Genomic DNA, 46,406 nt, shown 5'->3' with positions numbered 1-46,406 from the left:
CTCCGACGAGCGAGTTAGGCCCATTCTCGGGAGCGGCGCAAACAAACGCCTTCCCATCCGCAGAAAAACACTTTAACCATCAACCACACTAACAATCGAAAATACGATAGTCCCCTGACAACCAGAACGGGGGAGGCTCACCTACTCGTAATCGATCTTCCGAGATTAAGATTACGAGTAAGATTAGGATTACGATGGGGGAATGTGGTTTGAGGGCTTGAAAGCCAAGTAAAGTCGTTCTACCGGCTGTTTTGCCGGATAACTTTCCCGCACATGAGGAAGAGAGAATGAGAGAGTGAGGTCAAAATTGACCGGTAACGAAAACGGAACCCTTTTTGCCAGCCGTTACACCAGATTCCCACCCTCCGGGCTTGGGGAGGAGACGGCTGTCGTTCGCCAAGGGCTTTTCTCATCATCGCGGTCGATTCGTTCGACGAGCCAGAAGTATTTTAGACGGACCCCTTCTCCGGTGACCACGATCACCTCAAACGTAGCTTCCCCTCTCCTACTATTTTCCAACTCGGTTACGGTGTGGCTTCTGTGATTGAGCAAGGGTTTGTAGGCGGGACTGTAAAGCATCTGGGTGAACCGCGGGAGCGGACCAGTGCTCTCTTTGTTTTTTGGATGGGCGTATTTCCAGGCGATACCAATTCCGTGGTCCGCCTCTGGCGTGTCGTTGGTTTGCAACGCCTCAAGCTGTGTCAAAACCACGTCTTTCGCAGTCATTTGCAGCTCGTTGGGCGGAAGGCCCTCTCCGTAGGCGAAAATCATGATGAAGGTGGAAAGAATTGGAAAGAATGACCCCCGCATATCGGATCTTCCGTGAATAAGGGAGGAAAGTCGAACGCTGGTGCGGATTCGTAGGTTTGAGGCTGTAGTGCGCTCGAAGTGCCCTTTAGGGATGTCTCAGCCTTTCATTCTCCGCAGCGCGTCAATCCAAAGCCAGCTCTCTACCAATCGAAATCGAAATCCAAATCGCTATCGGGCTTGGGGCGTATAGGGCCATTGCCTTCATACTATTCTCTTTCTGACCATGGAGAACACGGAAAACAGGGGCCAAATAGTTCATTTTTTCTCTTCCTTCTCCTATCCGCGCTCAACTTCTGAGCCTACGCCTTGGCGAAGGAGTATCTGAGTCATCCGTGGTTCAAATTCTTCTCTTTCCTCTATCAGCGTCTTTTTGCACAGCAGTTCCGAAAAGGTCTTCGATGCTCCACTTGAATGATAGCCGGAATCCAGTACGGTCTCTCGGTGGATCGGGTTTACATCTGTAAAGAATGCGACGCGCCGAAGGCGAAGCAGGTTCAAGGCAAGCCGCTGAAGGGAAAAAAACTCCTTAAGGCGGCGAAGACCGAGAATTTCCCTTTCAAGGTAATCGCCTGTGAGTGCTTGGGAAAGTGCAAACGGGGCCCTAATGGCCTGATCAAACCGGGGAACAAAAAAATCCATCGCCTGAGCATCAAGGCTCTTAGGGATCTTGGAGCCAAGTAAGGTCAGATCTCCTGAGTTCATTCGGTTTATTACTCTAGCTTTTTGGGTAGACACATAGATTTAGACTAGACGAGGGTTTCGTTTCAGACATGCCCGGTTTCCAGAGCCTGCGCCCTACCTGGGACTATGAACCAATGATCTGAAGGAATTGGGATCATCTCGCGGCTCAATGAACTTAGGTCTCGGTTCTGGCCAAGGTTGAGCACGTCGAAAGTCAACCGGAGTAGAGGCTTTTGTTCGAGCATCCAGACTCTCCCCGGAACAGAGTTCCGAGGCTACGGACAAGCCGGCCACTGGTAAACTAGATGAGGGTCTTGTTTTGGCCATGCCCGGCTTTTCCCGATGAATTTGGGCTGGGCGCTACTACGTCGAAAGATAGCAAACGCAAAATTTTGAACATCGAACGCTCAACTTCGAAAGAAAGCATCTCAAATTTGGACGTTTAGAGTTCAACGTTGAACGTTCGCTATCCCCCCTACTCTTTCACATACGCCTTGATGATCTTCTGATCCTCGATCGGTTTGTCGCCCCAGCCTGTCTTTACGTTTCCAATGGCCTCGACGTTCTCATAGCCGGTTGTAACTTTACCGAAGATCGTATGACGGTCGTTGAGATGACGCGGGGTGGCCGTGGTGATGAAAAACTGGCTCCCGTTCGTTTGTGGACCTGCGTTGGCCATGGCCAAGAGACCCGTTTCGTCAAATCGAACCTCGGGGGAGAATTCATCCGGGAAGGTTTTGCCCCAAATGGACTCCCCACCCCGGCCGGAAGCGGTCGGATCGCCTCCTTGAATCATGAACCCCGGGATCACCCTGTGAAAGGTCAGGCCGTCGTAGTAGCCGTCTTTCACGTGGGTTACAAAGTTCGCCACGGCGAGAGGAGCGACCGAGGGCATGAGTTCGATTTCGACATTCCCCTGGGTCGTTTCGAGGACCACCGTCATCGGCGCCTTTTCCTTCCATTCGGATGCGACGGCGGAAAGGTCTTGGTCAGCCGGAGACGCGATGAGCAATAAGCCGGGAGCAAATGTGAGGAGAGCAAGGAGGAGTTTTCGGTTTTTCATTGGAAAGTGCAGATGCGTGAGAATGTTCGAGTGAATAAGCTACTGTGGCGCGGTATTTAAGTCGTTGTCGTTAGGTTGTCTCGCGTCGCCGGAAAATCCAGATTTTTCCGAGCGAAGTAACCTCAGCAAATTCGCTCTTTTTCGATTGTGATAACGAGCAGGATTAGGAATAAGAAAACTGGGGTCGGAAGAAAATGTTCCGAGAAATGAGTTGTCCCAATCGAAAGTAAGAAACCCGCTTGAAATACACGGATTTCGTGCACACTACCTTAGTGCAATGAAAAACGTAACCTTCAGTGCTGACGAAGAGCTAATTGAGCTTGCTCGAGCGGAAGCTCGGACCCGGAAAACTACGCTGAATACCCTTTTCCGGGAATGGCTGGAAGATCTGGCGAAGCGGGATGAACGGCGAGAGCGGGTAGATGCGGTTTTCGAGGAGATGGAACGCTACAACGCAGGCCGCAAGTTTTCTCGAGTGGAAATGAATGAGCGTTAAGATCTTTCTCGACACGAACGTCATCGTCTATGCGTTCGATAAGACTTCGCGAAAGAAACAAACCCAAGCGCGTGAACTTTTGCAGATCGACCGCAAATGGGCGGTTAGCTGGCAGGTCGTGCAGGAGTTCAGCTCGGTTGCCTTACACCGATTCAAGAAACCTCTAAGCTCTGAGTTCCTGGCCAACTTTATTGATCTCGTGCTTTGGCCAAAGTGTAGTGTCATGCCCTCCCAAGCGATTTTCGAGAAAGCAATTATAATTCGGGAGCAGACTCAGTACCGCTTCTACGATGCATTGATAATCGCTGCGGCAATCGAATCGGGAGCAACAAAGCTGCTGAGCGAGGATCTTCAGGATGGACGGGCCTTCGGAGAATTAAAGATCGTGAATCCGTTTGGGTGAGCGGAGTCCGACAGTTTCCAGTTACTTGTTAACGGGAGGGAGAGAATGCGTAGAGTTTTTGCGGTGGGTTTTGGACAGGGGTCAAAGAAGGAAATCGAAATCCAGATCGCTATCGGGATCGGGTCTCGTAGCGGAGCAAATTCCCAACCCATCCATTCAAGGGCGGTTCGATTGACCTCCTTTGGACGTGACGAGAGCAGTTTTGGTTCTGAGCAAGCCGCAACGCGGCTCAAATCCAAAAGTACCTCGCCACTAAGGGGTTGCGGCAACACCGGTTCCGCAATCACGAGCCAGAGGAGGTCAATCGAACTGCCCTCAAAAGAAAGAGTTGTTTCCCCTGCGTCTGCTATTTTCTTTTGATAGCTAAGTTCACCCAAATTCTATGCTCACAACTGAACAAACGATTACGAAAATTCGGGAACAGTCACCACTCGTGCACAACATCACCAATTACGTGGTGATGAACAATACCGCGAACGCCCTATTGGCCATCGGAGCCTCGCCTGTCATGGCGCATGCCATTGAAGAGGTAGAAGATATCGTCTCCATATCATCCTCTTTGGTCATCAACATGGGGACACTGAGTCCTGAATGGGTGGACGCGATGTTGTCGGCGGCGAATAAGGCGAACGAGCTCGGCAAGCCGTCTGTATTCGATCCAGTTGGGATGGGAGCGTCTCCGTATCGCAATCAGAGTGCCAAGAGTATTATGGAGGCGGCCACTCCCACAGTCATCCGGGGGAATGCGTCCGAAATCATGGCACTGGCGAAAGTATCCAGTAGCACGAAGGGAGTGGATAGCACCGCAGCCTCCACCGAGGCGATCGACGCGGCTCAGAGTCTTTCTCAATCCCTCTCGAACACGATTGTGATCAGTGGTGCCACTGACTATGTCGTCACAGGAACTCAAGTGGATGAGGTGAACGAGGGCAGCCCAATGATGGCCGCAGTAACAGGTATGGGATGCACCGCCACTGCGGTGATTGGAGCCTGCTTGGGGGTAAACTCCGATGGGCACTCAGCCGCATTGAGCGCGATGGAGATCATGGGAGAAGCGGGCAGTCAAGCGGCAGCCCTATCAAAGGGCCCGGGCAGCTTCCAAATGAATTTTCTCGATTGCCTCTACGGGATCACAACATCGTGAGACCGCCTCCCCCAGACTACTCATTAATGTTCGTTACCGATGACCGTGTTTCCGACGACGATGAGTTCATCCAAATTCTGGAAGCGACCCTGAGAGGCGGAGCGACCATCGTCCAGCTCCGGGAAAAGAAACTGAACACCAAGAGGTTTTATCGGAGGGCGGTGGAAACGAAAGCCGTTTGCGACCGCTATGAAGTTCCGCTCCTCGTGAACGATCGGATCGACATCGCTTTGTCGGTCAACGCAGACGGCGTTCACCTTGGACAGAGCGACATGCCCCCTTCGGTTGCCCGGAAACTGATCGGCGACGATAAGATCATCGGATGGTCGGTGGGCAGTTTCGAGCAAGCAGAAGAGGCAAACGGTCTGGAGGTGGATTATCTCGGACTCTCCCCTGTTTTTGCCACCAACACCAAAACGCTGGATCTGGAACCTCCTCTCGGTTTGGAAGGCATTGAAGAAATCCGGAAGATCAGTGGAAAACCACTGGTATCTATCGGTGGAATTGATGAAGGGAATGCCGCCGCAGTGATTGAAAGTGGGTCGGATGGAATTGCGGTCATATCCGCAATCTCCAGATCCTGTGACCCAGAGCGAACTACTACCAACCTAAAGGAAATACTATGCCGAACTGGTTCGAAACGATAAACGCCAAGACCGATCCGATCAGACGTGAGATCAAGTCACATCCGTTCATTGAAAAGCTGATGGACGGCACTTTGTCGAAAGAGGTTTTCCGATTCTATATCGAGCAGGATGCGCTCTATTTATCAGAATACAAACGGGTCTTGGGCGCACTCGGAATCAAGTGTAACGACGATCCGGATATTCAATTTTTTTTGAGCGCCGCCACCGGAATTATCGAAGTGGAACAAGCCGTCCATGAGCTTTACCTCGAAAATGGCCCCGACCTGGGAAAAATCTCGCCGACCTGTGAGCTCTATAACAGCTACCTCAGCCGCATGGTTCATACCCGTCCACTGGAGGAGGGATTGGCCGCCGTTTTACCTTGTTTTACGATCTATAAAGAGGTGGGTGACTTCATTCTAGCGAATCAAACGAACCAGGAGGAAAACCCTTATCAAAAATGGATTGCAACGTATGGAGGAGAGGAGTTTGCCGATTCGGTAAACGAGGCAATAGCCATCACCGATAAGCACGCTGAAACCGCTTCGGAAGAAACGCTGAGACGAATGGATGCCGCTTTTGAAAAAGCCTCGAGGCTGGAGTGGATGTTCTGGGACAGTGCTTATCGGAAAGAGACGTGGCCAGTATGACGACCCGTTACCCATCCGTATTGACCATCGCAGGAAGCGACTCCGGTGGCTGTGCTGGCATTCAAGCAGACATCAAGAGCATCTCCGCCTGCGGTGGGTATGCGGCGAGCGTGATCACTGCTACCACCGCCCAAAACACCCTTGGCGTTACCGATATCCACCCAATCCCACTCTCCCATCTCGAAAAGCAGCTCGACGCGGTTCTCAGTGACATCGAATTTGGAGCGGTCAAGATCGGGATGCTCCATTCCTGCGACGTCATCGAATTGGTTGCGGCTAAATTGTCGGAATACAGGGCTCGGAATATTGTTCTAGATCCAGTGATGGTCGCGACCTCAGGGGATCGGCTGATCGCGGAAAGCGCGGTCAACTGTTTGAAAAAGTTCTTGCCCGCCTCGCTTTTAATTACTCCCAATCTCAAGGAAGCGGAAATCCTGATGGGGCGATCGATTCATTCTGAATCTCTTCAGGAGTCTACGAAGGAGATTGGCAAACACTACCAGACTTCAGTTCTTCTCAAAGGAGGACATCTCGAAGGTTTGGATGACCAAATGGTGGACACGCTCTACGAAGCCGAAACCGGTCAAATCACCACCATTACAAATCCTCGGGTAGAGACTAAGAACACCCACGGAACCGGCTGTAGTTTGTCCTCCAGTATCGCAACTTATCTTAGTTTGGGGTTTGGTTTGAAGGACTCTGTGCGGAAGGGTTGTCAGTATACCAATCAGGCCATTCTCAACGGAAAAGACCGGGTTCTTGGTAAGGGTAATGGACCCATCAATCACTTTGGTCTGTAGCTGCTTTTTCGAACTCTCTGACGGATCGCTTGCGTCCAAAACCTTAGCTAATGAGGTTCAAAAGGAACACTAATTAGAGAAGCAAACTCTCTGATCAGTTTGAAAACGGGATGGATTCGAACCCCTTTTCTTTGGCCTCCCTACCACCAACCTCAGACTATAGCTATGCCCGATACAGAAAACGCTCTCGGTAACGCTACCTTCGAAAACTATGTCGGTCTCGACATCGGTTTCACGGAAATGGGTTACCAGCTCTCCGCTCATACTCTCACACTCGGTTACGCAACCATGCTTGCCGCGTTGTTGTATTTTGTCATGACCATTAAACAGGTCGCTCCTCGATTCCGAATGTCCTCCATCCTCTCAGGGGTGGTGATGGTGTCTGCCGCTCTGCTTCTCTACGTGCAGGCCACGAACTGGACCGACGCCTTTGCGTTCGATCCCGCGACGGGTCTTTACATGCTGCAGGAAGGAAAGGATCTGTTTAACAACGGCTACCGTTACCTGAACTGGTTGATCGATGTTCCCATGTTGCTCTTCCAGATCCTCTTTGTGGTGACCCTGACGAAGAGTAAGTTCTCTTCGGTCCGGAACCGGTTCTGGATCTCGGGGACTCTGATGATTGCAACCGGATACGCCGGCCAGTTTTATGAAGTAACCAACCCAACCGTTTGGCTGATCTGGGGTGCGATATCGACTGTGTTCTTCATCGATATCCTCTATGTGATGAAGAAAAAGGTCATTAACGAGGGTAAAGAAGGCATTCCGGCCGATGCTGCGAAAACACTGGAATCGATCTGGTGGCTCTTCCTGATCTCGTGGATGCTCTATCCGGGTGCCTACCTAATGCCGCTCATGCTCGACGGTGAAGCGGGTGTGGTCGGCCGCCACATTACCTACACAGTAGCAGACATCACTTCGAAGATCATTTACGGAGTGCTCCTCTCGCTCGTAGCGATGAAACTGAGCAAGGCCGAGGGTTACGTTTCGGAAGAAGCGGTTCTCAAGTAGGATAAGCTGCCGTTTTTTCCCCGTTTTTTCCGGGTTTGCCGTAGCGCCGAAAGGCGCTGCGGCAGACTTGGGTTCTCTTCTTTATTTGAGTCTCTCCGAGAAGGCTAGAAACATGGAACCGCCAAAGAGAGGGGTCCGCTTAGTCTCCAATCTGTTCTCCCGCAACTTGGGCCAGCTTGCTCCACCAACTCCTGCATCTCGGCAAAATTCATGAATTAACACGAAGCGATGGTATCAGAGGAAATACAAAAGTCTCACTGGGAGGGTCCGGCTCCGTTCGGACCGCGCATTGTGTAAAACCGCAACGCTAGCCCTAGTTAAAAACAGACCAGCGTTCATTTGAAGCTGATCGAGGACGGCGGGGCCGCCGTCCCTCCAATCAAGCTGACAACTGCGGCGCCATACTGGAGTGATGTTCGACGATCCGTTCGTCGCGAATGACGAAGGTGAAGCGGGCGCGGGTGAACTGCATTAGCCCCATTTCCTCATTATCCCATTCAAACTGATAAATCCCCGAGTCGATCTTAATCTCAGAATACTCTTGAACGTAGCAACTTTCGAGAGTGGCAAGCAACTTCGGTTGGGTGAGAAAGGACTCGAAATACTTCCTGATACGTTCGGGTGAGTCACAAATCACATCGGAGAGAGTCGGCAACAAAATTGCGTCGGGAGCGTAAAGCGCACAAACATCAACCACCGAGTGGGCATTCACTGCCTTCAACCACGCGTCAATGACTGGATGAGAGGCGTCCAGACGGCGATCAGTATTCCATTGAACCGTAATGTTTCTCTCCTCGCTTTTTGGGATGCTTGAAATCTTTACTTCGGTTCAGCTACGTCTTCTTTCCGACCCCTACCTCCTCCACAAAACAATCCCTTAGTGCCTTTTCGATTTTCTCCCGGTCCATATCAATTCCGATGAAAACGATTTCCTGGCGCCGATCGCCTTGGCCGGGAGTCCATGCATTGCGGACGACTTCCGGTAGGTTTTCCAATTTCTCATCTCCTCGCTGAACTGCGGTGTGGAACCACTCGGATTGATAGTCGGCGCGCATCATCTTACCTGCGATGGAAAGGAACCCTACGTGAGTCGGACGGCGATCTGACCAGTAGAGGCCCTTTGCCCGTATCACTCCCGGCAACCCCTTGCGCATGACTTTAAGGAAGCGGGATTCGACGAAAGGAGTCCGTGCGTTGAAGACAAATGTATCCAAGCCGTAGTCCCTGTGATCGTGATGGTCATGGCCTTCGTGATCATGGTGATGATCGTGCTCGTCTTCGTGGTGATGATCGTGTTGGTGGTCGTGGAGGTGTTCCTGATGATGGTGCTCCTGTGAGTCTTCGGCCAACACGCTCTCGTGCCCCTCTACCCTGCCGGATTTTTCGTTTGCCAACATGGCTTGATGCCAACCGGCGCCTGCAAGAGTGCTCTGCTCACTGAATCGATTCGTTCCCAGCAGGACCTCCACATCAATGTTGCCAAAACTGCACTCCCATATCTCTGCCGTTCGATTGAGACCCTTGAGATAACCTTCAAACCGACGACGATCATCACCGTCTAAACCATCAACTTTATTAAGGATCAAAACATCTGCGCATTCGATCTGTTCGATCAGCAGCTCCTGAACCGGGCGGCGAGGATCACTGGGGAGAAGATGCGTCCGCCGAGACCCTCCAGTATTTTCGCTTGAGGCAAAATACTGACCTAAATTTCCGCCATCGATCACGGTCACCATATTCGCCACTTGGAGAAAGTCCGTACCCCTACGGCCAAAAGTGTTCCCTGAATAAAGCGTCTCGAGAATCGCCTCCGGCTCTGCCACTCCGGTAGCCTCGACGAGGATATACTCCGGCTCGAATCGTTGGACGAGCTCGAGCAGTGAGTCGAGCAACTCCGTTTGGATGCTACAGCAAATGCAGCCACCCTGAAGCTCCAACATTCCGGAAAACGCACCGTTTTCTTCTTTGACTGCATTGCGAATCAGGGACGCATCTACATTAATCTCCCCGAGGTCATTGACCAACACCGCAAATTTTGGCGAGCCCCTGTGAGAAAGGATATGATTCAGAACGGTAGTCTTTCCAGCACCGAGAAAACCGCACAAAACAGTGACCGGAACTTTTGATATTTCCTCCTCAGAAAGGTCAGGATTCCATCGGGCGAAAGACACACCGTAACGAAAGGCGCTTGCAATAGGAGAGTCGACGGAAAATTGAGGAATCAATTATCCCGATTCGAAGGAAGGTTTCCGGGAGGTACTTAGGAAGTTAGTCTAGGATTCGCCCTCCCAAATTCACCTCACTTTCGGCTCCGGACCTTTCATCCAAAACCCAAGAACAAAGAGAATCAGCAACTCGACCACTTCCTTGTTGAGTGCTCCAAAAACAAGTCGCCCAATCCCCAGTCCCAACTCAAGAGTGATTCCCGGTGCCTGAAACTTGAGCGGTGCCTCTAAAAAAGAAATGCCGATTACTAGCCCAAGCCACACTCCAGGAACGAATAGCATGAAAAACTGCGAAATACGGAAGAGTTTCATCTGCGGGGAAGAGTGGAAGATATGAGGCTGGTTGAGAAGATTGAACTAAAGCAGCGCACTTCCTTTTAGCTCCAATGATCTGGACCGATATTGAAGTCAGAAAATGTGCCAAAGCAGCCCTTCTGATCTGATCTTGGCAAAGGCATTCCGCTTCCAGCGAGGACGTCGTCCCTCCCTGGAATTAGCTGTCGCAGACGGTCTGCCCACGCGTTCATGCGCAGCGGAACGGGCACCGGCTTTCCCGGGAGGGTCCGGCTCCGTCCGGACCGGGCAGATCGGTCGAAGACCTTAACCGTAATTTGACCAGAAGACCATTCGTGGTTGGTCGCGCCCGGAGAGGTTTGAAATCATCTCTTCCGCTAGCTTATTGCGAAACTACCCAAGCCATTCCTATGGTTGTGAACACAAAAAAAGGCCCGCAGATCGTTTCCGATCTACGGACCTATTAAAGGTGAGGGTTGGGAGTTCGCCACACTCTCTTTCCTCGCTTCACTATCATTTGGCGCCCTAACCACCCGTCGAGCGGTTACTGGCTGATAGTTCCCCGACGCTGCGTCGTATCGCAAGGACGATTGCGATTTCGTTTCGGCCCCGCAGCGGAACCTGATTCTGGTGTCACCACCAGCATTTTGTTGGGTGAGACTTCTCTGCCTGGTTTTGCACCTGTCTGCCGACAGCCGCAGTCCGGACACGGATTGGAAACGTCTGAGATCTCCACTTCCATTCCTATACCTCATGGTCAGCATCCGCGTATTTCGGCGGACCGTTTGCCATGAGCAACGGGTCTTGTCTCTTAACCCTCAAATTGCGTTCATTTCTCAGGCGGACGACCTCTTTGGGGCCTCCCGCTATTCGAATCTTATTGGGCTTCCATGGTCCCCGTCCGGCCTGGACGACTTCCACGTGGGGCACTCAATTCGCGAAGGTAAAGTCCTTTTTCCCGCGCCGGTTGCGACACCGATTCGATCTGACAGCGTTTTGTTCGTCCACACTGTCGGACATTCACTCTCCACTCTGGCTCACAGTAGCAATTATCGGTCTGAGACCGACTGTGTTCGCCTCTACTTTCCGAACCGAAAGGTAAAAGCGTCACTCGGCTTCGCGGTTGGTTCTCGCCTAGGCACCGCGTATTTGACGCTGCCCCTTGGCCACCGCTCGCCGCCAAACTCCGCTATCGTGGTGATACGAAAAGGCACGACCCTTTTCGCCGGAGTTGGTGACATCTGCCTGCTTCTCTCGTTTACCCGAAGGCTTACAGTGCAACCCGAGGGCTACTCGTAGCAGGGGCCAGGAACGCCAGTTCATCCCGACCATTTATCGGACCGAAGTCCGAGGATTATCCTGAAGCTTTCAGTGAACCACCGGAGTGGCTCTCCTACTCGCCTCGCTTCTGTCAAAGATCACGCCCCCGAAGGAACACTTCAAAGTAAGGATGAAAGCTCCCAACGTGTCAAATAATATCGTTCGTAAAGTGTTGATGTGTAGTAACTTGTGAATATCTTTGTGAATAAGTCCCGAAGTATCTGCCGCTTAGGAATTTACAGATGTTGATGACCAAAATCGGCATTGTGAATAACTCCGGCGGTGAAGATTTTTGGAAAATTTTTTGAAAAAACCCCCCTTTTTTAGGCCAAATGATTTAGATGCATGAGCTGTTCCGCTCACTACCCTAACACTCTCCTAAAACTCAAACCGCCACCCGTCAAGACGCAGCAATTGTAGGGCCAATTCAAATAAAGTTCTGTATCTAATTTTTGGATACTTCCATATCCAATAATCGGCAAGTCGATCCTAGTCACCCTTGGTCGATCTTCACCGAAAAGACAACGTAGCCCTTTACGGATTAACAACAGAGTCCATTCTCCCAGTACTAATGCTGCTTCAAGCGGGAGGGAAGGTGCCTGAAGTTAAAATCAGGTTCCTTCTTAGGCGAGACGTCTCTATATAAAATCTCTGACGAATGAATGGACTTTTGAATGAGCTGGCTCAAAGCGAAACAAGTTAGTAGTGCTATGCCTGGTTCTTCGTCAGATCATCAAAATGAGATCTATGAGGACCTCGACCTTCCCTATCGAGAAGTCAAAGAACAAAGAAGAAAGATTCAGAAACGGGAAAGTGCACATGCGTTGGTATTTGTTGGCGTTCTGGTCCTTCTTTGGTCGTTTCCAACCGTGGGTTCTGCTCCAACCAATAAGCATCAAACCATTCTGGATCTTTTACATAGCTACAGTTGGGGCGCACTAGCGCTTATTTTTGGATACGCCTCCTTGAGGCTGAGAGTGACTCTTGCTGGGATCCTATTTTCCGCGGTTTCTCTCTACACTTTCTATCCTAGACTAACTGACATGTTAAACCTATGGGCGAAATGAATGTAACTGCTGCGATAATAGCGATTGGACTAGTCTCTACCCTGCGCTACGCAACTCAGCGAAAAGACCACTTAAGGTGAAATTGAAATTCGAGAAGTAGTGAGGAACTTCCGAATCATTGAGTGACAGAACAGATTTCAGGCATGAAAACGCGCCCTCAACAATTGTCTTCCGACGAGGGCCAGAGGCGTTTGCGGGCGAAGGCTTTGCCGGAACCAGTTTTCAGGTAGTCTTCAAAGTTGCGTCCTGTTCTCTTGTCGGGAAAAGCAGCGTAGAAGACCAGGCCAAACGGCGCGAATCGGGACGTTGAAGCGACTTCTCCACTGTTATGCTGCGCGAGACGTTGCTTGAGGTTCGTCGTGTATCCAGTGTAGCCGAAGGAGGGAGATTTGCGGCTTTGAATTCGGTAGACATAGACCATGAACTAATCGTATCACGGACTTGGCGAAGAGAAAGCCCTACTTCGCGGTCCTACGCCAAGGCTTCCCTCGGGTGGTGCGTGACCATCCGAAGCCTTGGGCTTGCCAACGCAAAAGGCGGTCGTTGACTCATAAGAAGGTTCGAAGCGGGAAAGCCCTACTTCGCCCCGACGTAGCGGGGCTACGAAGGGCCACCATCCTACGCCAAGGCTTCCCTCGGGTGGTGCGTGACCATCCGAAGCCTTGGCGTAGGATGGTGGAGGTGGCGGGAGTCGAACCCGCGTCCTACGGACGTTCAGGCAAGGCATCTACATGCTTAGCCGATTCTTTGGTTTCGCACTGGATCCGCTAAGCGGCACGCTGACCCGACACTAGCATCGATAAGATACGGCGCGGCGGACGATGCCGACGACGCGCTATGCCTGCTAGATGACGCCCCAACCAGTTAGCAGGTGTCCCCGGCGGGACGAGGCAAGCCTTAGGCTGCCATAGCTTCCGGAGCTGCGCCCGGGAAGCTGATTACGTTATCCTTGGCATTTAATAGCAAGGTGATCGCCTTGGTAACGGAGTGGAGCCATCATCTCCGGCATGCAACCAGACCCTACGGCCCGCAGTCGAATCCGGAACACCCCCAATTCAAACTGTGACCTTTGGTTTGCTGGACTGAGCAAAACCTTTCACAGAACTGAGTGAACTAGACTACCAATGGTCATCGATGGCAAACCGGAAAGTCGGGTTTCTTGATATTCGTTGAAGGACACTCTGTTTAGTCGGCTGACCTCTGACAACCCTCAATATGTACTCGGAAGGGAGCTGGAGGTTGGTTGATCAAAACGTTCCGCAATCGGACTCGGCTAAAATAAGACTCAGCTTCCATGACTTCTACCCAACTTGGCGGCCCTGTGGTGAGTTTGTTGAAATAAGCCTGCATCCTCCCGTTCGATGGATATGGTGGCCTCGGTTCTTCGAACCGGGGTTTTCGTTCGTAGAACTGGCCCCCGGAACTGAGTTCCGAGGCCACACTTACCAATTGTAAGAATGGGAGGAATTCTTGATATTCGCACCTGGATTTTTTCTTACCATCGTCGGCTTGTCAAAGATCTGCTGGGCTCCTATTTGTTTTCCATGCCTAACCGACGAGAATTCTTGGGTTCCCTCGCTGCGGGTGCTGGGTTGATTGGTTTTGGGTTTCGTTCGACCGCTCAGTCCGCTGTTTCACTTCCTCCGCTTCGCCTCGGTTTCTTTACTGACGTGCATGCCAGAACAGATTTGCGGGTCCCGGAAGCACTCAACCTTGCCGTAAAAGCAATGAACGAAGAAGAGGTCGATCTTTGGATTTGCGGCGGAGATGTAATCAACCGCGGATACTTGAAGGCAGCTTCCGAGTGTGTCGATTCCTTCAAGGTCTTTACCGATTTTCTTGGACAGATTGACCAGCCGGTCTACCCGGTAATTGGGAACCATGACCTTGCGGGGGCGTTTCCAGCCGATGGTTCCCCACCTGCAATCGATCCAACCGCACTTTGGCGGGATGCGTTCCAATTAGACGGGACCTATCAATCTTTCGACCACGGAGGGATTCACTATTTCCTCATAGATTCGGTCGAGCTCACTAGTCCTCCCCTATTCTACAGAGGATATGTAAATCAGGAGCAGATTGCCTGGTTGACCAAAGAACTCTCCAAAATCCCTGCCGAAAAACCGATTGTTCTGGTGAGTCATATCCCGTTTCGAACCGTCTTTATCCAGGTAGTCGAGAATCCAAGTGCTCCTCTGCCCGAAAATCTGGTGGTCGAAAACGCCAATGAAATCCTCGAGCTTTTCAAGGGACGCAACCTTCCCCTCGTTCTCCAAGGGCATCTCCATTCCAATGAACTCATTGATTGGGCGGGACGAACCTTCCTCATGGGTGGAGCCATATGCGGTGGCTGGTGGGAAGGTCCGAACCGGGATACCGGTTTCGGGTATGGGGTTGTTGACGTTTCAGATGGCCAGATCCAATGGACTTACAAAGGATATGGGTGGGCCTAGAGCAGATGGATTGCGAAAGAGGAAGAGTCTAAATCCCACCAAATATGCCAGAATTTAAGCGAATTGGTAAAGGTTACTAAACCGCGGCTCCTACGAAGCATGATGGCAAAAATCGAAATCGGCATCGCTATCGAATGCTCTCGAGACACGATTTCGATCCCGATAGCGAATCCCGAGTCCGTTTTATCTAAGTAGCGAATTGATATCGGAGTTCTGAAGGTTCTCCCTGACGGCTTGGTAGCAATTGAAAACAGGCGGGATCAAACGCTGCCTTCCCCTTGTGTCACAACCACGACAACTCGATGTATTCGTATCGTTAACCATTCCTTGCATCTGCCAGAGTATGGAGTCCATCTGGTGACGCCAGAAACCATCTTTCGGCCAACTTTGAAGTTTCCTGTTTTTTCTCACGGTTGCAAGGGGACTGTTCTCGAGGTCGGCATTCTAGAAGCAGCCGCCACGTAATGTGGCCTCAGATGAGCACTGTTCAACTTAGTCGCAAAGGGCTCGTTTAAGAGGATAACCTTTTGACCCTCAAAGGTGCGCGGCCCTGCTTCCACCCTTCCTATTTCCAGGATTCTAGCCTCATTTTCCCCAAATCTGGCCTTGATTTTCCCTCTCTGCACATCATTCTCATCCGTTTTCTCCCATCCAAACAAACGACTAGAACACTCCTACAATGGAAGACATTTCTCTCTCAGTTTCCAACCGTGAACGGGCAGGCAGCGGCGCTGCAGGTCGGATTCGTCGTGAAGGCAAAATCCCAGCTGTTCTCTATGGGGTCAGTGGGACCAAAAACCTTACCATCGATCGCGGTTCTTTTGTCAAAGTCTGGCGCAAGGCCGGGCAGTCTTCAATCGTGACCATTGAGGATGGAGACGGTTTCTCAGCTATGACCTTGATTCAGGATGTTCAGCGCAATGCCCTTACAGACGACTTTATGCATGTTGACTTCCTCGAACTGACGAAAGGACATGCAATTACTGCGAGCATTCCGGTCCACGTGCATGGCACTCCGGTTGGCGTTTCAACAGAAGGAGGCATCCTTGATATTCACCTGCACGAAGTGGAAGTGAAATGCCTGCCGAAGGACCTGCCACACCAGATCGACGTTGACGTCACCTCGCTGAATGTTGGCGATTCCCTCCACGTGAAAGATCTGCCCGTCCTCGAAGGTGTTGAGTACACCGGTGAAGACGAGTTGACCATCGCTGGAGTCGCTTCCCCTCGTGTGGAGGCTGAAGCTGCCGCTGAAGAGGAGATTGCTGAGCCGGAAATCATCAAGGAGAGGGCTGGTGATTCCGCCGAGGCGAGCTCCGAAGAGGAAAAGTAAGAGAGCTCCCTCTTTTTCCCAAACTACATAAATATGAATCGGGTGCGTATCATTGCCGGTCTCGGAAATCCGGGAGAGGAATATGAGAACACCCGGCATAATGCAGGTTTTCTTGCGCTCGATTCTTTTGCCGCGTCTTTCGACGGTCGTTGGGTGTGGGAGAAGAGGTTTCAGGCCGATACCTGCCTTGCCGAACTCTCTGGATACCCAGTCCTTCTGGTGAAGCCCCGCACTTTTGTAAACCGGTCGGGAGACTCTCTCGGTGCACTCGCACGGTATTATAAATTTGGGTCCGATCAGTTCTGCGTTTTATACGACGATATCACACTCGATCCTGGCCGGATTAAAGTGAGCCCATCTGGTAGCGCTGGTGGTCACAATGGAGTCGCCGATCTGCTCCAGAAGTTGGGGCCGGACTTTGTCCGCTTCAAAATCGGCGTTGGCGGTAAATCACACCCTGAGATGGATCTAAAAGACTGGGTTCTCGGGAGAATTTCCAAGGATGAGACTCCCTTTTTGGAGGAGTCCTACCAAAAAGTGCGTGCTGGACTTGAGCTGCTGGTTGCAGGAGGTGTTGAGCGTGCGATGAACGAATGTAACACTAGAAGCAAAGCATCATGATTAAGAAAACGAGTCGTAATTACAGAGCCACCTTCGTTCTAGATACCCGCGGCGTCGAGGCATCAGTGGACGAGCTTACTGAAGCCTACTCCAAGGTGATCGAAGAAGTGGAGGGGAAGGTTGATGCGGTGAAGAACCTCGGCAACCACGACTTCGCCCGTAAATCCGCAACCGGACTCTCAAACGGCATCTTTTTGCAGTATGATTTTGAAGGCCCGGCGACAGCGCCTGAAGGCCTACAGGAAAAGGTGCGTCTTGATCGAAAAGTGAACCGCGTTATGGTGGAGTCCGCTTAGGACTAGTAACCCTAAAGACTCATGGCTTCCTTCAATCGCGTCATCCTTATCGGGAACCTTACCCGGGATCCCGAGGTCCGATTTGCTAGTGGAAACAATGCTATTTGCAAATTTGGCTTAGCCGTATCGCGCAACTACACTACCCGTGATGGCGAGAAGCGTGAGGAGACGACTTTTGTCGACATCGATGCATTTGGAAAGGTCGGCGAAATTTTAGGGAAGTATCTTTCCAAAGGTCGTCCCGTCATGATCGAAGGACGCCTGCAGCTAGATACCTGGGAGTCGAAGGAAGGCGAAAAACGTTCCAAGCTCAAGGTGGTCTGTGAAAACTTCCAGTTCCTAGGAAGCGGCCGAGGCGACGAGGAAAGTGGTGGCTCGGGCTCTTACGAGCGTTCTTCTCCACCACCGAGAGAGAGTTCCTCCCGTTCTGGCAGCGGTCCTGCCGAAAATTTTGATGACGAAGACATCCCATTTTAACAGCAAAAGTATCACAATCTCATGGCACATTCAGAAGTTCTTCTCCTAAAGCCAGTCACCAACCTCGGTGGCGAAGGCGAAAAGGTAAGTGTAAAGTCCGGCTATGCTCGGAACTACTTGATTCCGCGTAAATTGGCGATTCCCGCAACGCGTTCAACCGAGCGTCAGATTGAGTCACTCCGCGTCCGCCGTGCGGAACGGGAAGCTGCGGAGCTAGAGGAGGCGCAAGCGGTGATGAGTAAGCTCGAGGGTCTGCGGGTGGCTATCGTCGTCAAGACAGGGGAAGGTGGCAAAATGTTCGGAGCGGTAACAGCTCAGGACCTCGTTGCAAAGATTGCTGAAAATGGAATTGAGCTGGACCGTAGACAGGTCCATCTCCCGGCCCCGGTAAAATCGATTGGTGACCACTCGGTCACAATCAAGCTCCATCCTCAGGTGCAGGGTGAGCTTAGGTTTGAAATTGTCTCCGAGAATCCGATCGAAGACTGATTTCTTCACTTTGAGGCGTGGCCTCGGAACTAGGTTCCGGGGAAAGCGGAGTCCGTTGGATCTGACGGTTTTGTGTATTGTAGTGTCTCGCCTTCGGCAAGCCAAGAGCTCTTCAAGACATTCCTAGATCTATTTACCCACTCAGCGGTTCCCCGAAGGCTTACGCCCCCCCAGACCTCAGGAAGTTTCTGCTTCGAGTAGAATCCTCGCAATCTATCCCCGGTTCAAAGAACCAAGGCTACTTGGTAGACCTTACAACTCCAGTTCGCAGAAAGAATTTATTAATGTGAACAATTCTTACTGGAGTCACCCGTAACCGTTGGTAATCATCCATTCTGTGGCCGTCTGTTCTTCGTTTTTCAAACTGTTAAGTCTTTTACTCTAGTGGCACGCGAAGAACAAAGAAACGGGCAGCAGCGCCGTTCAAAGACACGATCCAATGGGGAAGACTTTGGAGGGATCAGCAAAAAGCAGCCGCACAGTATCGAGGCAGAACGTGCCCTCCTGGCTGCCTGTATGCGGGAGAATGCCACCGAGATTATCACCGACTGCATCAACGCTAAAATTGATGTGGAATCGTTTTTCAGACCCGCTCACAAGAATATGTACGGCGCACTCATTACTCTCAATAGCGAGGGTATTGAAATCGACGAGATCACTCTGGAGGAAAAGCTGCACACTCTAGGACTTCTCGATGAGACCGGAGGCCGTTCCTACATCAACGAGGTCTCGGAGTCTGTCGGATCCACTGCATTTGCCGCGAACTGGATCGAAATCGTAAAGGCAAAGTCTCTCCTCCGGCAGCTGATTCGTCTGTCCAATGAGACGATGGAGCGATGCTACGAAGGGCAGGACGATATCACTGCTTTTCTTTCAGAGGTTGAATCCGAGATATTCAGGATTGGGGAGACACAGGTTACCGATTCTGCACAAGAGATCGGAAAGCCGCTCGAGAACGTGATCAAGATGATCAACGACATCCTCGCGAAACGGCATAGCAGCTATGGAACAAGAAGCGGATTTGCAGACCTTGATCGCTTGACCTTCGGTTTTCATGCCGGGGAGATGATTGTTCTGGCCGCGCGCCCGTCGGTCGGAAAAACCAGTCTTGCGATGAACATTGCCGAGAACGTCGCGATTGGTGATTCGCGCAACCCCGATCCGAAGACGGTATTGGTTTTTAGTTTGGAGATGAGTTCGGAAAGTCTGGCGCAGCGCATCCTTTGTAGTCGGGCTGGAGTCAATATGAACAAACTGCGGGACGGTTTCTCGTCCCGGGATGAACAACAGGCAATCGTCGAAGCGGCCAAGGAGATTGGTCAGTCAAAGATCGTAGTCGATGATCAGGGGAATCTAAATATTCTGGAGGTCCGGGCAAAGGCTAGGAGGGTAAGCGCGCGGAGTAAGGATCTCGGCCTTGTCATCGTCGACTACCTGCAGCTGGTTGCCGGCATGGATAATCGCGCCTCCAGGGAAAATCAGATAGCCGAGATTTCACGGGGCATGAAGGCTATGGCAAAGGAGCTTAAAGTGCCGGTTTTGGTCCTTAGCCAACTCAATCGTGAAAGCGAAAAAGAAAAAAGGGATCCCAGGATGTCTGATCTGCGGGAGTCGGGTTCGATTGAGCAGGATGCCGACGTCGTAATGCTTCTTCATAGACCCCGTAGAGAGGATCAAGAGGAAAACGAACGCCCAGACGACATTGAGAAGATCCGCCTCATCCTTGCCAAACAACGAAACGGCCCTACGGGCGTAATCGACCTAGCCTTTCTCCGAAAGTTCACCAAATTTGCCGATCACATCGAAGCCAATCAGGTGGGTGCAGGGGAGTTCGGGTAGGAAGAAAACACCACCCCGTCACGCTAAAGCGCGCCACCCCTCCTCGTAAACGAAGAGGGGAGCTTCTTTGAGGGAGAGGTCTTGTCCCTAATTCCCCTCTTCGCACCCGAGGAGGGGGGACCGCCTTCCGGTGGTTGGGTGGTGTGCTCTCAATTGAAAGAAATCTCTACTCATTTCCCTTGAAACCAACTAAACCTCTAGCACCCATCGCAGTCTTTAGACTTGGTTTTCTTAGTGTCCTCGAAGAAGAATATAAATGCCTTGCGGCGTAAACTCCGCAACGAAGCGACTCCTGCTGAAGCGCGCCTGTGGACTTTACTCAAGAATCGCCAGTTGGAGGGAAGGAAGTTTAGAAGACAGCAAGGAGTTGGTGAATTTATTGTAGACTTCTACTGTCCCGCTGAGCGCTTGGCGATTGAGCTCGATGGTCAGGTTCATGAAGGCGTGATCGCAGAGAACTTGGACCACGAAAGAACTCAAGTCATCAAAAGCAAAGGAGTTCGCGTGATTCGATTTGAGAACAGAGCGATTTTTGAACACCCCGATTGGGTGCTTGAGCAGATCAAGAAGCATTTCACCCGTCGGCTTTTTGATTAGATCGGCTGCACCACCCCGTCGCGCTGAAGCGCGCCTTTTAGAGGAAGAGTTTCTCCCCAATTCCCCTCTTCGCTGGCGAGGAGGGGGGAACCACCGTCAGGTGGTGGGGTGGTGAATCCAATTTCAATAGGAACCTCTTACAACACCAACCAATCCCTTCAATACCTCCCTACTTCAGAACTTCGGCTCTGTGGAACAAAAAAGGGATTCGATTGACCGCACTCCACTAGCGACCAACCCTACCTGTGTGGAAAGTGCATTCGACGCAATCATTGTTGGTGGAGGACACAATGGATTGATCACTGCCGCCTACTTGGCAAAAGCAGGACGAAACGTAGCCGTTTTCGAAAGACGTCCGATCATCGGAGGTGCGGTCTGCACTGAGACTGACCGAATTCCGGGCTACCGTATCGACGTGGGTAGTTCCGCTCATATTATGATCCATCAAACACCGGTTTTGAAGGATCTCGCGCTTGCCCGATACGGACTCGAATATTTGGAGATGGACCCTTGGGGCTACTCCCCTCTCCCCGCGAATCAAGGTCCGGCAATCCGGTTTTACAAAGACGTTCACAAGACCTGTGAGAGCATCGCTGCGGTGAGTTCTCAGGATGCAGAGGCCTATCTCGTCTTTACGGAAGCATGGAAGGAAATCAACGAGGGGGCTCTTCAAGCGTTTCTACGTGCGCCGACACCTTGGAATCTCTTTCGTTCCTTTTTTGGAAAGTCGATCAAAGGCTTTGGTCGGATCGACATGTTACGGAAGATCTTCGGCCCTTACGGGCAATTGGTCGAAGAAACATTTGAGAACGAGCAGCTCAAGGCTGCTATCCTCTGGCTGGCAGCGCAATCCGGTCCAGCCCCCTCCGAAATAGCGAGTGGAAACTTTGCCGGTTGGCATGCGATGTATCACCAAAGTGGAATGAAGCGAGCGAAAGGTGGTAGCGGAGCCTTAACGCAAGCCCTCAAAGCAGCGATCATCGCAAATGGAGGAACTGTTCGTGAAGACGCTCCCGTAAGCCAGATTCTTACCGATTCTTCGGGTAAAAAGGCAACAGGAGTAGAGCTGGAAAACGGTGAAGAATTCAGTGCAAAGATCGTTGTAGCGGCCTGCCACATTAAAACGACTGTCGAAAAACTCCTTAGCGAAGCTCCTCTCCCAAACCGGATCCGTGCGGGCGTTGCGAAGCTCCGAATCGGCAATGGTTTCGGAATGATTGTTCGGTGTGCGATGGACAGCCTGCCGAACTATCCCGGCGAAGATCTGCACAATGGGGTGGGAGATTGCCACAACGGTCTGCAGCTCCTTTGCAGCTCACGGGATGAAATCGATGATGCTTACGGAGACTTTGTCCGCGGACATCCGCCGACCAATCCAGTTCCGTTGGCTATGACGTTCTCCGCTCTCGACCCGACCCTCGCCCCGGATGGGAAGCATGTTCTTTTCGTGTGGGGGCAGTATCATCCCTATGAGTTGCGCAATGGAGAGAACTGGGACGCTATCGCTGATCGAGAGGCGGATAAGCTCCTCGCTGCCGTCGACCGCTATGCTCCAGGCACCTCTGAGAAAGTGATCGACCGCTACATTCAAACTCCGTTGGAAATCGAGCGACTACACGGTCACCACCGGGGTAATGTGATGCACCTCGAAATGAGTCTCGACCAAATGTTCTTTTTTCGCCCGATGCCGGAGCTATCGAGTTACAAAGTTCCGGCGGTCAAAGGCCTTTACCTCACGGGTGCGAGCACTCATCCCGGCGGAGGAGTCTGGGGTGCTTCCGGTCATAACACCGCAAAGGTGATTTTGGGCCGGTAGTGAACGGGCAATTTGTTGGGCGAAAGTTTGAGGAGAAAAAGCACTGGGGAAGTTCCTTCCGTTTAGCCGTTCATCCTGTCGGGCTAACTCGTCGTGTGGGAATACCGCTTCACCGAAAAACCATCTCCCCGATAGACGGTTTCGGGTGCCTCAAAGTCTTCCTCAAAAAGTGGAAAGTGGGCATCTCCTACGTGCTCTCCTTCGACAAGGGACAAATAAATTTCCTGCAGGTAAGGCATCACTAGCCGGTAGATCTCTCCTCCGCCAATCACGAAGATTCGTTCATGATTCCCTAGTTTGTCATTTAAATCGGATAGGTTGGAGAAGACCTCAACTCCCTCCGCATTCGATAGTGACCGAGAAAGCACAAGATTCCTCCGCTTCGGAAGCGGACGTCCAATGGATTCGTAGGTTTTCCGCCCCATAATGACTGTTCCTCCAACCGTCAGTTTTTTGAAAAACTGCAAGTCCTCCGGCAGATGCCAGGGTAATTGTCCATCTTTTCCGATCACCCGATTTTGATTCATGGCGACTACCGCAATCCAGGTTCCGCGGGTCTCCATGATCGAAAACTAGACTGCTACTGGAGCTTTGATCGCCGAGTAGGGATCATAGCCCTGGAGGGAGAAATCCTCGTAGACGAATTCGTTCAGTTCTTTGCGGTCCGGATTGAGCTGCATCGTGGGGAGAGGGCGAGGCTCTCGGGAAAGCTGCAACTCCGCTTGCTCTCGATGATTCGCATACAAGTGGACATCACCAAACGTATGAACAAAGTCCCCTACTTCCAAGCTACACACTTGTGCCATCATCTGAAGAAGCAAGGCGTAGGAGGCTATATTGAAAGGAACCCCCAGAAAAATATCCGCGCTTCTTTGGTAGAGCTGACAGCTCAATTTTCCCTCGGCCACGTAAAACTGAAATAGAGCATGACAAGGTGGAAGAGCCATTTCTCCAACCTCACCTGGATTCCAAGCGAGCACCAAATGACGCCGGCTATCCGGATTGGTTCGCAAGGATCGGACCACCTCAGCAATTTGATCCACGGTTTGCCCATCCGGGCCCTGCCACGAACGCCACTGTGCACCATAAACGCGCCCCAGATTGCCATCCTCATCGGCCCACTCGTCCCAGATAGACACACCATTTTCTTGAAGCGAGCGGACGTTGGTTTCGCCGCGTAGAAACCACAGCAGCTCATGAATGATCGAGCGCAAATGGACCTTTTTCGTGGTTACGAGGGGAAATCCCTCCTCCAAAGGGAAACGTAACTGCGCTCCAAAAAGAGACCAGGTTCCTGTCCCGGTCCGGTCATCCCGGAAGCTCCCCGTTTCGAGGATCTGGCGCATCAAATCCAGATAGGCTTTCACCGCTCAATCCTTATCCTCAGGTGAAGCGGTGACAAGGTTCCATTCCCGGGAATCACTCTCGAATTCGATCTGGAGAGCCTCTTCTGATTTCAGCTTGATGTTTCCACGGGCAAGCGGATCCGACGGGATTCCACCCTTATAGTCTTCATCGGCTACCCAATAACGAAACTCAACTGGTTCCTCATTAAGATTCCAAAAGGTAAGAGTCACCGCGTAACCGGTAAATCCGAACTTGGGCAGAGTCTCTTCCCGAAAGTACACGCCTCTTGTTCCGTCACCTCGAACCGCTGTCCAACCCTCAGGTGCCGAAACTTCAGCTTCGAGCCGATACCATCCCTCCCTCCGGGAAACGATGAAAGTGCCGTCCCATACCTCTCCTGGTTTGAGACGGATGGGGTCATCCCCGAGAAACGAGGCGAAGTAGCCAAAAACGGATGGGGTGCGGCGGCGAACATCGAATTTTGTGATCTCCACTGGCACAGAGTCCGCATTTCGAATCTCGATTGAAGCTGGAAATCCGATTCCCCGTCCTTCGGATCCGGATAACTGCCGGCCATCGGTCTGTTGCAGAGGCGGCGACTCCACTCGGCTACTCCCCACTTTGGTGCGAGCCTCGAGGTCGGGAAAGTCCATGATTCGTTCGAAGGGTCCAAATTCTTGATCAGCCAGGTCGCCCATACCCTCGGCCAACTCGAGTTGAAGTTCCGCTTCACTCTTCCCCGATTCATTGGATAGACTTGAGCAGCCACACAAAGCCCCGAATCCAGAGAGAATCCAAACAAAAATAGAGACCCCTCTATAACTACTGTTTTTCTTTCGGGTCATTCGACACTAACAACGCCGGGAGAATCGTCGAGGGTCAGGACGGACCGATCGGATCCTTGTTGCAACCCGAGGTAAGCTCCAAAAGAAAACGGGAAAACTCGTCCCACTCTGCCTCCGTTGCGTTCGCCAAAGCTGCACACCTTTTTACAATTGCGCTCCCAACAACAACGCCAGAAGCCATACCTGCGGTCGCCCGAACATGATCATGGGTCGAGATGCCAAACCCAACAACGACAGGATAGTCCGTTGTGGCTTGGATTGCGGCGACAGCCTCCTTAACTCCCTCGGCCAACTCCGAACGTTCCCCAGTGACTCCTTCGCGAGATACGTAGTAGACAAATCCGGTAGCGACACCGGTGATGATCGGGATCCGTTCTGGAGGCGTTGTCGGAGCAACGATAAACACGGTCGACATCCCCTCCTCTTTACAAATCTCTAGGTATTCCCCTGCCTCTTCGGGTGGAAGGTCCAAAACCAACAGTCCATCTACTCCGGCATCTACTGCCTCCCGGACGTATTCACGAATTCCTTTCGAATAAACCAGATTGTAATACGTGTAGAAAACTATGGGAGCTTCGTCAGTAAATTCCCGCACCCGGCGAACCAGGCGAAAGACATCCTCAGAGTGCATCCCTGAAGCAAGAGCCCGCTCTGCCGCCCGTTGGTTGGTTGGACCGTCTGCCAGGGGATCACTGAAAGGTACTCCGATTTCAAGAACATCCACACCGGCCTTGACCAAGCGGCGAAAGACTTCGACGGAAGTCTCAAAGTCAGGATCGCCCGCGCACGCGTAAGAGACGAAAGCAGCAGATTTCCCAGCGGAAGCGAGTCGGCTCGGATCGAAAGCGTTGGCAATACGATCGCTGTTGACCATTTCCGAAGGAGCGGTGGATCAGATTACCAATGACGAGGTATCCGTAGTCGGACGACCTACGACTATCGACCCTGCTCAGCCAAACGCTTTTCTTTCACAAGGCTCGCACGTTTACCAATGCGTTCCCGCATGTAGTACATTCTCGCCCGCATCGTCACGCTTTCGCGGTCGACCTCGATCTTTTCGATGTTCGGCGAGTGAACTGGAAAGACCCTCTCACAACCAACACCGGAAGCAATCCGGCGAACCGTGAAAGTCTCATTGATTCCGGAACCTTTGCGGGCGATCACGATCCCTGCAAAGATCTGGATACGAGTCTTCTCGCCCTCGCGGACACGGGTGTGGACCTTGACCCCATCGCCAACCTTAAACTGGTCGCGACCCTCCTGGAGTTGTTCCTTGGTGATTTCAGAAAGTACTGGCTTCATAACGGCGATCTGGAATTAGCGTAAACAGAGGAAAAAACTAGTTTTCGTCTCTTGGGTCAAGTGAAGAAGCGGTGAAAATGGGGCAACATCAGTTCTGGCATCCGAAGGAGGGAAAGGCTCCGCAATCAAAGGATTGGGCGACTCGCCCGCAGAATCGTTTCGTGGTCTCGTTTCTGCGAATTGGGGGAGAGAGCTTGATTGTTTACTTCATGGAATTGCCTCCGAGCCTCCCGGACGGAACGGAGTCCGTCCCTCCCCGTTTAAATAACATCCAAATTTTTGGCGAAAAAGGAATTGCCACAAGCGCCCAGTATGCCACCCTTACCCGTTTTCCCGGACGGGTAGCTCAGTTGGTTAGAGCAACTGGTTTACACCCAGTAGGTCGTGGGTTCGAGTCCCTCTCCGTCCACCAGCCTTCGTCCGCTCCTTCGGATCGGCACTTCGGCTGCTAGTTACCCTTGTAGGTTATTACAATGGGTGGGCGCCCAAAGCGAAATTCTAGTCTTCGACAAATCTACGAATTTCCACGCTGTAAACATCAAGGGTGTCACCTGGCGCTTGTCGAACTGCCGATAAAACCAAGGCTCCCTCAGTAGATCCTTTTGGAGGGACGCCGAATACATGAAAGGTCCCTTCAGTATTCAGCTCGGTCTCCGGCAAACGAAGGGCCCTGGTCGTTCCAAGGGGTCTCCCATCCTCTGCCTTCCACTCGAAGTAGAACGATGTACGATTCCCAAGACTGGTCTTTGCCCCTACCCTGACGATTCCTTCAAAAACTTGTCCGCGCTCTACGGGAAACTCCCTTGCTAACCCGATTGCGTAGGCGTTCAAAAACCGAAGGTATTCCTGTTTCCCATCACCTTTGTAAGAAACCTCTACCCTTTCCGAAGGGCTGATCAAAAGTTTCCACGGCTCAGAAAGACTGAGTTCCCAGTTTTCGTTCCCGAGTGTCTCGATTTCACCCAAGTCCTCTCTCAAGTTTTCGGTCTTTTCGAGGCTCTCCCAGTTGTCGTCCGAAGCACTCCGTGCAAGCCCGAAAATAAACCGTGCGGTCGAATCGTCCAATCGGGACGATTCAGCAAAGAGCCAATCCCAAAAACGGAGCCTTTCTTCGGGAGAAAGTTGAGAAACGATTTTACGGGCAGCGTGAAACGTGGGATCCGACTGCGAGAAAACGGTTCGGACGGTCTCTCGTGTCCAAACACCCTGCCTCAGGCTTTCAAGAACAGCCATCCATTTGGCACGTGCGTTCAGGAATTCGACAATCTCTATTGGAGTGAGACTTTGTCTTTCATCGAGAACCAATTCTTCTCTCGCCTTTTGCATTCGAAAGAAGGCTAGCGTCAACTCCCAAGTGGTTCGCACGGCATCGACCCGGGTCTTGTATACTCCTTCTCCCGAATCGACGAGCGCTTGGTCCAACATTTCGGTCATTGCGGAAATATCGTCTTCATCAAAAAGAGCGATGCCACCCTCGTCTTTGTAAAACTTAATCCAAACAGCACTGCCACCCTGACTCATCCATATCCAACGGGCCCGGTCGTAGAACTCACCCATCTTTTGCGCCGCAGGTCCAAAGAACTTCACCAAAAACTCTTCCTCCAGCTCTCCCGGATCAAGGGTTGGATCCCAAAGCATTCTCGCGACCGACCAAGGGACGTCGCCGTGAAAAGGCCAAATCGCATTTACCTCTCCAAAATAAGCGCGCACTCCCGTTTCATAAGCATCCCGAATCCTCTGACCTACGATTAGATTAGCCCTCCGTGGAAACGGATTTGGAGCGCTGTGAAGATAGTCGTATATCCCAACAAGTCGAGGACCCGCGCTCACCCACTCCCGAACCAGTTCACGATCCTCTTCAGTAAAGTCGACGTCGTAACCCTGACTTCGATCAGCCGTGAGGTAAGGGAGGATCATCGGATGAACGGGAAAACTTGGAACATTCTCCACCCACATGTAAGAAAGACATCCAAGAAACCGATCCGGGAACTCTAGCGAAACCACCTCTGCGACCCGATTCATGAAATCAAAGACCAGATCCGAGTAGTCAGGTAGATCACGAAAATATCGCATCGGCCGAGTGAGCTCACGAATCTGCTCATTGTCCCCGTAGTGATTGTTGTCGTTGATCCCCAAAGAAAAGGTCAAGCGATCAGGCGACTCTTGGAAGGCTTCAATCGCCGCCCTTGCCGCAGTCTCAACCACAAGATCGGAGGTCAAGTCGGGTTGAGACCTCCAAAGAGGGTGTCCCTGTCCAGGTGAATTCTGAGGATCCCAGTCCACTGCTAGGGTTTCCGGATTCGCTAGAAAGAATTCACGATCAAAGATCCGTCGCAGATTGTGAGAATAGGAGTATGAACCCCTGAGGCGGTTTCTTCGCGTCCAAGTCTCAGCTTCCTCGCTCCTACCCACCGTCAACCGCCGCGAAAAATAAGCCGGCTGAAACTCGTAGGTTCCGTAGGGAATCCGCCAATTCGCTCTTTCCGGCGTGTAGGTCCCGTCGGCTCCTGGCCAGAACCAACGAACCCCGCCAAAATGATCCAACAGCGTGTAAAGACCAAACTCCCACCCTAGTGGATCATTTGCCCGTATCGTGAGGACGCGCGAGCTTACTTCGAGAACAAACCGATCGTCTCCGCGATCTGAGATAAATGGGCTAGGCGGGAACCCGTGGCCCTCATCAAATTCGATCACCGGACGAATAGAAGCCAAGTCCTCTTGCTCTGTCACGATCGATATCGATTCACCACCCATAGATTCGACTTGTCTGGAGAATTCCTCAGCGGCACCTCTTAGCTGGGGGGGAGTATTGACAGGCAACTTCAATAGTGCGCTTGAGCGATCCTTTTCAAACACCGAAAACACTCCAGGGTGAGACCGATTCTTTCCTTCTCCCCTATGAGAACTCGGAACAGCACTCACCAAGGAGCAGGCGAATACGGCCAGAAAAGCGACCAGCAATCTAATGATAAACCAAAGCAACTCCTTATTTGAAAGTGAGGCGACCTGCTTGGCAACCATGGTTGCTGTCCAGTCGGTAATGACTCCAAACAAGCAACTCGATCAAAACTAAGAACCTAAACGCTAGGAATCGGGAAGAAGAATACACGAGGTCGGTTTTGATGGTTATTATCCGGCTACTCGTCCAATTCGCGATGGGTCACCTTCTCTGATCGGGAGCCAAATCAACTTCGCTGCACCAGAAGGCCATCCTCTTCGCTCCACCATCTTGAAAGAGAAAGCCGATCGTGGAACCACTCATTCAAATCTGCCCAGCTGCCACTTCCTTTAGGCTTGCTCACATTTCGTCAGACTCAGACTCTCAGGTCTTCATTCCGATCTTCCGAATCGACTTATGGTTTCAATCCAAGCGTTCAATTCTCGCCTATCGGCAGTCGTCGCACTGCTCACTACCCTTTTCTTGGCGGGATGTTCCATTCCACAGCCGGATCCGCGAAAAGAAATGACTGAAATGGCTCCAACTGGCGGCTGGGATGCCGGAGGAGAAGCCGGACCAGTTGCCAACGATTGGATTGCCACCTTTAACGATTCCAAGCTCGTGGATCTCGTAAACGAGGCCCAGGAAGCAAACCCCGATCTCGCAGCGACTGCTGCCTCCCTGTCGGCTGCTATCGCCCAGGCTCGCCAGGCTAATTCCGCACTTTTCCCGCAGCTGGACGCAGGCGCAGTCGCCAAACAGTTCCACATTTTTGAACTTACCGAAGAAGAGAGGTTTCTCGGGCTGGAAAGAAACGACACTGAGCTCGGCATTTCACTGGATCTAGCGTGGGAACTGGATGTATGGGGGCGCATATCCGATTCCGCAAAGAGTGCCGCACTCTCAGCCTCCGCAACCGCTGCAGACTATGCAGCAGCCCGACAAAGCCTGGCAGGCCAGGTAGCCAAGGGGTGGTTTCAGGCCATCACCGCGAAACAACAACTGGAGCTTGCGGAGGAGTTCGTGGCCAATTTTGCGGAGACCTTCCGAATTACCGAAGCCCGCTTCAATGCCGGCGACGTATCCGCGCAGGATACCTTTACCGCTAAAGCAGATCTCGCCAACTCCCGCCAGGACGTAGAGGAGGCTCGATTCTCGCTCCGTTTTTCAATCCGAAGCCTGGAGATTCTACTTGGGCGGTATCCATCAACGGACCTTTCGATTGCCGACTCTCTGGGATCGGAGTTGGTTGATGTTCCCGCGGGCCTGCCATCAACCCTTCTCGAGCGCCGTCCTGACTTGATTGCCGCTGACCGTCGCGTCGCTTCCGCTTTCTTCCTCGCCAATTCCGCATCAGCCGCTCGCCTACCCCAGTTCTCGCTCAGTGCTTCCTATCAGTCCACCTCAGACAACTTTGGCGACTTGTTCGATGCAAAGAGTATGCTCGTCAATATCGGACTGAATCTGTTCCAGCCATTGTTCGACGCGGGGCTTCGGAGAGCAGAGTTCGAGGAGGCTGAAGCGGACCAGATGGTAGCAGTCGCTACCTACCAATCGACCGCGCTTTCTGCTTTCCAGGAAGTAGAAGACGCTCTCTCTTTGGAGAAGTCTCTCTTTGAGCAGGTTCATGAGCTGGAGATTGCCGCAGAGAGCTACGAAAAAGCGCGGGAAATTGGTGAGATCCGATACCGCGAAGGAGAGACGGATCTCACCAGTCTCTTGGTAGTCCAGCGTGAGGCGCTTGCTGCGCAGGCCGATTTGTTGACAGCACAAGGCCAGCTCTTCACCAATCGCGTTGATCTCTACCTCGCTTTGGGAGGAAACTTTGAAGAAGGCCCGATCAACGATTCACCCGCCCCGCCACCTCTGCCGTCTCAAGAATAAGAAGACTAATTTTCCGATAACATGACCACGCGACTCGCTCACCTTCCTCTGTTCCTTTTTGTTTTTCTAACGGGTTGTTCCAACGAGAGCGAGCAGTCTGCTCAGCCTCCAGCCCCGACTGTCCAGGTGATGACTGTCGAACCAACGAACGTGGCAGTCTTTGGCGAAATCGTCGCTACCCTCGATGGAAAGGTGAACACCTTCGTTCGTCCAAAAGTAGAAGGATACCTTCTTACGCAAGAATACTCGGATGGCACCGCGGTCACGGAGGGCCAACTGCTCTTCACCATTGACCCCGATACGCTCGAGATCGCTGTTCAGGGGGCCGCAGCAGACTTGGAAGAGGCGAAAGCGCAGCTTGTGAAAACCCAGATTACCGTAGAACGCGATAAGGAATTGATTAAAGCCGACGCGATCAGCCAGAAGCAGCTCGATAATGCGATCCAGTCAGAGCAAGCCGCTCAAGCCAACGTTGAAGCCGCCGAAGCCGCTCTAAACAACGCGAAACTCAACCTGAGCTATGCCAAGGTATATTCTCCGATCAATGGCATCGCCGGCAAGGCCCAGGCGGACATCGGAGACCTAGTCGGACCCAGCAGCACTCTCGCAGTGATCTCGAACCTCGATCCGATCCAAGCCGTATTCTACATACCCGAAAAGGCCTATCTTGAAAACGCCACTGAGCTGCAACGGATTTTGAACAAACCGTTCGAAGAAAGGCCATCTAACCTCGAGCTCATTTTTGGGAACAATCAAACGTACGCAGAGAAGGGCAAACTGCAGTTCATTAACCGTCAAATCGATTCCGGGACAGGAACGATTGGAGTCTTCGCTCTTTTCCCGAATGAGGATAATTTCCTGCGCCCAGGTCAGTACGTAAAGGTCCGGGCTCAAACACAAACTCTTGAGAATGCTATCCTCGTTCCCCAGCGGGCCCTCATGGAAACGCAAGGGATGTTTTCGGTGTTTGTGGTGAACAGCGATAAAACAGTCTCTTTGACTCCAGTCACCCGTGGGATCACAAAAGGAAGCAACGTCGTCATAACCAAAGGCCTAAAGGACGGGGATTCGGTTGTAATTGAGGGCCTTCAGAAAGCCAGCAACGGCGCCACGGTAAACCCAACACCGTGGAAGCCAACTTCTGGGTCTGGAAACACCGACGACCCGCCCGACACATCCGACGGCGACAGCTCCTCATCAACCAAAGAGACTACTTTGTAGGTCCTGTTTAGCTAAGCCAAGAAAGTCTCGGAATGTACAAGTTTTTCGTAAACCGCCCAATCGTCGCAATGGTGATTGCGATCCTGACGGTTATCGTCGGCCTCGTCTCACTGACGATGCTCCCCATCGCTCAATATCCCGAAATTGTTCCTCCACAAATCAAAGTCAACGCGACCTACCCGGGAGCCGATGCGGTCACTGTCGAAGAGTCCACCGCACTACCCATTGAGCAGCAAATGAGCGGAGTGGACGGCATGCAATACATGTCCTCCACCAGTTCCAACAACGGCCTTCTCTCCCTCACGGTAAACTTCGAACTGGGGACTGATATCAATACCGACCAAATCCTCACCCAGATGCGGGTGAGCCAAGCGGAGTCCCAACTTCCCCAGCAGGTGCGGGATATGGGCCTCGTCGTCGAGAAGTCACTCGCTTCCCCTTTAATCCTCTTCGCAATCACTTCGCCTGACGACTCCCTCGATAGCCTTTTCCTCTCCAACTATGCCGTCATCAACCTGAACGATCCCTTCACACGGCTGAACGGCGTCTCCAGCGTGACTATTTTCGGTGCAGGAGACTACGCCATGAGGATCTGGATCGATCCAAATGTCCTCGCCAGTCGAAACATTACCGTAACCGAGATTGCTGACGCGATTCAGAGTCAAAACACCGTTAACCCAGCCGGAACCATCGGTGGCGAGCCGGTGCCAGCCGGCCAGGAGTTCACCTACTCCGTTCGGGCACAGGGCCGTCTTACCAGTGCAGAAGAGTTCGGAAATATCATTATCAGAGCCGAGGAGGATGGTTCGGTGGTCCGGGTTCAGGATGTAGCGCGAATTGAACTGGGAGCACAAACCTACACATCGGAAGGTAAGTTCAACGGGAAACCGGCGGCGATCTTGGCACTCTACCAAACTCCGGGCTCGAACGCTCTAACGGCAGCTACGGATGCAAGGAATTTGATGGCTGAGATGGCAGAGAACTTTCCCGACGGTATGGAGTATACGGTAGCTCTCGATACAACCGAAGCCGTCACCGAAGGAATCAAAGAAATCCAGCGAACGCTTTTTGAGGCTTTGGCCCTAGTGGTCCTTGTCGTCTTTATTTTCCTTCAAGGCTGGCGGGCAACGATCATCCCACTTGTTGCCGTCCCGGTTTCTTTGATCGGAACGTTTATTGTTTTCCCGATGCTCGGGTTCTCGATCAATACCCTTTCATTGTTCGGCCTCGTGCTCGCGATTGGAATCGTGGTCGATGATGCGATTGTGGTGGTCGAGGCGGTGGAGCGTTACATCGAGCGCGGATTGTCTCCGAAAGATGCCACTATGCATGCAATGCATGATGTTAGTGGACCGATCTTCGCCACCAGTATGGTGCTGACGGCGGTTTTTGTCCCGACCGTTTTTATTCCCGGGATTACCGGTGAACTCTATCAGCAATTTGCGATCACGATCGCGATTTCAGTCCTGATTTCGACGTTCAATGCTCTCACCCTCAGTCCCGCACTTTCTGCCATCCTCTTAAAGCCCCGAAAGAAAGTCCGTGGCCCTCTGGGATGGTTTTACGGTAAGTTCAATAAAGGTTTCGATAAGGCTACCGATAAATACGTTTCTTTATGCGGAAGCCTGATCCGCAAGAGCTTCCTGGCAGTGGTCTTTATCATTTTCTTTGCCGGCCTTGGTGGATTCAGCGCCAGCCGACTCAACCCTGGGTTTATTCCCTCGGAAGACCAGGGATACGCTTTTGCAGCGGTCAATCTTCCTCCTTCCGCATCCCTGCAGCGGACTATAGCGGTAAACGACCAGGTGAACGATCTGATTGCCTCTGTTCCAGGGGTGCAAGCCGTCACCGCGGTTGCGGGCTTCAATCTTCTTTCCGGGGTCATGAATTCTTACAGTGGGTTCTTTTTCATCACCCTTGAACCATGGGAAGAGCGTTATTCGAGAGAGAATCTTCGCGAAATGAACCTTCGCGCGATTTTCAAAAAACTGAACGAAAAGTTATTTGATTTACCCGAGGCGATTGGTTTCTCGTTTCCTCCCCCTGCTATCCCTGGGATCGGGACTTCGGGAGGGGTGACGTTTATGCTCCAGGATAAAAGCGGACGAAGCCCGGAGTTCCTCGAACAGGAAACCGAACGTTTTATCGAGGAAATCACGAAAAGCCCCGAAGTCTTGCGGGCCTCGACCACCTACAGCGCCAGTATCCCCCAAATCTATGTGGACGTGGATCGGGATAAGGTCCTCAAACAAGGAGTCCCCTTGGCTAGTGTGTACCAGACTCTCCAAGCCTTTATGGGGGGTGCTTTCATCAACTACTTCAATCGCTTTGGGCGCCAATGGCAGGTTTACCTTCAGGCCGAGGGAGACTTCCGAACCGACGTCCAAAATCTTGACCTGTTCTACGTGCGAAATACCGATGGTGACGCCGTTCCCCTCAACACCTTTACTACGACAGAGAGGCAGCTCGGGCCTGAGTTTATCCAGCATTTCAACATTTTCCGCACGGCGCAGATCAATGTGAGTGCAGCACCGGGATATTCGACAGGTGATGTGATGGCTCTTCTCGAGAGCACCTTCGACTCCACGATGGACCGGACGATGGGTTATGCTTACAGCGGCATGTCTTATGAGGAGAAAGTGGCCGCCACTGGAGTTTCTCCCGTCGCAATCTTCGGTCTATCTCTCCTCTTTGTATTCCTTATCCTTGCCGCTCTCTACGAAAGTTGGACCCTGCCGTTTAGCGTTCTGCTAAACCTGCCTATTGCGATTGCGGGTGCCTTCCTCGCACTTTGGGCATGTGGAATGGAGAATAACATTTACGCGCAGATTGGGATGGTGATGTTGATTGGTCTTGCTGCTAAAAACGCCATTCTGATCGTCGAATACGCGAGACAGCAAAGGCAAGAGCACGGGAAGTCGATTCGGGACGCAGCTCTTGAGGCAGCCCATTTGCGGCTCCGTCCGATCCTGATGACTTCATTCGCGTTCATTCTAGGTTGCGTGCCGCTGGCAACCGCTCTCGGAGCGGGAATGGTCTCACGCAGGATCCTCGGTATGACCGTGATTGGTGGGATGCTTTTCGCTTCATTCATAGCGATCTTTGTGATTCCCGCCAGCTTCTACATCATCGAAAAACTGACTGAAAGAAAGAAACTAAAAGAAAATGATGAGCCGGTAGAGGGTGCCGTCGTCACCGGCGACTCTACTTCGTGAGTTGAGCAAAAGACTAGCAGTCCGCCTTGTGCCTCTGAAGGCTGCCTAATCAACAAATGAAGTTTGGCACTACCGGTTTCTCACTCTTTGGGAGGAGCCTCTTGAGCCGTTCAAAATGGGGATCGGGGAGAACTCCAGCTGTCCATCAAATCCGATATGGTCAGTGGCGTGGGACCTCACCGGACAGCTCTATTTGATCTTAAAAAGTTGAGAGTAAATCTGGTGCGAGGTAGCTCACTCTTGGACAATACGACACAGAGGTGCGTTCAACGGTGGTTCAAGTAGAGCAACCGAAAGAGAGAGTGGCCACACTGGTTAATTCAGGAACCGCCCCGCTCCCGACGTCGCAAGGACACTACAGCTCCTACTATGCCGATCAGAAAAAAGGCGGAAGGTTCCGGTATCACCGTGCCAGAGAGGTTTAGAGAGAAGTCATCTTCCTCCTGCCAGGACCCGGGATTGTCTGAGTAGGATCTTCCTGAAAGATATGGTCCCGCATCCAACGCGAAAGGGCCAGAAACAATCGCACCCTGCTGTCTTTCACCAGCCCACGCGTAGGGCTGGACATTGGTCAGCCCGAGCATGATAAACGCATAGCCGGCGCTTGGACCCTCGGAAGAGCGATCGACAAGGGCTGGACCGTTGATCCCGCTGATTTCGAGGACCCTGTTTTGGTCTGGATCAAGGATGGTCGCTCCCAAATTAAAAGTTTGGCTGTAGACCTGCACGGCGCCATCAAGCAAATCTCCAGGCTCCGGATCGGGCTGGTTATTACTATCGAATACGACGATATCATCATCAGCAGCATTTAGAGCGACGATGTTGTCGACCTCATAGATCCGAAACTCTACGTCGGCACTCGTTCCATTCGCCTGGTTATAAACGAACTGAATCGTTTCGAGAATGAATGGCGTCGTTGTCTGGAAAGTCTGTGTGAGTGGACGACTTGGCGGTGTGCTTCCGCTTTCATACCTTACACTCCTTCTTCCCTGGTTTAGAATGGTGGCAGTGCCATCTGGGTTACTGTTTGCATCGTAGAGCTGAAAAGTCGACAAGGGATCTCCAGTGTTGACGATTCCGTTGGTATTCCAGTCCGCATCGGTATCGATGGAAATAACCGCTTCGACTATCTGAACAAAGCCAGCTAGTAAGACGCAGTAGGTTGAGTGCATGTATTTCATTATAAAAACCATCCAGAAAATCTTATCAGCAAACTAGAGTCAAGCGTCGGCCACGCTGGCGCGAACGGGCGGTGCGACTCTTGGTTTGGTCGGTCGGTCGATGCGGTCTTGGATGGTCAAGATATGGCATTTTTCAGGTCCCACTAAGACCTCAGACCTTCGACGATTAAAAACACTCCAGATATCGAAAATAATGTCAGGAAACACGGTTTTTAACGGAGTCGGATAACCGAGAGAAACCACGCCTCAAGAAACCGATGAATAAGAGAGTTCGAAATTACCGGATCTATACCCGGCAACTCTTTTTCAATATCGACGATCGCTCGCGACGGGATGAGCGAACCGAGAAAAATAAAGAATCCAGAGAATTACATACTATCGATTACTGTTACTATCTTTGAGGCAAGCAGCCATGTCTTTGCGCCATCTGTTACCCATGTCCTTGTGGTTTTCCTTTCTAGTTTCCTCCAACCTCCTCAAAGAATTCATCTGGTAACTGTGCCTGCTGAAGTATTGGTTGACGGCTCAGTTGCGGTTTTTGCTTCTGCAAAGACCTTGGAGAGACGACAGTGACGAAAAGACGATGAACGAATTCCTGACTCGCCCGCACCTTTTCGCGTATCTGGCGATAATCTTTACTGTCATCCGATACTTCACCTACATCGTATCGATCCAGCGAGGAGAAACGCATCCTCACGTCTTTTCTTGGCTGAATCTCGGTGTGATTTCGCTGATTGCGACCGTGGCTCAGTTCCACCTCGGCGGAGGACCGTCTGCGTGGGTACTCGGCGCGAAGGCAGTGGTCTCCCTCTACATTGCATTCGTCTCCCTCTTCATAGGGGAGAAACGGATCACGAAAAGTGACTGGATCGCGTTCCTAAGTGCGCTCGTGATCATACCCATCTGGCTCTGGGCAAAGTCTCCTTTGACCGCGATCCTCTTGGTCATGTGTATCGATTTCCTCTCGTTTCTCCCAACCTACAGGAAGTCGTGGCGAAAGCCGTGGAGTGAGCCTCCAGTCTCCTATTTCTGGGCAGGGCTTAGGTACTTTCTTACTCTCTTTGCCATACCCGAACCCACCTTCGCCACCCTCCTCTTTCCGGCTTTCCTGTTGGCATCCGACTGGGTCTTTATGATCTTTTTGATCTGGCGAAGACGTGTTCTTCGTTCAACGAAACCACAAGAAAGTCAAGGACACGGGTGAACAAGCTCATCACTTAACACTAAACCCAAGAAAGAGAGGTAAACCCATGAAAAGGACGTCACGTCTAAGACACGGTTTAGGTCTTACGGTGATTAGGCGCGAAGCATACAAAACGCCATCTTCGACAGGATCGAGGGCGCCATCGACAACGATTCCGGAGGAGTTTAAGCCTCAGCCACTTTTCCCGTGCGGCGAGACCTGCGCACGCGGGTGAGCAAGGAGAGGAGCAATCACGACTCGTTGGGAGTAGCGGGGGAAGCCGCCGATAGCACAGCGAAGCGAGCGACCATGGGGACAGCTCCCTCTGGGGACGGGCGGGAGTGACGCCACTGGAGGCACGGGATTCGGGTCGAGTTTGTCAAGTGTCAAGACATGTCGCCTTTTTGGGTCCCTCTGTCGTCTTTTTGGGTCCCTCATTACATCGGTCTCTTTCCATGGCATACACGCCATAAAAGTGTTACCGATGGCCTTGTTCTATCTGTTACCCATATCCTTGTGGTTTACCTTTTTGGGCCCTGCGTCACCGGAAGTGCCTTCATAATTGATAGACCATGCTGCCAGCATGAGCCAATTATTCCAATAAGGAATTTCTGAAATCGAAATCCAATAGAATTGGGGAAAGGAATCTACTATTTCCTGAGAGTCCGTCACCGCATAATATATTTCACCGTTCGAAGACATGTCTACGCAAACCCATACTGAAAATTCAAATCCATTTTCACAGTAGACTTTCCCACGATAAATACTCCCAGTTCCAGTTATATCTGAAGGGGATTTTTTTAAATTTCCAAAAAATTCTTCATTAAACTCATTTACAATAATCCGGAGAAAAAAACCGTTTTGATCTTCATCAAATTCAACATACTTAACTAGAGTTGGATCATCTAAAATGGCTTTCAAATCAAGGTTCTTATCTCTTTCACAACCGACTAGAAAAAAGCAAAGCTTTATCCCGACCAGAAAAGAAAATCCTCGAAATAAATTCATCAGTAAAGGTAATCAACTCTTTATGTTCAGGGGCGAAAAAAGGCAGGGCGAAAAAAGGGGTCAAACGCAAAATATAAAGATTTCATCTATTCACCAAATTACTCACGTAGTTCGGATGCCCCATTCTGAGGCGATCCGCAATCCAGGGATTCTTTGCCGTAGTCTCATTTCGCAAAAGCTTTGCAATTTCCACTTTCCAAGAAGCTCCCTTCGGATCAGACGCTATGTCTCCTTCTCCACGATTATGCCTCGATAACTCTTTGATCACAATACGTTCCCAACGAGCTTCGTTGACCTCCTTTAAATCGACTCCTTCCCAGGCGGCGAAGGGATTCTCTTTTACAAGCTCCTTTGCCAGTTCTTTCTTTGATTCCTTGTTCCCAAGAAACCAACCGCGGCAATACCGCTTCGACAGTTCTCCACCCCGTGCTCGATCACCCTCCTCAAGATATCTCAGACGTTCATGGTAGTCGCGCGTTCCCTTCAAGCTGTTCGGCAAGCCACACAGTGAGAGAACGGACTCACGGTCCAGAGGAAGCGAGACTTGCCGCTTGAAAAATTTCGAAAAGCTGGAACGTGGATAGTCCCTTAATTGATCCACCGAACAGAGTCCAGCCCTGACCGGATTGAGGTGAATGTAGTCAATGAGCCCAAGTAAGGGGCGATCGTCCCCCACCACCAGAGACTTGTAGCGCCCTTGAAATACATGCCCCTTTTCTCCGCGGAAACGATTGAAACGTGTCGCAAAGGTGCTCTGTAACCACTTCATCCCCTCTACCAGGTTCGGCTCCGGAGTTTCCAACGCCAGATGGTAATGGTTACTCATCACCACATAGGCATAAATCTTCCAGCCACATCGTTCCGCTGCCTGAAAGATGGTTTTCTCAAAAGCCTCACCCGTCTTCTCACCAGTAAACAGATCCTTCCGGTAGTTCCCCCGACTGATCACATGATACACTGCGCCGGGGTATTCAATTCGTTGCTTTCGCGCCATGGGGTAGAAACTTAAAAACACAGAGCAGATCCGCAATCTTTATATTTTGCGTTTGACCCCTTTCTGTGCCCCTACGCACGCGAGTGGTCGGTGCCTTTCCAGACGGGAATAGTGCCCTGATGCTCGTTGCCGCAAGGCTGCGATATATCACCGGCACGAAGTGGGGATTACGCCGCTACCTCGACATGAAGAAACTTGATCAACAACCACTCACCGAGGCAACCGCCTCATGATCCATTGCTCTGGCTCCAGTCGGGCTACGCCCTCCTTACGCCAGAGCAATCCAACCACAACCAATAACAAGAACACTACCTTCCTGAGGACCGAAAAAGAAAAAGCGAAAGATTCTGGACACTACCGACCTGACCCCCGCAAACTGGTCCAGTCGCAGGGGTCTTCTCACAACGACCATATACTTTTTCCATTAATGAAGGATTTGCCACCTACCTATTTCGTTTCAAAACACTCAAGTCGTCTCTAAAACACTCTTCAGAATTACGTCTTGAAGTTCTGAATCCACCCAATCCGAAAAAACGATCTGATCACGAAAACGAACGGCAGCGGGACCTGCAAACTTACCTAGACAATACCGAAAGTTCACAATGCCCGGAAAGATGAAGGCTGCGTTAGGGTGGGATTTAGCAATCAACTGTTCAGCCCAGTGCAACTCAAGGCCTGCTGGGGCGCGTGTATCAAGCGCATTGATCACAGATTCATAGCAGTTTTGCTTACTAAAGCCGAAGGGGACTTTGGACCAAATTGGGTGACTCTTAACTGACTCTTTAGAAAAATCGGCAAAGGGATCTAAGCTTCTCGGGCAAAGTTTCATGAGCTTCTTATTATCTTTCAATGCCTTAACCGCTAATGGAAAAACACGTAGCCAATCCACATTGATAAAATTGGTTCTTGGCCATTGATTCTTCGGGTTCGGATCACACTTCTCTAGCCAAAGACGAATACTCTGATTATTGTTGAAAGCCCTAACAGCCTCGTAAAATGCATCGCTAGGGTTCGTTGAGCACAAGGCGATATGAGCAGCAAGTGGTAAGAGCAAGTCAGGCATGTAGCTGTCACTACATTCATGTTTCATCCACTCGTATGGTGGGCCATGACTGCGGCAGCCCGGCCCTTTTAACATACAAAGCTCAAATGCTGCTTGCGTACAGGTTCGTAGCATTCCTGGACGTAAAACACTGATCTGGACGCCTTCCGTGTCGATCTCTTCTTCTTGTATAATGGTATCTGGAGAACGAATCATCACGTCCCAAAATCGAGCAAAGCACTCGGTAATGGCATGTGATGAAAACCTAGCAGACTTATTTGAGCTCTGATTTGAGTCTTGTTTAGGCTCCAACAATTTTTGTCTTAAATACGGTGAAGAGGTAAACTGCCAATGGTGGATGGATTCATGAACAAGGACTCTTGCTAACCTTCCGCTAAAATCAGGGTGGTTCGAGTTATTATATAACTCAATTAGTCCATTTTTCTTGAGAACGGCAGGGATATCTTCCTCGCTAAGATCGATAATAGCATATTGGGGATCATAGAAACCCACTATCAACCTCCTTGGCCGAAGTAACTACCAATAGCTTCGAGGGAGATATCTTTGTCTGCGTAAGTCTTGATCACCTCGTTTCCTTTGGCATCTTTGGTCTTGATATGAGTAGTTCCTTGTTTGACTCCCTTTAAAGTAGTGATCAGGGGAGGCGTGACAGTAGCGTCAATGAACAAACCTGTGCCGTAGACGGATATCAGATGCTTGATGAGGCGAAACATTCCATATGCGGTGATACCTAACACAACCGAAACGGCATCATAATATTGTTTGCCATCATCCGGCTCGTAAAGAGTCTCGCTAACTACGTCGTAATTAACTGATCCATCATTATCGAGAATGGCCTGTAGCTTATCGAACGATTCGACAGCTATCTTCACTTGGGTTCTAGCCGAGTCGTTGGCACCGTTCATTTTAGTAAACTAGGTAAAATTCTAACTGCCCCGATGCATCTATACATAACGATGAAAACCTTAACACCTAATTGAAAATAATGAGCGCCTTTTGAAACACAAGGTTAAAAGCCCATAAGTCGTTAGGTTTATCGCTATCACCAAAGACTCAAGGAGAATATGGTTTAGTCGTCGGCGCCTATTGGAATGCCAATGCGTCTGGCCAGGGTCAAAAAACTGGATGGAGCGCAAAATATAAATACATTATCGATTCACCAAGTTACTCACATAATTTGGTTCCAAGGGGAATGGGTCAAACGCAAAACATTAAGATTCTATCGATTCACCAAATTACTCACATAGTTCGGATGGCCCATTCTCAGCCGAGCTGCGATCCATGGATTCCTTGCTGTGGTCTCCTTGCGCAAGCGTTTGGCGATTTCCACCTTCCATTGCGCCCCTTTTGGACTCGACTCAATGTCCTTTTCTCCAAGCCTTCGCTTCGAAAGTTCTTCCCCCACGACACTCTCCCAGCGAGCCTGATTGACTTCCTTCAAATCAACCCCTTCCCAGTCTGCGAAGGGATTCTCTTTGACTAGCTCCTTGGCCAACTCCTTCTTCGCTCTCTTGCTCCCGAGAAACCAACCCCGGCAATAGCGTTTCGAAAGTTCTCCCCGCAAGGCACCATCACCCTCCTCCCGATATTTCAATCGCTTGTGGTATTCTCGAAATCCTTTCAAGGTGTTTGGCTGCTCGCAAAGCAGCAAAACAATCTCCCGATCCAGCTGAGGAGACACTTGCCGTTTGAAGTATTTGGGAAAGCTGGAAAGCGGATAGTTCTTAAGTTCATCCACGGAACACAAACCAGCCCTTACCGGATTGAGATGGATGTAGTCGATCAGTCCAAGCAGCGGGCGATCTTCCTCCACAACCAGTGACTTATACCGACCCTGAAAAACGTGCCCCCTTTCACCGTGAAAGCGGTTGAAGCGAGTGGCAAAGGTACTCTGCAACCACTTCATCCCCTCCACCAGGTTCGGTTCCGGTGTTTCCAAGGCCAAGTGATAGTGGTTGCTCATAATCACATAGGCATAAATCTTCCATCCACATCGTTCTGCTGCCTGAAAAATAGTCCGCTCAAACGCCTCCCCGGTCTTCTTCTCCGTAAAGAGATCTTTTCGGTAATTCCCACGACTGATCACATGATAGATCGCTCCAGGGTATTCGATTCGTTGCTTCCGCGGCATGTGCTAGGACTATCACAAAAAAAAAGCGAAAAGGGCAATCTTTATATTTTGCGTTTGACCCCTGCTATGGGAGACCCATTGAACCATCGGATAAAGGCATTCATTTCCGTCTTCACCCGGTGGGATGGCGGCGCTTCGAAATGGACCCTCGGGTCATGGACAGGACCAGAGACTATCTGCATTGAGTCATCATGGGTCCGGTAGCGGCCAATATCCCTGAGGTCTCGCCTTCCATTCATCAGTTGCTGGTGCCACTCAAAGATCGTTTCGTGAGACAGTGGTTTTTCATACCCATGGTAAAGTTCGACCATCATTTCCGCGATACCTTGCTCAGCCGGGGAAGTTTGGCGGCGATCCGTATGCAAACCGAACTGCCTCCGAATCGATGATTGTAAGGTCTCGCGATCCAGTAGCTCCCCTTCAATTGCGGATGTCTTCAGTGCTTCAGCACTAAGCAGATCCACCTTGAGGATATCCCTGTCATCCTCATCCAAATGACGAAACGCACCGATGACTACGCCGGATTCCTTCATGAAATTCGCTTCAAAAGCCGCTAACTTCGCTGGTTGGTAAACGAAATTAGGCCAATCCTCTTGCTGCCAGTTCCATGTCATGGGTGATAGTCCTCCTTTATATAAACCACAAAATAGCATATTTTTGGGCTATAAGGTAGCGTTTTATACGCCAACAACTACCCCTCTCAGTTTCACTACCTCAACTCCACCAAAAGCATCTCAGATGGCCCATTTCACACAAGGCCAGCCAAACTCAACCCACAGGGGCCGTTGGAGACCCAACGGCACTACCTATAAACCAGTTCCCCTCTTCGCAAGCGAGGAGGGGTGGCCCTCGCCCGAGGGACGGGGTGGAGCGAGGCCATTTGAAAACCAACTCCATCCCTCATCGCAACACTCTCAACTCCCCCACCAACTTCTCCACCTCCTGACCACTCTCTTCCTTCAAAACCACCCTCTGAGCCGCCTGACTGACCGTTGCCGCTGATCCCATCTCCAACCGTTCTGCCAGCCAGCCATTACTCACCGATGTCGCCCGTTTCATTGCCGCCGCAAGAATCGCTTTCGGCTCTGCCATCTTTCCTAACGGGAGATTCTCCAGATCGATTTTCGCAATGCTAGCGACCTCCTCCAGCTGTTCCTCCCAACGAACTTCTCTTTCTTTGTTGAGCTCAGCAGGATCCAGCCCTTCAAAACGCACCCGATCCCAATCGGCTCCCCGCTGCTTCGCTTCATCCCACATCGATTTCCGAAAATCTTTGGAGCCCTTACACCAACCACGACTCAGCTTTGCTTCCATCAACCTCTTCCGTTCACGGTTATCGGTCCCCATCCATGCTAGATACCTCCGATAATTGCGCCAGCCAGCGGGTGTATCCGTCAATCCTCCCGCCTCCTCGAGAACAACCGATCCGTCTAACCATCGCGGACAACGCCTCTTTCCCAGCCAGTGCAGACTGCTCCAGCGGTAGTCGCCAATCGTTTCTTCCGATTCCAGTTTCGCTCTTAATGGGTTCAAATGAATGTAGTGGCACACCTGACCATAAACATGACCAGGCTCAACCAGAATCCCCTTGTAACGCCCCTGGAACGGTCGCCCCGTCCAATTCCGGTAACGGTTGAATCGCCGCACCCAAGTCCCCTGCAACCATTTCATCCCCTCACTCAAATTCGGTTCGCCCAGCTGAACGGCAAGATGAAAGTGATTGCTCATAATCACATACGCTCCCAACTCCCAGCCAAAACGGTCGGCTGCTTCTCCCAAAGTCCGCTCAAACGCCTCCGCTGCCCCCTTCCCACCAAAGATACGCTGACGGTAATTCCCTCGGTTAATTACATGGTAGCACGCCCCCGCATACTCAACTCGTAGTGGCCTCGGCATACAGGAAGAACGCCTCAAAAATGCAAACTAGTCAAGAGTCAAGACCTGACGTCTTTTTGGTGTCCTCCGATTCGTTGCTTTCGCGGCATTTGATAGGACTCTCAAAAGAAAAACGAGATAGGGCAATATTTATATTTTGCGTTTGACCCCTTCTGCATCCACTCTGACCCCTTCTGCATCCACTCGACGGTCCGAACGATCACGCTCGAACACGCCCGTGGCGTTCGTCGCCGTCAGGAGGCTGCCGGTTCCACCGGAGCCCTGAGATCGAAGGGAGCCGAATGCATCGTTACCGAGATGGACGGGAGCATGGTGCCGGTGGTCGAGTGCACCGGGGCAACAAACACCGACAGGCGCAAGGGCAGGAACTGCCACTGGAAGGAAGCGCGCTTGTGCGCGGCACGCGTTCACGGACACGGCAATATCCGCTATGGGGTGAGCTTCGGCGACGTCCAAAAGGCCGGAAACACGTGGGCGGCAACTGTGGCGAAGCTGCCTTGGGCGGCATCGACCAAGCTCCATGTCGTCGGCGACGGGGCCACGTGGATCGCCGAACAGGCCCGGCAATGCCTGGGAGCCAAAGACTATCTCGTGGACTTTTACCATGTCTGCGACTACCTCGCCGCAGCATCGCCGAAGGCGGCTACTTCTCCCAAGTGGCTCGATACCCAAAAAAGACGGCTTAAAAGTAATCGACCGGACAAGGTCATCCGCTCCCTCGAACCTTACGTGGAAGCCGAAGGCATCCCGCAAGGCGAAACTCCCGTCCGTAACGCCATGCGTTACCTGCAAAACCGCATTGAACAACTCGATTATCGCTCGGCGATTGAAAACGGCCTGCCCACCGGTTCCGGCATGATCGGAAGCGCCCATCGACACGTCCTGCAAGACAGACTCAAGATCGCCGGTGCTTGGTGGACCGAACAAAACGCACGAAACATGGCCGCTCTCAGAGTCGCCAGAGCCAACGGGGAAGAAGCACTCCATTGGAGAAACTGACATCGATCAAAATCACACCCCAGCCGCCAGTAAAGAGTCAAGACTTGACGTCTTTTAGGTTCTCTGACGTCTTTTAGGGCACAACACAGACATCGGTAACACTTTTCACAAGGACATAGGTTACACTTTCAATGGGTATGGATGGGTGGATTAAGGAGGTCAAGGTTCATGGTGGATGGTGGTTCGTGTTCGGTTGCTTCGCTTAGGCCGTCCCCGTCAGGGGTGCCGCGCAGCGGCAAGGCCGGAGCGAAGCAACCGAACACGAAAGAGAGCTTTTTGTTTTTGTTTCATTTCGGACGGGTGGCCCGCGGTTCTTTGTTCGCGGAGATGATGAGTGTTTTGGGTCGCCAGATTTCGTTGGCATCGAACTCAAGATTACCCAGGTGCAAGTTGGCGTAGTGGAGTTCGATGATTCCACGATCGTTCTCAAAGAGACCTACCCTACAGCCGCTGTAGATCTCGCTCAGATAGAAGTTCGACCCCATGAAGCTGACATGGCCTGATCCACTGACCCTGCAAACGTGATAACCCGGCGGGTAGCGCATTTTGTCTTTTTCACCAAGACGCCGGGCACTGGGACGGTAAATCTCGGCCGGTCTGAGCATGTCTATCGCTTCGTGCGGACGATCATGATTGTATTCGTGACGCCAGCGATCAAAACGCTTCTGCTGAGCCGCCAGATTCGGTGAGG

At 51.5% G+C, this 46,406-nt stretch carries 47 protein-coding genes, 1 tRNA gene, 1 other RNA gene and 1 pseudogene; 26 read left to right on the top strand and 24 right to left on the bottom strand.

Going from position 1 to position 46,406, the window contains the following annotated elements; all coding sequences use genetic code 11:
- Nucleotides 1–345: 345 nt before the first annotated feature.
- The 3 genes from AAGJ81_12905 to AAGJ81_12895 form a co-directional block, all read right to left on the bottom strand.
- Nucleotides 346–810, bottom strand: coding sequence for a DUF4864 domain-containing protein (locus AAGJ81_12905; protein ID MEM0967039.1), 465 nt, complete (start codon nt 808–810; stop codon nt 346–348).
- 276 nt (nt 811–1,086) lie between these two features.
- A complete protein-coding gene (locus tag AAGJ81_12900) occupies nt 1,087–1,512 on the bottom strand; it encodes a hypothetical protein (GenBank protein ID MEM0967038.1) in 426 nt (141 codons plus the stop codon).
- Nucleotides 1,513–1,966: 454 nt separating this feature from the next.
- Nucleotides 1,967–2,434 carry a peptidylprolyl isomerase gene (locus AAGJ81_12895; protein MEM0967037.1) on the bottom strand — a complete coding sequence of 156 codons (468 nt, stop codon included), beginning with the start codon at nt 2,432–2,434 and terminating at the stop codon, nt 1,967–1,969.
- 397 nt (nt 2,435–2,831) lie between these two features.
- Between AAGJ81_12895 and AAGJ81_12890 the strand changes: the two genes are divergently transcribed.
- The 7 genes from AAGJ81_12890 (at nt 2,832) to AAGJ81_12860 (ending at nt 7,684) form a co-directional block, all read left to right on the top strand.
- Entirely contained in the window at nt 2,832–3,050 is a 219-nt protein-coding gene (locus AAGJ81_12890; GenBank protein MEM0967036.1) for a hypothetical protein, read from the top strand.
- Nucleotides 3,040–3,453: a PIN domain-containing protein gene (locus tag AAGJ81_12885; GenBank protein MEM0967035.1), complete on the top strand. Its 414-nt coding sequence runs from the start codon at nt 3,040–3,042 to the stop codon at nt 3,451–3,453. Before AAGJ81_12890 ends, AAGJ81_12885 begins: the two co-directional genes overlap by 11 nt.
- A gap of 382 nt (nt 3,454–3,835) precedes the next feature.
- Nucleotides 3,836–4,597, top strand: a complete 762-nt coding sequence (thiM, locus tag AAGJ81_12880) for a hydroxyethylthiazole kinase (protein MEM0967034.1) — start codon at nt 3,836–3,838, stop codon at nt 4,595–4,597.
- On the top strand, nt 4,594–5,244 hold the full coding sequence (gene thiE, locus AAGJ81_12875) for a thiamine phosphate synthase (protein ID MEM0967033.1): 651 nt from the start codon (nt 4,594–4,596) through the stop codon (nt 5,242–5,244). The genes thiM and thiE overlap by 4 nt, the downstream gene beginning before the upstream one ends.
- A complete protein-coding gene (tenA, locus tag AAGJ81_12870) occupies nt 5,220–5,873 on the top strand; it encodes a thiaminase II (protein MEM0967032.1) in 654 nt (217 codons plus the stop codon). The genes thiE and tenA overlap by 25 nt, the downstream gene beginning before the upstream one ends.
- Nucleotides 5,870–6,673 carry a bifunctional hydroxymethylpyrimidine kinase/phosphomethylpyrimidine kinase gene (gene thiD, locus AAGJ81_12865; GenBank protein MEM0967031.1) on the top strand — a complete coding sequence of 268 codons (804 nt, stop codon included), beginning with the start codon at nt 5,870–5,872 and terminating at the stop codon, nt 6,671–6,673. The genes tenA and thiD overlap by 4 nt, the downstream gene beginning before the upstream one ends.
- Before the next feature lie 165 nt (nt 6,674–6,838).
- A complete protein-coding gene (locus AAGJ81_12860; GenBank protein MEM0967030.1) occupies nt 6,839–7,684 on the top strand; it encodes a bacteriorhodopsin in 846 nt (281 codons plus the stop codon).
- Between the two features lie 379 nt (nt 7,685–8,063).
- Here AAGJ81_12860 and AAGJ81_12855 read toward each other — a convergent pair whose 3' ends face one another.
- The 3 genes from AAGJ81_12855 to AAGJ81_12845 form a co-directional block, all read right to left on the bottom strand.
- Complete coding sequence (locus tag AAGJ81_12855; GenBank protein MEM0967029.1) at nt 8,064–8,417, bottom strand: nuclear transport factor 2 family protein; 354 nt, start codon at nt 8,415–8,417, stop codon at nt 8,064–8,066.
- Nucleotides 8,418–8,517: 100 nt separating this feature from the next.
- Nucleotides 8,518–9,909 (bottom strand): GTP-binding protein, encoded by a 1,392-nt coding sequence (locus tag AAGJ81_12850; GenBank protein ID MEM0967028.1) that lies wholly within the window; start codon nt 9,907–9,909, stop codon nt 8,518–8,520.
- 69 nt (nt 9,910–9,978) lie between these two features.
- A complete protein-coding gene (locus tag AAGJ81_12845; protein ID MEM0967027.1) occupies nt 9,979–10,221 on the bottom strand; it encodes a hypothetical protein in 243 nt (80 codons plus the stop codon).
- 636 nt (nt 10,222–10,857) lie between these two features.
- Between AAGJ81_12845 and AAGJ81_12840 the strand changes: the two genes are divergently transcribed.
- Nucleotides 10,858–11,502 carry a hypothetical protein gene (locus tag AAGJ81_12840; GenBank protein ID MEM0967026.1) on the top strand — a complete coding sequence of 215 codons (645 nt, stop codon included), beginning with the start codon at nt 10,858–10,860 and terminating at the stop codon, nt 11,500–11,502.
- A 695-nt stretch (nt 11,503–12,197) separates the two neighbouring features.
- Nucleotides 12,198–12,590 (top strand): hypothetical protein, encoded by a 393-nt coding sequence (locus tag AAGJ81_12835; protein MEM0967025.1) that lies wholly within the window; start codon nt 12,198–12,200, stop codon nt 12,588–12,590.
- Nucleotides 12,591–12,747: 157 nt separating this feature from the next.
- Here the strand turns inward: AAGJ81_12835 and AAGJ81_12830 are convergent, their stop codons facing one another.
- Entirely contained in the window at nt 12,748–13,011 is a 264-nt protein-coding gene (locus AAGJ81_12830) for a GIY-YIG nuclease family protein (GenBank protein ID MEM0967024.1), read from the bottom strand.
- Between the two features lie 252 nt (nt 13,012–13,263).
- Nucleotides 13,264–13,642, bottom strand: a transfer-messenger RNA (tmRNA) gene (ssrA, locus tag AAGJ81_12825).
- A 492-nt stretch (nt 13,643–14,134) separates the two neighbouring features.
- On the opposite strand from ssrA, the gene AAGJ81_12820 reads away from it, so the two are divergent.
- From AAGJ81_12820 to AAGJ81_12780, 9 genes are all read left to right on the top strand, one after another.
- The gene (locus AAGJ81_12820) at nt 14,135–15,040 is read left to right on the top strand and encodes a metallophosphoesterase (GenBank protein ID MEM0967023.1); all 906 of its coding nucleotides are present in this window, start codon (nt 14,135–14,137) and stop codon (nt 15,038–15,040) included.
- A gap of 679 nt (nt 15,041–15,719) precedes the next feature.
- A complete protein-coding gene (locus tag AAGJ81_12815) occupies nt 15,720–16,373 on the top strand; it encodes a 50S ribosomal protein L25 (GenBank protein MEM0967022.1) in 654 nt (217 codons plus the stop codon).
- Between the two features lie 33 nt (nt 16,374–16,406).
- A complete protein-coding gene (gene pth, locus AAGJ81_12810) occupies nt 16,407–16,994 on the top strand; it encodes an aminoacyl-tRNA hydrolase (GenBank protein ID MEM0967021.1) in 588 nt (195 codons plus the stop codon).
- Nucleotides 16,991–17,290, top strand: a complete 300-nt coding sequence (locus AAGJ81_12805) for a 30S ribosomal protein S6 (protein MEM0967020.1) — start codon at nt 16,991–16,993, stop codon at nt 17,288–17,290. The genes pth and AAGJ81_12805 overlap by 4 nt, the downstream gene beginning before the upstream one ends.
- A gap of 21 nt (nt 17,291–17,311) precedes the next feature.
- Nucleotides 17,312–17,767 carry a single-stranded DNA-binding protein gene (gene ssb, locus AAGJ81_12800; GenBank protein MEM0967019.1) on the top strand — a complete coding sequence of 152 codons (456 nt, stop codon included), beginning with the start codon at nt 17,312–17,314 and terminating at the stop codon, nt 17,765–17,767.
- A 21-nt stretch (nt 17,768–17,788) separates the two neighbouring features.
- Nucleotides 17,789–18,256, top strand: coding sequence for a 50S ribosomal protein L9 (rplI, locus tag AAGJ81_12795; protein ID MEM0967018.1), 468 nt, complete (start codon nt 17,789–17,791; stop codon nt 18,254–18,256).
- Between the two features lie 384 nt (nt 18,257–18,640).
- Entirely contained in the window at nt 18,641–20,095 is a 1,455-nt protein-coding gene (dnaB, locus tag AAGJ81_12790) for a replicative DNA helicase (GenBank protein MEM0967017.1), read from the top strand.
- Nucleotides 20,096–20,329: 234 nt separating this feature from the next.
- Entirely contained in the window at nt 20,330–20,692 is a 363-nt protein-coding gene (locus tag AAGJ81_12785; GenBank protein MEM0967016.1) for a DUF559 domain-containing protein, read from the top strand.
- A gap of 190 nt (nt 20,693–20,882) precedes the next feature.
- The gene (locus AAGJ81_12780; protein MEM0967015.1) at nt 20,883–22,508 is read left to right on the top strand and encodes an NAD(P)/FAD-dependent oxidoreductase; all 1,626 of its coding nucleotides are present in this window, start codon (nt 20,883–20,885) and stop codon (nt 22,506–22,508) included.
- An 83-nt stretch (nt 22,509–22,591) separates the two neighbouring features.
- Here the strand turns inward: AAGJ81_12780 and AAGJ81_12775 are convergent, their stop codons facing one another.
- The 5 genes from AAGJ81_12775 to rplS form a co-directional block, all read right to left on the bottom strand.
- The gene (locus AAGJ81_12775; protein ID MEM0967014.1) at nt 22,592–23,071 is read right to left on the bottom strand and encodes a dihydrofolate reductase; all 480 of its coding nucleotides are present in this window, start codon (nt 23,069–23,071) and stop codon (nt 22,592–22,594) included.
- Nucleotides 23,072–23,080: 9 nt separating this feature from the next.
- A complete protein-coding gene (locus AAGJ81_12770) occupies nt 23,081–23,875 on the bottom strand; it encodes a thymidylate synthase (protein ID MEM0967013.1) in 795 nt (264 codons plus the stop codon).
- 3 nt (nt 23,876–23,878) lie between these two features.
- On the bottom strand, nt 23,879–24,700 hold the full coding sequence (locus tag AAGJ81_12765; GenBank protein ID MEM0967012.1) for a hypothetical protein: 822 nt from the start codon (nt 24,698–24,700) through the stop codon (nt 23,879–23,881).
- A 34-nt stretch (nt 24,701–24,734) separates the two neighbouring features.
- The gene (trpA, locus tag AAGJ81_12760; protein ID MEM0967011.1) at nt 24,735–25,574 is read right to left on the bottom strand and encodes a tryptophan synthase subunit alpha; all 840 of its coding nucleotides are present in this window, start codon (nt 25,572–25,574) and stop codon (nt 24,735–24,737) included.
- 62 nt (nt 25,575–25,636) lie between these two features.
- A complete protein-coding gene (gene rplS / locus AAGJ81_12755; protein ID MEM0967010.1) occupies nt 25,637–26,002 on the bottom strand; it encodes a 50S ribosomal protein L19 in 366 nt (121 codons plus the stop codon).
- A 335-nt stretch (nt 26,003–26,337) separates the two neighbouring features.
- Here rplS and AAGJ81_12750 point away from each other — a divergent pair.
- Nucleotides 26,338–26,414, top strand: a tRNA-Val gene (locus AAGJ81_12750).
- Between the two features lie 86 nt (nt 26,415–26,500).
- Here the strand turns inward: AAGJ81_12750 and AAGJ81_12745 are convergent.
- Nucleotides 26,501–29,023: a DUF4838 domain-containing protein gene (locus tag AAGJ81_12745; protein MEM0967009.1), complete on the bottom strand. Its 2,523-nt coding sequence runs from the start codon at nt 29,021–29,023 to the stop codon at nt 26,501–26,503.
- A gap of 334 nt (nt 29,024–29,357) precedes the next feature.
- Here AAGJ81_12745 and AAGJ81_12740 point away from each other — a divergent pair, with 334 nt between their 5' ends.
- The 3 genes from AAGJ81_12740 to AAGJ81_12730 are packed head-to-tail and all read left to right on the top strand — an operon-like array spanning nt 29,358 to nt 35,260.
- Complete coding sequence (locus AAGJ81_12740; protein MEM0967008.1) at nt 29,358–30,824, top strand: TolC family protein; 1,467 nt, start codon at nt 29,358–29,360, stop codon at nt 30,822–30,824.
- 21 nt (nt 30,825–30,845) lie between these two features.
- Nucleotides 30,846–32,045 carry an efflux RND transporter periplasmic adaptor subunit gene (locus AAGJ81_12735; GenBank protein MEM0967007.1) on the top strand — a complete coding sequence of 400 codons (1,200 nt, stop codon included), beginning with the start codon at nt 30,846–30,848 and terminating at the stop codon, nt 32,043–32,045.
- Nucleotides 32,046–32,077: 32 nt separating this feature from the next.
- A complete protein-coding gene (locus AAGJ81_12730) occupies nt 32,078–35,260 on the top strand; it encodes a multidrug efflux RND transporter permease subunit (GenBank protein ID MEM0967006.1) in 3,183 nt (1,060 codons plus the stop codon).
- 320 nt (nt 35,261–35,580) lie between these two features.
- Here the strand turns inward: AAGJ81_12730 and AAGJ81_12725 are convergent, their stop codons facing one another.
- Entirely contained in the window at nt 35,581–36,432 is an 852-nt protein-coding gene (locus AAGJ81_12725) for a PEP-CTERM sorting domain-containing protein (protein MEM0967005.1), read from the bottom strand.
- A 342-nt stretch (nt 36,433–36,774) separates the two neighbouring features.
- Here AAGJ81_12725 and AAGJ81_12720 point away from each other — a divergent pair, with 342 nt between their 5' ends.
- Entirely contained in the window at nt 36,775–37,014 is a 240-nt protein-coding gene (locus AAGJ81_12720; GenBank protein MEM0967004.1) for a hypothetical protein, read from the top strand.
- Nucleotides 37,015–37,024: 10 nt separating this feature from the next.
- On the top strand, nt 37,025–37,645 hold the full coding sequence (locus AAGJ81_12715; GenBank protein MEM0967003.1) for a hypothetical protein: 621 nt from the start codon (nt 37,025–37,027) through the stop codon (nt 37,643–37,645).
- Between the two features lie 474 nt (nt 37,646–38,119).
- On the opposite strand, the gene AAGJ81_12710 is transcribed toward AAGJ81_12715, so the two are convergent.
- Both AAGJ81_12710 and AAGJ81_12705 read right to left on the bottom strand, forming a co-directional pair.
- The gene (locus AAGJ81_12710; GenBank protein ID MEM0967002.1) at nt 38,120–38,632 is read right to left on the bottom strand and encodes a hypothetical protein; all 513 of its coding nucleotides are present in this window, start codon (nt 38,630–38,632) and stop codon (nt 38,120–38,122) included.
- Between the two features lie 82 nt (nt 38,633–38,714).
- On the bottom strand, nt 38,715–39,626 hold the full coding sequence (locus AAGJ81_12705) for a transposase (GenBank protein MEM0967001.1): 912 nt from the start codon (nt 39,624–39,626) through the stop codon (nt 38,715–38,717).
- A 74-nt stretch (nt 39,627–39,700) separates the two neighbouring features.
- Here AAGJ81_12705 and AAGJ81_12700 point away from each other — a divergent pair.
- A pseudogene (locus tag AAGJ81_12700) lies at nt 39,701–39,859 on the top strand (IS256 family transposase).
- A gap of 233 nt (nt 39,860–40,092) precedes the next feature.
- On the opposite strand, the gene AAGJ81_12695 reads toward AAGJ81_12700, so the two are convergent.
- The 6 genes from AAGJ81_12695 to AAGJ81_12670 form a co-directional block, all read right to left on the bottom strand.
- Nucleotides 40,093–41,181, bottom strand: coding sequence for a hypothetical protein (locus tag AAGJ81_12695; protein MEM0967000.1), 1,089 nt, complete (start codon nt 41,179–41,181; stop codon nt 40,093–40,095).
- Between the two features lie 2 nt (nt 41,182–41,183).
- A complete protein-coding gene (locus AAGJ81_12690; protein ID MEM0966999.1) occupies nt 41,184–41,561 on the bottom strand; it encodes a hypothetical protein in 378 nt (125 codons plus the stop codon).
- Between the two features lie 347 nt (nt 41,562–41,908).
- Complete coding sequence (locus AAGJ81_12685) at nt 41,909–42,820, bottom strand: transposase (GenBank protein ID MEM0966998.1); 912 nt, start codon at nt 42,818–42,820, stop codon at nt 41,909–41,911.
- Nucleotides 42,821–42,861: 41 nt separating this feature from the next.
- Complete coding sequence (locus AAGJ81_12680; GenBank protein ID MEM0966997.1) at nt 42,862–43,434, bottom strand: DUF4172 domain-containing protein; 573 nt, start codon at nt 43,432–43,434, stop codon at nt 42,862–42,864.
- 286 nt (nt 43,435–43,720) lie between these two features.
- Nucleotides 43,721–44,716, bottom strand: coding sequence for a transposase (locus AAGJ81_12675; protein ID MEM0966996.1), 996 nt, complete (start codon nt 44,714–44,716; stop codon nt 43,721–43,723).
- 129 nt (nt 44,717–44,845) lie between these two features.
- Nucleotides 44,846–45,127, bottom strand: coding sequence for a hypothetical protein (locus AAGJ81_12670; GenBank protein ID MEM0966995.1), 282 nt, complete (start codon nt 45,125–45,127; stop codon nt 44,846–44,848).
- Between the two features lie 24 nt (nt 45,128–45,151).
- On the opposite strand from AAGJ81_12670, the gene AAGJ81_12665 reads away from it, so the two are divergent.
- Entirely contained in the window at nt 45,152–45,715 is a 564-nt protein-coding gene (locus AAGJ81_12665; protein ID MEM0966994.1) for a UPF0236 family protein, read from the top strand.
- Nucleotides 45,716–46,002: 287 nt separating this feature from the next.
- Here the strand turns inward: AAGJ81_12665 and AAGJ81_12660 are convergent.
- Nucleotides 46,003–46,406: hypothetical protein (locus AAGJ81_12660; protein MEM0966993.1), on the bottom strand; the 404-nt coding region annotated here is incomplete at its 5' end.

Source organism: Verrucomicrobiota bacterium (assembly GCA_038744685.1).
Classification (GTDB): domain Bacteria; phylum Verrucomicrobiota; class Verrucomicrobiia; order Opitutales; family Puniceicoccaceae; genus Puniceicoccus.
The sequence above is the reverse complement of the archived record's forward strand: the minus strand, read 5'-3'. Positions and strand labels throughout refer to the sequence as shown.

Coding starts and splice junctions, on each gene's coding strand:
- AAGJ81_12730 (MEM0967006.1), top strand. CDS start 32,078: ATGTACAAGTTTTTCGTAAACCGCCCAATCGTCGCAATGGTGATTGCG.
- AAGJ81_12830 (MEM0967024.1), bottom strand. CDS start 13,011: ATGGTCTATGTCTACCGAATTCAAAGCCGCAAATCTCCCTCCTTCGGC.
- AAGJ81_12715 (MEM0967003.1), top strand. CDS start 37,025: ATGAACGAATTCCTGACTCGCCCGCACCTTTTCGCGTATCTGGCGATA.
- AAGJ81_12765 (MEM0967012.1), bottom strand. CDS start 24,700: ATGACCCGAAAGAAAAACAGTAGTTATAGAGGGGTCTCTATTTTTGTT.
- pth (MEM0967021.1), top strand. CDS start 16,407: ATGAATCGGGTGCGTATCATTGCCGGTCTCGGAAATCCGGGAGAGGAA.
- AAGJ81_12815 (MEM0967022.1), top strand. CDS start 15,720: ATGGAAGACATTTCTCTCTCAGTTTCCAACCGTGAACGGGCAGGCAGC.
- rplS (MEM0967010.1), bottom strand. CDS start 26,002: ATGAAGCCAGTACTTTCTGAAATCACCAAGGAACAACTCCAGGAGGGT.
- AAGJ81_12835 (MEM0967025.1), top strand. CDS start 12,198: ATGAGCTGGCTCAAAGCGAAACAAGTTAGTAGTGCTATGCCTGGTTCT.
- AAGJ81_12805 (MEM0967020.1), top strand. CDS start 16,991: ATGATTAAGAAAACGAGTCGTAATTACAGAGCCACCTTCGTTCTAGAT.
- AAGJ81_12705 (MEM0967001.1), bottom strand. CDS start 39,626: ATGGCGCGAAAGCAACGAATTGAATACCCCGGCGCAGTGTATCATGTG.
- trpA (MEM0967011.1), bottom strand. CDS start 25,574: ATGGTCAACAGCGATCGTATTGCCAACGCTTTCGATCCGAGCCGACTC.
- AAGJ81_12845 (MEM0967027.1), bottom strand. CDS start 10,221: ATGAAACTCTTCCGTATTTCGCAGTTTTTCATGCTATTCGTTCCTGGA.
- AAGJ81_12900 (MEM0967038.1), bottom strand. CDS start 1,512: ATGAACTCAGGAGATCTGACCTTACTTGGCTCCAAGATCCCTAAGAGC.
- AAGJ81_12735 (MEM0967007.1), top strand. CDS start 30,846: ATGACCACGCGACTCGCTCACCTTCCTCTGTTCCTTTTTGTTTTTCTA.
- AAGJ81_12740 (MEM0967008.1), top strand. CDS start 29,358: ATGGTTTCAATCCAAGCGTTCAATTCTCGCCTATCGGCAGTCGTCGCA.
- AAGJ81_12710 (MEM0967002.1), bottom strand. CDS start 38,632: ATGAATTTATTTCGAGGATTTTCTTTTCTGGTCGGGATAAAGCTTTGC.
- AAGJ81_12720 (MEM0967004.1), top strand. CDS start 36,775: ATGAGCGAACCGAGAAAAATAAAGAATCCAGAGAATTACATACTATCG.
- AAGJ81_12895 (MEM0967037.1), bottom strand. CDS start 2,434: ATGACGGTGGTCCTCGAAACGACCCAGGGGAATGTCGAAATCGAACTC.
- rplI (MEM0967018.1), top strand. CDS start 17,789: ATGGCACATTCAGAAGTTCTTCTCCTAAAGCCAGTCACCAACCTCGGT.
- AAGJ81_12905 (MEM0967039.1), bottom strand. CDS start 810: ATGCGGGGGTCATTCTTTCCAATTCTTTCCACCTTCATCATGATTTTC.
- thiM (MEM0967034.1), top strand. CDS start 3,836: ATGCTCACAACTGAACAAACGATTACGAAAATTCGGGAACAGTCACCA.
- AAGJ81_12680 (MEM0966997.1), bottom strand. CDS start 43,434: ATGACATGGAACTGGCAGCAAGAGGATTGGCCTAATTTCGTTTACCAA.
- AAGJ81_12725 (MEM0967005.1), bottom strand. CDS start 36,432: ATGCACTCAACCTACTGCGTCTTACTAGCTGGCTTTGTTCAGATAGTC.
- AAGJ81_12885 (MEM0967035.1), top strand. CDS start 3,040: ATGAGCGTTAAGATCTTTCTCGACACGAACGTCATCGTCTATGCGTTC.
- AAGJ81_12675 (MEM0966996.1), bottom strand. CDS start 44,716: ATGCCGAGGCCACTACGAGTTGAGTATGCGGGGGCGTGCTACCATGTA.
- ssb (MEM0967019.1), top strand. CDS start 17,312: ATGGCTTCCTTCAATCGCGTCATCCTTATCGGGAACCTTACCCGGGAT.
- AAGJ81_12890 (MEM0967036.1), top strand. CDS start 2,832: ATGAAAAACGTAACCTTCAGTGCTGACGAAGAGCTAATTGAGCTTGCT.
- tenA (MEM0967032.1), top strand. CDS start 5,220: ATGCCGAACTGGTTCGAAACGATAAACGCCAAGACCGATCCGATCAGA.
- AAGJ81_12775 (MEM0967014.1), bottom strand. CDS start 23,071: ATGGAGACCCGCGGAACCTGGATTGCGGTAGTCGCCATGAATCAAAAT.
- AAGJ81_12685 (MEM0966998.1), bottom strand. CDS start 42,820: ATGCCGCGGAAGCAACGAATCGAATACCCTGGAGCGATCTATCATGTG.
- AAGJ81_12860 (MEM0967030.1), top strand. CDS start 6,839: ATGCCCGATACAGAAAACGCTCTCGGTAACGCTACCTTCGAAAACTAT.
- thiD (MEM0967031.1), top strand. CDS start 5,870: ATGACGACCCGTTACCCATCCGTATTGACCATCGCAGGAAGCGACTCC.
- AAGJ81_12820 (MEM0967023.1), top strand. CDS start 14,135: ATGCCTAACCGACGAGAATTCTTGGGTTCCCTCGCTGCGGGTGCTGGG.
- AAGJ81_12745 (MEM0967009.1), bottom strand. CDS start 29,023: ATGGTTGCCAAGCAGGTCGCCTCACTTTCAAATAAGGAGTTGCTTTGG.